This is a genomic window from Halomonas sp. AOP30-A1-24 (assembly GCF_052378165.1).
GTDB lineage: Bacteria > Pseudomonadota > Gammaproteobacteria > Pseudomonadales > Halomonadaceae > Vreelandella > Vreelandella citrativorans.
The window spans coordinates 1-47,974 of record NZ_JBQSXL010000028.1 but is presented as its reverse complement, the minus strand read 5'-3'; the positions used below and the strand labels follow the sequence as shown (position 1 = coordinate 47,974).

At 54.9% G+C, this 47,974-nt stretch carries 40 protein-coding genes and 1 pseudogene; 23 read left to right on the top strand and 18 right to left on the bottom strand.

Features of this window, described 5'->3' with window-relative positions; genetic code table 11:
• Positions 1-205: 205 nt before the first annotated feature.
• Positions 206-1,744 (top strand): glutamate:gamma-aminobutyrate antiporter, encoded by a 1,539-nt coding sequence (gene gadC / locus ACT3TJ_RS14815; RefSeq protein ID WP_444622454.1) that lies wholly within the window; start codon positions 206-208, stop codon positions 1,742-1,744.
• A gap of 152 nt (positions 1,745-1,896) precedes the next feature.
• Here gadC and ACT3TJ_RS14810 read toward each other — a convergent pair whose 3' ends face one another.
• Positions 1,897-2,982, bottom strand: a complete 1,086-nt coding sequence (locus ACT3TJ_RS14810) for a PA0069 family radical SAM protein (protein WP_441679236.1) — start codon at positions 2,980-2,982, stop codon at positions 1,897-1,899.
• 235 nt (positions 2,983-3,217) lie between these two features.
• Between ACT3TJ_RS14810 and ACT3TJ_RS14805 the strand changes: the two genes are divergently transcribed.
• The 3 genes from ACT3TJ_RS14805 (at position 3,218) to ACT3TJ_RS14795 (ending at position 5,825) form a co-directional block, all read left to right on the top strand.
• Positions 3,218-4,657, top strand: coding sequence for an alkaline phosphatase (locus tag ACT3TJ_RS14805; protein ID WP_193055108.1), 1,440 nt, complete (start codon positions 3,218-3,220; stop codon positions 4,655-4,657).
• Positions 4,658-4,776: 119 nt separating this feature from the next.
• Positions 4,777-5,238, top strand: coding sequence for a hypothetical protein (locus ACT3TJ_RS14800; RefSeq protein WP_193055107.1), 462 nt, complete (start codon positions 4,777-4,779; stop codon positions 5,236-5,238).
• 149 nt (positions 5,239-5,387) lie between these two features.
• The gene (locus tag ACT3TJ_RS14795; protein WP_441679264.1) at positions 5,388-5,825 is read left to right on the top strand and encodes a hypothetical protein; all 438 of its coding nucleotides are present in this window, start codon (positions 5,388-5,390) and stop codon (positions 5,823-5,825) included.
• Between the two features lie 12 nt (positions 5,826-5,837).
• Here ACT3TJ_RS14795 and ACT3TJ_RS14790 read toward each other — a convergent pair whose 3' ends face one another.
• On the bottom strand, positions 5,838-6,758 hold the full coding sequence (locus ACT3TJ_RS14790; protein WP_444622453.1) for a hypothetical protein: 921 nt from the start codon (positions 6,756-6,758) through the stop codon (positions 5,838-5,840).
• 123 nt (positions 6,759-6,881) lie between these two features.
• Between ACT3TJ_RS14790 and ACT3TJ_RS14785 the strand changes: the two genes are divergently transcribed.
• Together ACT3TJ_RS14785 and ACT3TJ_RS14780 are read left to right on the top strand one after the other, a co-directional pair.
• The gene (locus tag ACT3TJ_RS14785; RefSeq protein WP_172118294.1) at positions 6,882-7,451 is read left to right on the top strand and encodes a putative glycolipid-binding domain-containing protein; all 570 of its coding nucleotides are present in this window, start codon (positions 6,882-6,884) and stop codon (positions 7,449-7,451) included.
• Between the two features lie 50 nt (positions 7,452-7,501).
• On the top strand, positions 7,502-7,990 hold the full coding sequence (locus ACT3TJ_RS14780) for a GNAT family N-acetyltransferase (protein WP_444622452.1): 489 nt from the start codon (positions 7,502-7,504) through the stop codon (positions 7,988-7,990).
• Between the two features lie 104 nt (positions 7,991-8,094).
• Here ACT3TJ_RS14780 and pgi read toward each other — a convergent pair whose 3' ends face one another.
• From pgi to ptsP, 4 genes are all read right to left on the bottom strand, one after another.
• Complete coding sequence (gene pgi / locus ACT3TJ_RS14775) at positions 8,095-9,759, bottom strand: glucose-6-phosphate isomerase (RefSeq protein ID WP_444622451.1); 1,665 nt, start codon at positions 9,757-9,759, stop codon at positions 8,095-8,097.
• Positions 9,760-9,972: 213 nt separating this feature from the next.
• Positions 9,973-11,712 carry a PTS fructose-like transporter subunit IIB gene (locus tag ACT3TJ_RS14770; protein ID WP_444622450.1) on the bottom strand — a complete coding sequence of 580 codons (1,740 nt, stop codon included), beginning with the start codon at positions 11,710-11,712 and terminating at the stop codon, positions 9,973-9,975.
• Positions 11,709-12,677 (bottom strand): 1-phosphofructokinase, encoded by a 969-nt coding sequence (gene pfkB, locus ACT3TJ_RS14765; protein ID WP_193055094.1) that lies wholly within the window; start codon positions 12,675-12,677, stop codon positions 11,709-11,711. The genes ACT3TJ_RS14770 and pfkB overlap by 4 nt, the downstream gene beginning before the upstream one ends.
• On the bottom strand, positions 12,677-15,571 hold the full coding sequence (ptsP, locus tag ACT3TJ_RS14760) for a phosphoenolpyruvate--protein phosphotransferase (RefSeq protein WP_444622449.1): 2,895 nt from the start codon (positions 15,569-15,571) through the stop codon (positions 12,677-12,679). The genes pfkB and ptsP overlap by 1 nt, the downstream gene beginning before the upstream one ends.
• 208 nt (positions 15,572-15,779) lie before the next feature.
• On the opposite strand from ptsP, the gene cra reads away from it, so the two are divergent.
• Positions 15,780-16,760, top strand: a complete 981-nt coding sequence (cra, locus tag ACT3TJ_RS14755) for a catabolite repressor/activator (protein WP_193055092.1) — start codon at positions 15,780-15,782, stop codon at positions 16,758-16,760.
• Between the two features lie 18 nt (positions 16,761-16,778).
• Here the strand turns inward: cra and ACT3TJ_RS14750 are convergent, their stop codons facing one another.
• Both ACT3TJ_RS14750 and pyk read right to left on the bottom strand, forming a co-directional pair.
• On the bottom strand, positions 16,779-17,252 hold the full coding sequence (locus ACT3TJ_RS14750) for a methylglyoxal synthase (protein ID WP_192527694.1): 474 nt from the start codon (positions 17,250-17,252) through the stop codon (positions 16,779-16,781).
• 3 nt (positions 17,253-17,255) lie between these two features.
• Positions 17,256-18,734 carry a pyruvate kinase gene (gene pyk / locus ACT3TJ_RS14745; protein ID WP_193055091.1) on the bottom strand — a complete coding sequence of 493 codons (1,479 nt, stop codon included), beginning with the start codon at positions 18,732-18,734 and terminating at the stop codon, positions 17,256-17,258.
• Positions 18,735-18,988: 254 nt separating this feature from the next.
• Between pyk and gap the strand changes: the two genes are divergently transcribed.
• The 6 genes and pseudogenes from gap (at position 18,989) to ACT3TJ_RS14715 (ending at position 25,257) form a co-directional block, all read left to right on the top strand.
• Positions 18,989-19,993, top strand: coding sequence for a type I glyceraldehyde-3-phosphate dehydrogenase (gene gap, locus ACT3TJ_RS14740; protein WP_172118285.1), 1,005 nt, complete (start codon positions 18,989-18,991; stop codon positions 19,991-19,993).
• Positions 19,994-20,171: 178 nt separating this feature from the next.
• Complete coding sequence (locus tag ACT3TJ_RS14735) at positions 20,172-20,342, top strand: hypothetical protein (protein ID WP_172118284.1); 171 nt, start codon at positions 20,172-20,174, stop codon at positions 20,340-20,342.
• 179 nt (positions 20,343-20,521) lie between these two features.
• Positions 20,522-22,027: a glucose-6-phosphate dehydrogenase gene (zwf, locus tag ACT3TJ_RS14730; protein ID WP_193055090.1), complete on the top strand. Its 1,506-nt coding sequence runs from the start codon at positions 20,522-20,524 to the stop codon at positions 22,025-22,027.
• A gap of 1 nt (position 22,028) precedes the next feature.
• Positions 22,029-22,694: a 6-phosphogluconolactonase gene (pgl, locus tag ACT3TJ_RS14725; RefSeq protein ID WP_193055089.1), complete on the top strand. Its 666-nt coding sequence runs from the start codon at positions 22,029-22,031 to the stop codon at positions 22,692-22,694.
• A gap of 34 nt (positions 22,695-22,728) precedes the next feature.
• Positions 22,729-23,391: a bifunctional 4-hydroxy-2-oxoglutarate aldolase/2-dehydro-3-deoxy-phosphogluconate aldolase gene (locus ACT3TJ_RS14720; RefSeq protein WP_193055088.1), complete on the top strand. Its 663-nt coding sequence runs from the start codon at positions 22,729-22,731 to the stop codon at positions 23,389-23,391.
• Between the two features lie 281 nt (positions 23,392-23,672).
• Positions 23,673-25,257 (top strand): annotated as a pseudogene (locus tag ACT3TJ_RS14715) (solute:sodium symporter family transporter).
• Positions 25,258-25,380: 123 nt separating this feature from the next.
• On the opposite strand, the gene ACT3TJ_RS14710 reads toward ACT3TJ_RS14715, so the two are convergent.
• From ACT3TJ_RS14710 to ACT3TJ_RS14665, 10 genes are all read right to left on the bottom strand, one after another.
• Positions 25,381-26,265, bottom strand: a complete 885-nt coding sequence (locus ACT3TJ_RS14710) for an SMP-30/gluconolactonase/LRE family protein (RefSeq protein WP_193055087.1) — start codon at positions 26,263-26,265, stop codon at positions 25,381-25,383.
• On the bottom strand, positions 26,265-26,873 hold the full coding sequence (locus ACT3TJ_RS14705) for a 2-dehydro-3-deoxy-6-phosphogalactonate aldolase (RefSeq protein WP_193055086.1): 609 nt from the start codon (positions 26,871-26,873) through the stop codon (positions 26,265-26,267). Before ACT3TJ_RS14705 ends, ACT3TJ_RS14710 begins: the two co-directional genes overlap by 1 nt.
• Positions 26,870-27,862, bottom strand: coding sequence for a 2-dehydro-3-deoxygalactonokinase (locus tag ACT3TJ_RS14700; protein WP_444665919.1), 993 nt, complete (start codon positions 27,860-27,862; stop codon positions 26,870-26,872). The genes ACT3TJ_RS14705 and ACT3TJ_RS14700 overlap by 4 nt, the downstream gene beginning before the upstream one ends.
• 49 nt (positions 27,863-27,911) lie before the next feature.
• Positions 27,912-29,060: a galactonate dehydratase gene (gene dgoD / locus ACT3TJ_RS14695; protein ID WP_193055084.1), complete on the bottom strand. Its 1,149-nt coding sequence runs from the start codon at positions 29,058-29,060 to the stop codon at positions 27,912-27,914.
• 69 nt (positions 29,061-29,129) lie between these two features.
• Positions 29,130-29,846, bottom strand: coding sequence for a FadR/GntR family transcriptional regulator (locus ACT3TJ_RS14690; RefSeq protein WP_193055083.1), 717 nt, complete (start codon positions 29,844-29,846; stop codon positions 29,130-29,132).
• A 148-nt stretch (positions 29,847-29,994) separates the two neighbouring features.
• Complete coding sequence (locus ACT3TJ_RS14685; protein WP_193055082.1) at positions 29,995-30,957, bottom strand: carbohydrate kinase family protein; 963 nt, start codon at positions 30,955-30,957, stop codon at positions 29,995-29,997.
• 42 nt (positions 30,958-30,999) lie between these two features.
• Positions 31,000-31,968 (bottom strand): glucokinase, encoded by a 969-nt coding sequence (glk, locus tag ACT3TJ_RS14680; RefSeq protein WP_193055081.1) that lies wholly within the window; start codon positions 31,966-31,968, stop codon positions 31,000-31,002.
• Positions 31,965-33,857 carry a phosphogluconate dehydratase gene (gene edd, locus ACT3TJ_RS14675; protein ID WP_193055080.1) on the bottom strand — a complete coding sequence of 631 codons (1,893 nt, stop codon included), beginning with the start codon at positions 33,855-33,857 and terminating at the stop codon, positions 31,965-31,967. The genes glk and edd overlap by 4 nt, the downstream gene beginning before the upstream one ends.
• A 251-nt stretch (positions 33,858-34,108) precedes the next feature.
• A complete protein-coding gene (locus ACT3TJ_RS14670; RefSeq protein ID WP_193055079.1) occupies positions 34,109-37,186 on the bottom strand; it encodes an efflux RND transporter permease subunit in 3,078 nt (1,025 codons plus the stop codon).
• Between the two features lie 11 nt (positions 37,187-37,197).
• Positions 37,198-38,256: an efflux RND transporter periplasmic adaptor subunit gene (locus ACT3TJ_RS14665; protein WP_193055078.1), complete on the bottom strand. Its 1,059-nt coding sequence runs from the start codon at positions 38,254-38,256 to the stop codon at positions 37,198-37,200.
• A gap of 277 nt (positions 38,257-38,533) precedes the next feature.
• On the opposite strand from ACT3TJ_RS14665, the gene ACT3TJ_RS14660 reads away from it, so the two are divergent.
• From ACT3TJ_RS14660 to ACT3TJ_RS14615, 10 genes are all read left to right on the top strand, one after another.
• Positions 38,534-39,994, top strand: coding sequence for an efflux transporter outer membrane subunit (locus tag ACT3TJ_RS14660; protein WP_193055077.1), 1,461 nt, complete (start codon positions 38,534-38,536; stop codon positions 39,992-39,994).
• Between the two features lie 120 nt (positions 39,995-40,114).
• On the top strand, positions 40,115-41,161 hold the full coding sequence (gene cobT, locus ACT3TJ_RS14655; RefSeq protein ID WP_193055076.1) for a nicotinate-nucleotide--dimethylbenzimidazole phosphoribosyltransferase: 1,047 nt from the start codon (positions 40,115-40,117) through the stop codon (positions 41,159-41,161).
• Positions 41,158-42,123 (top strand): adenosylcobinamide-phosphate synthase CbiB, encoded by a 966-nt coding sequence (gene cbiB / locus ACT3TJ_RS14650; protein ID WP_193055075.1) that lies wholly within the window; start codon positions 41,158-41,160, stop codon positions 42,121-42,123. Before cobT ends, cbiB begins: the two co-directional genes overlap by 4 nt.
• The gene (gene cobD, locus ACT3TJ_RS14645) at positions 42,120-43,241 is read left to right on the top strand and encodes a threonine-phosphate decarboxylase CobD (RefSeq protein WP_444665917.1); all 1,122 of its coding nucleotides are present in this window, start codon (positions 42,120-42,122) and stop codon (positions 43,239-43,241) included. The genes cbiB and cobD overlap by 4 nt, the downstream gene beginning before the upstream one ends.
• Complete coding sequence (locus ACT3TJ_RS14640) at positions 43,225-43,761, top strand: bifunctional adenosylcobinamide kinase/adenosylcobinamide-phosphate guanylyltransferase (protein ID WP_172118265.1); 537 nt, start codon at positions 43,225-43,227, stop codon at positions 43,759-43,761. Before cobD ends, ACT3TJ_RS14640 begins: the two co-directional genes overlap by 17 nt.
• Positions 43,758-44,528, top strand: coding sequence for an adenosylcobinamide-GDP ribazoletransferase (gene cobS / locus ACT3TJ_RS14635; protein WP_444665915.1), 771 nt, complete (start codon positions 43,758-43,760; stop codon positions 44,526-44,528). Before ACT3TJ_RS14640 ends, cobS begins: the two co-directional genes overlap by 4 nt.
• Positions 44,465-45,118, top strand: coding sequence for a histidine phosphatase family protein (locus ACT3TJ_RS14630; RefSeq protein ID WP_172118263.1), 654 nt, complete (start codon positions 44,465-44,467; stop codon positions 45,116-45,118). Before cobS ends, ACT3TJ_RS14630 begins: the two co-directional genes overlap by 64 nt.
• Complete coding sequence (locus tag ACT3TJ_RS14625) at positions 45,070-45,501, top strand: bifunctional adenosylcobinamide kinase/adenosylcobinamide-phosphate guanylyltransferase (protein WP_444622446.1); 432 nt, start codon at positions 45,070-45,072, stop codon at positions 45,499-45,501. The genes ACT3TJ_RS14630 and ACT3TJ_RS14625 overlap by 49 nt, the downstream gene beginning before the upstream one ends.
• Before the next feature lie 166 nt (positions 45,502-45,667).
• The gene (locus ACT3TJ_RS14620) at positions 45,668-47,755 is read left to right on the top strand and encodes a type VI secretion system Vgr family protein (RefSeq protein WP_444622445.1); all 2,088 of its coding nucleotides are present in this window, start codon (positions 45,668-45,670) and stop codon (positions 47,753-47,755) included.
• Positions 47,752-47,974: hypothetical protein (locus ACT3TJ_RS14615; protein WP_444622444.1), on the top strand; the 223-nt coding region annotated here is incomplete at its 3' end. The genes ACT3TJ_RS14620 and ACT3TJ_RS14615, both read left to right, overlap by 4 nt.

The following is a 47,974-nucleotide window of genomic DNA, read 5'->3' as shown; positions in this document are numbered from 1 at the left end:
GCTGCTTGTTAATTGAAGATATGAAGCGAGCACTTCAGCATTTTGAAGATCATCCCGTGGTTAATCCACTATCAGAAGATGAAGCCAGCGGCTTTAATCATTCCTGATTTGAGACTCTTTGGTTGTTAGGGCGGCTAGACATCGCCGCTCTAATTAGCGAATAAAAGAATGACGGATTAATAATTCGTTTCTTCGGGGAATAAATATGGATAATACACAATCGATAGCCGCGCCAAAGCAGCTTTCGTTATTGGGTTTCTTCGCGATAACGGCTTCAATGGTAATGGCGGTATATGAATATCCTACCTTTGCAACATCGGGTTTCTCGTTGGTCTTCTTTCTTATTCTTGGTGGGGTTCTGTGGTTTATTCCGGTAGGGCTTTGCGCGGCAGAAATGGCGACGGTTAAAGGCTGGGAAGAGGGCGGGGTTTTTACGTGGGTATCCAAAACGCTAGGTGAACGATGGGGATTTGCGGCAATCTCCTTTGGCTATTTGCAAATTGCTGTCGGCTTTATTCCTATGCTTTACTTCGTGCTAGGCGCACTCTCTTATATTCTTAATTGGCCTGCACTGAATAGCGACCCGATAGTCAAAACGATTGCGGCATTGATTATATTGTGGGGATTAGCGTTAACTCAGTTTGGCGGTACCAAGAATACGGCGCGGATTGCAAAGCTAGGCTTTTTTGCAGGTATTCTACTGCCCGCTTTTATCTTAATTGGGCTTGCAGTTTTGTATCTTCGCTCAGGTGCGCCGGTCGCTATTGAAATGAGTGCACAGACGTTTTTCCCCACCTTTGGTAGTATGAGTACCTTGGTAGTGTTTGTCGCTTTTATACTGAGTTATATGGGGGTTGAAGCGTCGGCGACTCATGTCAATGAGATGAAAAACCCTGGTCGTGACTATCCTCTCGCCATGTTATTTCTTATGGTTTCTGCCATTCTCTTAAGTTCTCTCGGTGGGTTGACGATTGCATCTGTTATTCCTCACGAGCAAATCAACTTATCTGCGGGCGTGATGCAAACCTTCAGTGTGTTGATTAACCACTTTGGCAGCCATTTTGAATGGGCTATTCGGATTATTGCTGCGCTGCTATTGCTGGGCGTGCTGGCTGAAATAGCCGCATGGATTGTTGGACCATCACGCGGCATGTTGGTAACCGCGCAGCAGGGTATATTGCCGGCGCGTTTTGCTAAAGTAAACAAGAACGGCGTGCCGGTGGCGTTGGTTATTTCTCAGCTAACCATTACAACTATCGCATTGATTATTCTGACGAATACGGGGGGAGGAAATAATATGTCCTTCCTGATTGCACTAGCGCTAACCGTCGTTATCTATCTGTGCAGCTACTTTATGCTATTCCTGGCTTACATTACCCTTGTTCGAAAACAGCCTGAAAATCAACGTACCTTCAATATCCCTGGCGGTAACAAAATAAAAATTACCGTTGCAGTAGTGGGGTTACTTACTTCTTTAGTTGCTTTTGTCGTCTCCTTCTTCCCTCCCACGGGGTTGCCAGGAAAAGAGTCTAACGAAGTGTATACCGGTTTGCTGATCGGCTGTTTCCTTGTAGTGCTATCGATTCCGTTTATTATTTATGGAGTGCATAATAAAAGCGCTGCGCCAAAAAACCTTAAACTACACCATATCAAGCCCCATACCGCGCCCGAAGGTCACTACTTTATTCATCCCAAAGCCCGCAGTACGCATCACATCACTGTTGATGGAGAAAAGCTGCATTGATGAACCATGGGAGGATGTTTAGAAAGGTCGTCATTAGATTTTAAGCAGAGCTATGACGAATAGCGAAAAACAGTAGTATTAATCACTTAGGCATTTGCTTGGCACTTTCAGTAAGCTGAGAGTATGTCAGGCAAATGCCTTTTTCATGGGCTTTAATAAAAAAGCTCGCCCTGAGCGTTGGGCGGGCGAAAGTCTCGGGTATTCAGCCCTTGCTCGGTACGAGATTGAAAGTTCCACTGGCGGCTGGCGCGATTAAAGCGTTGTGCAATCATATCGGCAAAAATACCTTCGCCGCGAAAGCGCTTACCGAACTGAGCGTCGTAGGCCTTGCCGCCCCGGCATTGGCGAATCAGGCTCATTACCTTGGCCGCACGCTCGGGGTAATGGGCATCCAGCCAGGCTTCAAAAAGAGGAGCGACTTCATGGGGTAAGCGCAGCAGCATCCAGGACGCCGTTCGTGCGCCAGCACGGCTGGCGGCCTCAAGAATCCGCTCTATTTCATGATCCGTTAATCCGGGGATGACCGGAGAAACAAGCGTTCCGACGGGAATGCCAGCAGTATTCAGCTCACGGATAACTTTTAAACGCGCTTGAGGAGAGGCCGCACGAGGTTCCAGCGTGCGTTTCATATTGGCGTCTAGGCTGGTCAGGCTAATAAATACGCGCACCAGGCGGTGTTCGGCCATCTCAGCCAGCAGATCCATATCCCGTAACACTAACGTGCTTTTGGTCACAATAGTGACTGGATGGCGGCAAGCCAATAATAGCTCAAGCAACTGGCGCGTTAAGTGGCGCTTGGCTTCTAGTGGCTGGTAACAATCGGTATTACCAGAGAGATTGATTGGTCGGCAGACGTATCCAGGCTTGCAAAACTCCTCACTTAATTGCTCCACCAGGCCATTTTTGGCAATCAGCCTGGTTTCAAAATCAAGCCCCGGGGACAGATCCCAATAGGCATGAGAAGGGCGGGCATAGCAGTAAACACAGCCATGTTCGCAACCTCGGTAAGGGTTCAATGAGCGATCAAAAGGCAAGTCTGGCGACCGGTTCCAGGAAAGCGCACTCTTACTGGTTTCTTCGCGTACTTCAGTTGCCCGTGTGGGGGAAGTCTCTTCGCGCCACCATCCGTCGTCTTCTGCCACACTATGGGTTGGGGCAAAGCGGTTGTGCGGGTCATAGGTTGCCCCGCGGCCTTTGTGCACGGGAGGCCGTATTGGTGATTTGCCGAGAGACGCCATACACCTGCCTCTTTCTATATTTGTGTATATATATACAGTATATGCGTTGTGACCAAGCGTGCAAGCGTTACTCAGGAGAAACCCGCAATGAACAGTTTTACGGATCGGCTACTGATTGCGATTCATGTTTATTAGAAATAATTGACTTACCTTCATTAGCAGTCATGAAAATGACATTTTTAGGCGCTACGATTTGTTGGATATCAAATTAGCTAAATTTATTTTAGGGATGAAAATGAAGAACTTTACGCGCAACGCACTCACGTTGGCACTGGCATCGGTCATGGCTACGCCGGTATTAGCGCAGGAAAATACAGCTAAGAACGTTATTTTGATGATCACCGACGGTACCGGTATCGAGACGTTCCGTGCGGCAAGTTACTTCCGTCACGGCGCGCTGGGCCATGAAGTTTATGATGAGTTTGACACACAGCTTTTCATGGCAACGCATCCGTTAAACACCTCTACCACGCCCACCAAGAGTGATGACGGTACGGTTACGTTTGAACCAGCCGAGCTCTGGAACGACGAGGCGGTAGATACCGTTTACGAAGGTAGCCTGGGTAACTACAAGGGCTACTTTGCCGGTTACGACTACGCTCGGGCTGATTACACCGACAGCGCGGCAGCGGCAACGGCGCTGGCTTCAGGCCATAAGTCCTATAACAGCGCCATCAACTGGTCCAACGATGATGAGCCGCTTAAGCATATTGGCGAATACACTGTTGATAGCGGCCGCGCTCTAGGTGTTGTCTCATCGGTGCAGGTCTCCCACGCGACGCCTGCCGGTTTCATGGCCCATAACGTAAGCCGCAACGACTATAGAGCCATTGGCCGCGAAATTGTCGATTCTGGCCTTGCCACTGTCGCCATCGGTACCGGGCACCCCTATTACGATGCAGCCGGCGAGCATGTCGATAACCCCGGTGAGAGCGATTTCCGCTTTATCGGTGGCGAAGAGACCTACCAGCGCTTGGTAGGCGGCGAAACGGATTACGCCTTTATCGAAAGCAAGGACGATTTTGAAGCTCTGGCTGCTGGTGAGTTGGATCTTCCCAAGGACAAAGTACTGGGCCTGGTGCAGAACATTCAGACGCTGCAATACAGCCGCCCCGGCGTAACCGGCGGTAATCTACTGGATACGTCACCAAGCCTTGCCACACTGACGGGCGGCGCTTTGAACGTGCTCAATGCCAGTGAAAACGGCAACGAAAATGGCTTTTTCCTGATGGTTGAGGGTGGCGCTGTGGATTGGGCTGCTCACGCTAACAACCTGCCGCGTATTATCGAAGAGCAAATCGACTTCAACGAAGCTGTGGAAGCGGCCGTTGAGTGGGTAGAAAACAACAGTTCCTGGGACGATACCTTGATCATTGTAACGACTGATCACGGTAACGGTTTGCTTCAAGGTCCTGACTCTGATGTGAATGCCTATAGCCCGATCGTTAATCAGGGGGCTGGCGCGCTACCCTTGGTACGTTGGCATTCCGATACCCACACGCGTGAGCTGGTACCGTTGTATGCCCACGGCGCGGGCGCTGAGTTCTTCTTTGACATTGCTCAGGCAGAAGACGGTCTTTCCCGCTATGAAGTAGACGAAGACAGCCACTACTGGATCGACAACACCGACGTATTCCGCGCGGGCCTAAACGCTTTCGGTATCGAAGCTGAATAAATAGGCAAGTATAGCAAGTACAACAGAGCCGCCTTCGGGTGGCTCTGTTCCGTTGGTAACCACTGACTGATATCACTTCGCCAACGACCATCCACTCACTACCCCGAAAAGAGTCAGATATGAAGCTTCATAACACGCTTTCACTGCTGTTAATGACAACACTAGCCAGCACGTCAGCATTTGCACTTAATGCTGAGCGCGCGCCCACCGCCAGTGGTCACGCCTATGCTGAGCCTTATAAAGCCGTTCGCAAAGAGGGCGTTTTACATATTGAAGTACGTTTCGTGACGGACTACCCAGGTTACTCTGGTGAGATCATTTATGACGATATCCCGCTAGATCGAATTGACGGGAAGATCTACGCCGAGTTCGGCGACCAGTCGTTCTCGCTGCTGCGTGAAGATGGAGGTGTGGTCGCGCCAGACAGCTTGCGCCTGAGCTTTAACTACGAACCAGACAAGAACCCACGCGTAGGCACCTGGAAAGCCGATTTTGTCGCCCCCATGCACGACGTTAACGAAGTCATGCTGTTCATGCCTAATGTTGCGCCCATTGGTCCGATTGTCATTCGGGATCGTTAAACAACCGGTTCTACATCCGTCCGTTATACAGAGTGTAGCCGTACTGCTTCATTGCCTTGGTAAGAAATTACCAAGGCAATGTTGTATCGGGTACCAGGTTTTTGGGCCAAATTTGGCTTATGCTGGAGGTTTAAATGTAAGGTAAGCCTATGAAACCTTTCTCCATTCTTTTGATTCGATTACTCGCTATTTACCTCGCCATTACGCCTTTGCTAAGCGTATCGCCGCTGCTGTTTAGCCCCGGCTACGATGCGGAGCTAGCCCAGTGGCTGCCATGGCTCGCAGCCACTGCTGTTATTCCTATCATCGCGGGTATCGTACTGTGGTTTTCTGCGGTAACGCTGGCCAATAAATTTCTTGGAGATGAGCCTGCTTTAACGATTGCCGAGGAGGGCCTGGTACGCGCAGGCAGCTTCTTGATCGGTGTGTATCTTTTCGTTCAGCATTTAAGCACAGCGATAGGCCAATGGGCATGGGGAGGCATAGTGGCCTATGGTTCGCTAGCAGCGGTGGTGCTCAGCATTGGCCTAATAGTTGGCGCTCGCTTTCTAGCCAAGCTGTATAGAAGGTTGAAGTATTTCGAGTAATGGAGCGAATGGTCACACTTCCACGCTAATGCTACCCGTGACTACGCTGGCACTGTTCACGGTAGTAGGTAGCATTTGGCCTAGCGAAGAGTAGAGTGCATTGGAGGTTGACTGGGCCAGTGTCCGGTCAAGTTTTCTCATATCTTCTTCCGCCTTTTTTAGTTCTCGGCGGGCTTCTTTATCCTCTTGACGTAGGCGAATCTTTAGCTCATTCATCGCTTCCTGAAGCTCTTTTTTTGTGTCGATCAAAATACTGCGTAGAGCGTGTTCGCTGGCACTAATTCCTTGAGAACGGCGATCATCCTGCGGTTGCGAAGTGATGATTACGGCCGGCTCGTTTGGCGCGTTATTGGTCGTGGTGGCTGCATCTTGGGCATGCTCGCTCTGCTCATCCTCCTGGTTCGCCATGGCCGCCTCCGCACTGGCGAGCGTCGCGTTGGCGGCTTGAGCGTCAGCTTGTGCATCGGCGCTGCCGTTTTCAGCACTGTCAGGAGAAGCGGTAGGGGTGACACTTGTTGGCTGGGCGCTCGTTACCGTAGGCGTGACAGAAGGGCCAGCGCTACCACCGCCGCTATCATTTAATTGCCGCGCTGCCACACCTAGCTCGCGGGCGATGCTTTTAAGCTCTTTAGCCATGGATTTGAGCTGTTCTGGTGATGCAAAGCGCATCATCGCTTTAAGTGTTTCCAGCCGCTGCTTTAAAAAGCCGACTTTCTGCGAAGCATTTTGCATCGCTGACTCTTTCGGGCTGGGCAGGGCCGCCAGTTGCTCAAACGCCTCTTTCTGCTTTTTAAGGCGTTTAGTCAGTGCATCGTCAGCATCCGGTGCTGCCACCATCGGGCTCTTTTGGCTCGCGACTCGAGACACCTTCAAAGCGGAAGACGATTCGTGACGGGTACCTATCAACATAAAATTGGAAAATCCGATCTTCATGGTCGATCCTTCGTTGTTATTAATAGACGTTATCGGCCATTTATAAGCTAACTTTAGTAAGGTTGAACTGGCTTGAGGGATACCGCCGCATAGGATGATTGATAGGAGTAAGGTTCGGAATTTATGACGATGCCAACCAACGATACGATTGTCTGGCAGCGGTTGGACCTGCCAGGACATGAGTTATGTAGCGTGAGCAGCGGCGAAAAAGGCCACCTGCTGACAGGATCTTCCATCTTCGTAGCCAAGGGACACAAGTGCTTGCTCTCCTACAGAGTCGTGTGCGATGCGGCTTGGAAAACGCAAGAAGTGCATGTGGTCGGTAACATTAATGATGAGCCGATCAATGTGGTACTTATGGTCGAGCCTGGCAATGTGTGGACGTTGAACGGGGTTGAGCAACCTCAGGTTGAAGGGTGTATTGACGTTGATCTCGCCTTTTCACCAGCGACGAATTTGCTGCCTATCAGACGATGCAATATGGCTATAGGAGACTCCGAGCAGGCAGTCGCTGCTTGGTTAACATTTCCAGAGCTGACGTTAGAAAAGCTCCCTCAACGTTATACCCGGCAATCAGAGTCAATATTTCACTACGTATCGAGCGGCGGTGATTTCGAAACGGAGTTAACGGTAACGTCATCAGGTTTTGTATCTAACTACCCGCTGTTGTGGCGAGAAGAGCATGGCGAATAACCATCGTAGCTTCAATGATGGCCGGGCCTGGACAATGAGCCTTCGGTATTGTGGCAGCAAGCTTATATTCAGCTTCCATAAATCGGTTTGGGCGGTATAAAGCAATGCACATTGCCAGGTTGAAAGCAGCACAGAGTGATCATGATTTTATTTGGCGTGCTTATGAAAGCGCTTACCAGAATGTTGTCGAGCGTCAATTCGGCACGTGGGAGGCCGAGCTTCAAATGCCAGCTTTTGATGAAAAATGGCGCCAGGGTGGTTTTGAAGTCTTGGAGCTAAACGGTAGGTGTGTAGGTGCAGTATGGGTAACCAATGAAGTGGAGTTTCTACAACTTCGAGACCTGTTTCTTTTAGCTAAATATCAAGGTCGAGGAGTTGGTTCGTATGTTGTGCGCCAAGAGCTTGAAAAGGCAAGAGAGCTGGGCGTGCCTTTACGGCTTCGTGTTTTAAAGAAGAGCTTGGCCATCGCCCTGTACGAGCGGCTGGGTTTTACAATATGCGGTGAGGCATCAATGCAGTACTGGATGGAAGCGAACTAACACGCTATTTTCGTCGATACAGCATCAATACGGATTACGTATAAAAAGCCCCGGCTGTTACGCCAGGGCTTTGAATAAACGCTTTCCTCTATGTCTAAAATCCGCTAACTCTTTTTCCTGGTCGATTTTTTGGCGTTTTCAGCTTGTTGACTGTTGGTGCTGGCGCCACCACCCGGAAAATGCGCGCGCACCAATTTCAACAACCCTTGGGTTGAGGCATCAAAATCCGCGGCATTGGTATCAATACGTTCGCTAATTTCACCGGCGATGCGCTTGCCTAGCTGAACACCCCATTGATCAAACGAGTTGATGTTCCAGATCACGCCTTGAACAAAGACCTTGTGCTCATACAGCGCGATTAGCGCGCCCAGGTTTTTGGGCGTTAGCTCATCCAGCAGTAGAGTGCTGGAAGGGCGGTTGCCGGGGCAGCTGTAGGGGTCGTGTTGGCTTAACTCTTTACCGTCGCCCTGGCTGCCTTCCATAAAAGCGTTAGCCTGGGCGAGCATGTTGGTTAATAGCGCAAAGTGGTGGTCTTCCATGCCAGGCTCCGGTTTGAGCGAGGCGATAAAGTCGATAGGTACGTAGCGCGTGCCCTGGTGCAGCAGTTGGAAGAAGGCGTGTTGACCATTGGAGCCGGTTTGACCCCATACAATCGGGCCGGTTTTATAGTTGACCGGGTGGCCGAAAATATCCACCGATTTGCCGTTGGACTCCATATCCAGCTGTTGCAGGAAGGAGGGCAGCTGGTTAAGCGCTTGGTCGTAAGGCACGATGGCTTGGGTTTCTGCGCCAATAAAATTGATATACCAGATGCCGATAAGCGCCATGAGCACCGGCATGTTCTCGGAAAAAGGCGCCTCAATAAAGTGGCGGTCCATCTCGTGGGCACCTTCCAGCAGCTCAATAAACCCTTCAAAACCGATAGATAACGCGATCGGTAAGCCGATTGAGGACCACATGGAGTAGCGCCCACCCACCCACGCCCAGAACTCGAACACGTTCTCTTCACGAATGCCGAATTCCATAGCCGCTTTGCGGTTGGTTGAAGCGGCTACAAAGTGGGCACCTACATCCGCGTCGCTTCCGGCGTTCTCCAGGAACCAGCGCCGCGCTGTTTTTGCATTGAGCAGCGTTTCCTGGGTGGAAAATGTCTTGGTCGAGACGATAAACAGCGTGGTGGCCGGGTCCAAGCGCGAAAGCACCTTCTGGATATGCGTGCCGTCCACGTTGGATACAAAGTGAAAGTGCATCTCCGGATGACGATATTTAAGTAGCGCGCGCACCGCCATGTTGGGGCCAAGGTCCGAGCCGCCAATCCCGATATTAACGACATCCTTGATCGATTGGCCGCTGTAGCCTTTCCATTCTCCGCTGCGTACCGTTTCAGAAAACTGTTTGATCTGTTCGCGGGTGCGGGTAATTTCCGGCATGACGTCTTCGCCGTCGACATACACCGGTTCGTCACTCAGGTTACGCAGCGCGGTATGCAGTACCGGGCGGTTTTCGGTAACGTTGATAATATCGCCAGAAAACATTTGTGCCCGGCGCTGCACCAGTGCGGAGTGGTCAGCAAGCTCTATCAGTTTGGTGAGCACTGCGTCGGAAACATGGTGCTTTGAATAGTCCAGAAACAGACCGCCTACCTTGAGGTTCATCTTCTCAAAGCGCTTTGGGTCGTTAGTGAAGTAGTCCCGGATGCGGTCGTTATGGGTGTTGTCGCGCAGGCGTTCAAGCGCCTGCCACGTAACGCTACGGGTGAGTTGAAACATAGAGCGCGTGTCCGTTGTTGTTGAGTGGCAAATGTTAACTGGGGTAAATGGCGGTGATATCGATTATGTAAAAATACTACATAAAAAAGTGATAAGGGCAACTATCCGTTGAGCGTGGCGATAAAACAGGTAATAAAACAGCAATGACGTCAGCAGCTTTTATACTGGGCTAACCACGAGCAGGCATTGCGCCTGCTCGTGTTGAGCTAACACTTAGCTGGCGACGGCCACTTGAGCGGCGCCGCGTTTAATAAAGGCGTAGCTCAGGCCAGTGATGAGTGAGCCTGCCACAATGGCGCCCAAGTAAAGCAGTGGCGGGGTGATTGCATTAGGAATCAGCAGGACAAAAATACCCCCGTGCGGGGCCATTAATTGGGCACCCACCAGCATCGAAAGTGCACCCGTAACGGCGCCCCCAGCGATACAAGCGGGAATAACGCGCAGCGGATCTTTGGCCGCGAACGGAATCGCGCCTTCACTAATAAAGCACAACCCCAGTACGAACGAAGCCTTGCCGGCTTCACGTTCCGGCTCGGAGAACTTATTGCGTGCCACGAAGCTTGCGATACCCATGCCAATGGCCGGTACCATGCCTGCCGCCATAATCGCGGCCATGGGGCCGTAGGTGCCTGAGGCCAAGAGGCCCACACCAAAGGTGTAGGCCGCCTTGTTAACCGGGCCGCCCAAGTCAAAGCACATCATGGTGCCCAGCAAAATACCCAGCAATACAGCATTGGTGGAGTCCATCGACGCGAGGAAGTTGGTTAACGCATTAAGCAGCGCAGCAACCGGTTCGCCCACGATGTAAATCATGACCAGGCCAGTCACAAGGCTCGCGATCAGCGGAATAATCAGGATGGGCTTAAGTGACTCGATGCTCGAAGGCAGCTTCACATGGCGAGTGACTGCAAGGGCTACGTAACCGGCTAGAAAGCCTGCCAGAATACCGCCAATAAACCCCGAGCCAATGTCCGCCGCCAGCATGCCGCCAATCATACCCGGCGCAATACCTGGGCGGTCGGCAATTGAGTAAGCGATATAGCCTGCTAATACCGGAATCATCAACGCAAACGCGGTGCCGCCGCCAATCTGCATTAACGCAGCGGCCAGGGTGCCTTCCTGCTCGAACGCCTCGATGCCGAACATAAACGACAGGGCGATCAGCAGCCCGCCCGCCACTACCATGGGCAGCATAAACGACACGCCGGTGAGCAGGTGTTTATACACGCCTTTCTCTTTCAGGCTTTTGCTTTCATTTGAAGCCGTATTAGCCGTGCCTGCACTTTCCACACTGGCCTGGGCCAAGGCGTTTTCAATCGTTGCCTGGGATTTTTTAAGCGCCGTACCGGTCGAGGTGCGGTACACGCGTTTACCGGAAAAACGCGTTGGATCAACTTCAATATCGCAGGCCAGAATGACAACGTTGGCGGCGGCGATTTCGTCTTCCGTTAGCTTGTCTTGGGCGCCGACTGAGCCCTGGGTTTCCACACGTATGGAGTGGCCCATGGCGTTGCCCGCCTCAGCCAGCGCTTCTGCGGCCATAAAGGTATGAGCAACACCGGTGGGGCAGGCGGTAACGGCTACAATGGTTTGGCCGCCTGCAGCGGCTGGCGCTTTTGTTTGAGAGGTAGCCGCCAGGGCGCCATACAACGGTGCTTCGCGTTTAGCGGTGGTTAAAAACGCGTCCGGGTCAGGCAGTGCTTGAGCAATCGGTGCCTGGTAAAGGCGTTTGCCTTCAAATCGCTCCGGTGCGGGTACGTGCTCGGCGGCCACGACAATTAAATCGGCATGGGCAATTTGTTCGGCAGTGGCGGCCTCGACCGGTGCCAGTTCTCCGTGCATTTCTACATGCACTTTCCAACCCAAGCGCTGAGCGGCTTGTTCAAGGCGTCGGGCGGCCAAAAAAGTCGTTGCCATGCCGCTGGGGCAGGCTGTAATTAGAATAATATTCATTGTGACGTTCCCTCGGTGCGGCTGGCGTGCAGGCGCTGGACCTGAGTATGTTGTAGGAGTACGGCAAAGTCGTCCGCGTGGGCATTGCCCACGCCAACATGGCGAACAGATTCGGCGGAAAGCGCCGTGGCAAAACGCAGTGTTTCTTCGTCACTTTGCTGGCTGAGCACGCCGTGGAGCATGCCAGCCACAAAGGTATCGCCGGCACCCACGGTATTGGCTGCCTGAACGCGGGGCGGCGTTGACTGCCAGGTGCCCTTGGCGTTTACCCAAATAACGCCGTCGGCCCCGGCAGAAAGTAGCGCTTGGCCAATACCTGCCTGATAAAGGCGGCAGGTGGCGCTTACTCGCTTGGCGTGATCATCCAGTGCCTCACCGGCCCAGTGGGCAAGTTCCAATTCATTGGGTTTAACGGCTTCGGGGGCTACCTCAATCGCGCACAGCAGGGCTTCGCCACTGGTATCCACCCATAACGGCACGCCGGTGGCTTTTAGTTCCGTTAGCAGCGTGGCAAAGCTTGTCAGGCTTAAGCCAGGGGGCAGGCTACCTGCCACAAGAATGGCATCGACAGGCTCAGCGTTTAGTTGCTGTTTAATGCTGTTTAGAAGGGCGGCGACTTGCGTGGCGTCTACGCCGATACCGGGGCCGTTAATGTCGGTCACCCGGCCGCTTTTTTCCGCCAGCTTGGCATTAATACGGGTTTCTCCCGGCACGCGGACAAAGGCATCCGTAACGCCCAGCTGGGTAAACGCCCGTTGGAAGGGGCCATCGTTATCGCGCCCGAGAAATCCGCTCACTACCACGTGATGGCCCAGCGAGGCCAGCACTCGTGCAACGTTAACGCCTTTGCCCGCGGCTTCCAGTTGCGCGTTCCTGGGACGGTTAACCATGCCCAGCGTTAACTCTTCAAGATCAAACGCCAAATCCAGCGCTGGGTTGAGCGTAACGGTAATAACCCGGGCCATTAGTGTGCCTCCAGCGCGTCGCGCACAGCGGCGCTGGTCGCCTGGCTTAGGGCCAGTTGCGCACTGGCTTGGGCATCGGCCAGATCGAACTCACGCAGGCGAGCTTTCACCAGCGGAATTTGCCGGGCGCTAACTGAAAGCTCATCAACGCCTAACCCAACCAATACGGGAATAGCCGCCGTATCCGAGGCCAGCTCACCGCAAACGCCGACCCATTTGCCTTGGGCATGAGCGGCGTCAACGGTCATCTGGATCAAACGCAGAACCGCCGGGTGTAGGCCATCTGCCTGGGCAGAGAGCTCTGGATGACCGCGGTCAATCGCCAGCGTGTACTGGGTTAAGTCGTTGGTGCCAACCGAGAAGAAGTCCACCTCGGCGGCAAGCGTTGGTGCCAGCAATGCGCTGGAAGGGATCTCGATCATCACGCCTAGCTGCACGTCGCTTGCGCGCTCATCCGCGGGAATTTCCGCAAGCAAACGGTCAAAAATGGCTTTGGCGGCGTGAAATTCAGCCACGTCCTTGACCATTGGCAGCATAATCCGCAGCGGCCTGGGCGTCTCTTCTGAACCCGCTACCGGGGCGGCTGCTATTAGAAGCGCGCGCAGTTGGGTTTCGAGTACGCCGGGCTCGGTTAACGCCAGGCGAATGCCACGCAGACCCAAAAACGGGTTGTCTTCCTGGGGGACTGGCCAGTAGGGCAGGGGCTTGTCGCCACCCACATCCAGGGTGCGCGCCACTAGCGGGCGGCCGTTCAGGGCGTCGATGGCCTGCCGATACTCGGCGGTTTGCGTGGCAAGGTCGGGGGCGCTTGAGTGGGCCATAAACAGGAACTCAGTGCGCAGCAGGCCAACGCCCTCGGCACCACGTTCAACCGCATCTTCTGCATGAGCGGTGTTGCCCAGGTTAGCAGCCACCTCCACGTAGTGGCCGTCGCGGGTTTGGGCGCGTTCATAACGCCGCTCCCAAGCATCGGCTTCACGCGTCTGTAAATCAAGCAACTGCTGCTCGGCGCGGCGTAAGCGCTGCTCAGAAGGCGAAGGAATGACGCGGCCTCTTTCACCATCAAGAATCATCATGCTGGCATTGGCTAAGGCCATTACCGCTTTGCCGGCGCCCACCACCGCGGGTATGCCCAGCGCACGGGCCAAAATAGCGCTGTGGGCAGTGGCGCCGCCACGCTCGGTCAAAAGACCGCGCACGCGGGAGGTATCCAGGCGCGCTACGTCGGAAGGACCGATATCGTCCATCACCAGAATGTAGGGGTGGTTGGGTGGCTCGGGAAGTTGGGTGTCGCACAAAACGCTCAGTACGCGGCGACCCACGTCACGCAGGTCGGCGGCACGCTCAGCAAGCAGGCGGTCGGCAAGCATTTCTTGCGCGTGGGCGGCGGTTTCAATCGCTTCCCACCAGGCCGCCTCTGCTGAACAGCCTTCACGAATGGCATCTTCGGCGGCGCGGTGCAGCTCGGGGTCATCCAGCATCTCTTCATGCATGGAGAGGATATCGGCTACTTCGCCACCCGGCGCATTGCGCACCAGGGCTTCCAGCTGGGCAATACCCTCCTGGATGGCATTGTGCAGCCGGGTCAGTTCGCGGTCGGGATTGTCAGCCTGTTCCGGGTAATCAAAGTGCTGAGGGCGAATAACAAACACCGGCGCAATCGCAAGCCCGGGGGAGGCCGCAATCGCCGTATGCGGTGTATCGGCTGTCAAAGGCTTAACGGTTTCCTCGTGAGCAGGGTGGGTCGCCAGCTGCTCTCGGCCACTGTCAAAAGGCGCTACCTTTTCACCCAAACCGCCTTCAATTGCATTCGCGACGTTGGCCAGTGCCTGTGGTGCTTCGCTGCCTTCGCCAGAAAGCACCAGCCACTGGCCACGGCGTGCACCCAAACCGATGACTTTGGTCAGGCTCGCTGCGGAAACGCTGGCGGGGCTGCCTTCTTCCAGGCGAACGTTAATCGCAACGGCCTGTGCTCGAGCTACCTGCACCAACTGTTTAGCCGGGCGGGCGTGCAGGCCGTGGGGATTTAATACCCGCACGCGCTGGGTATGCGTATTGGCCGTTTCACCTGCAAGCTGAGCCAGCACCTGGGCGGCATCGGCCTTTAGTAACGCGTGGCTTGGGGTGTTTTCGAGCACCTTCTGAAGTTGCTCCAACAGGGAGGTGTGCGCGCTTCCCTGTGCTGCCAGGCAAAACAGGCCGTGAACAGCATGGCCGTTCTCTTCCATGCGTGCTTCGACCGGTGTCGCCACGCCCAGCGCAGGCTGTTGGACGCCGCTGGCGCTGCTGGCAAGCCAAAAACCGTCGCCCAGCCAAACCGGCGGTTTCGCCGCAATATCGGCAATAAAGTGGTTATCTACGCAGCCACTTTGGCGTAAGCGGGCGGCCGCTGCCAGGGCCAGTTCCTGAACACTCTGTGCGGGAAACTGCAGGCAAAGCGTGTCGCTATCCAGCTTGGGCGCGGGGGCAGATTTAGACAGCAGGCGAGCGACGTCCTCGGTGGAGCGGGCTGCGGCAAGCGCTTCAGCAACGCCGTCACGGTCCAGTACGTGCGTTAGGGCGCGCAAAATATCCAAATGTTCATCATTTTGTGCGGCAATCGTCACCAGTACATAGACGCGGTTGCCATCGTGCCATTCGATGCCTTCTGGAAATTGCAGTACTCGAACGCCAGTCCGCTTAACATGCTGGCGGCTTTCGGGCGTGCCGTGGGGAATGGCGATAGCATTACCCAGATAGGTAGATGACTGCGCCTCACGGGCATGCAGGCCCTCGCGATAGGCAGGATCAACCAGCCCCGCGTCAGCCAGTACCCGGGCGGCCTCATCCAGCGCCGCTTGCCAATTGTTGGCGTGGCGGTCAAGCAAGATGTCATTAGGACCGAGTGTGAGCATGCAATTCTCCTGTAAGGACGAGTCCGGTAACGGCTCGACGGCGACGTAAAGGACACAAATGCCGAGTAACGGTATTGATCGATGCCTACCGTCTATGATGATAATGCTGAAACGATTCAGCTAAAGGCGCAAGGGGTGTGTTTTTAGACTTTGGTGGGGGTCTCGTCAAGGCGCTGTTACACTTTGCAGGCTTATAAGGAGAAAAAACATGACATTAGCCGATATTGCGCGGCTTGCAGGTGTTTCACGCACCACGGCCAGTTATGTCATTAATGGGCAGGCTGAACAGCGTCGTATCAGTGCCGCCACGATTGAAAAGGTCATGAGCGTTGTTCGTGAGCATCAATATCAGATTGATCCACAGGCGGCGGCGCTGCGCCGAGGTGCCAGTCGGCTGATTGGTTTAATCGTGCCTGACCTTGAAAACATCAGCTATGCACGCTTGGCGAAGCGCTTGGAGCGTGGTGCGCGCGAGCAAGGATATCGGCTGCTGATTGTAAGCTCGGATGACTGTGCCGAAAGTGAGCGCGCCCTGGCGCTTGCCCTGCGTGCTCAGCGCTGTGAAGTACTGATTACTGCCAGCTGCCTGGCCGACGTTGACCCATTTTATAGGGAATTGGTTAACGACGGCTGGGCCGTGGTGGGCATGGACCGAGGGCTGGATAGCCACTACTTTTCCAGTGTTGTTAGTGATGATCACGATGCCGCTGAGCGTTTAACGCTCTCGGTACTTAACCAGGATACGCGGCGAGTTGCCTGGCTTGATGCCATGCCTGAGTTGTCTATTAGTCGTGAGCGCCGGGCCGGTTTTGAGGCCGCGTTAAAAGATCGCGATATCGAGGAAGTGTATTTGAGCGCTGAGCGCTACGAGCGTAGTGAGGCGATGGAACTTGCCCAACAGCTGATTAGCGAGCCCAAGGGGCTGGATGCACTGGTGACCGCATCGTATACCTTGATGGAGGGCGTTTTAGATGCGTTTTTAGAACGTGGAGGGCTTTCCAGGCATATCCGGCTTGCCACTTTTGGTGATCACCGCCTGCTGGATTTTTTGCCTCAGCCGATTAATTCGGTGCACCAGGATTATGATCGGATAGCAGAATTGACGCTTAACAGTGCGCTAAAAACTGCCCGAGGCCAGGGGGGCGTCGGGCAGCAGGTCGTTAAGCGGCATCTTTTTCAGCGTGGGTAAGGGCGCTAAATCCTTAAGTTAAACCCTGGCGCTGGCCCAGGCGTTAGCATCGGGTATCGACATATCGTAGCGCTCACTTAGATAGGGCGATGAGAGCAGGAAGTCCGCACTGGCTGCGTTGTTGGCGACAGGTACATTCCACAGCGTGGCAAGGCGTAGCAGCGCTTTAACATCGGGGTCGTGGGGCTGTGGAGCAAACGGGTCCCAGAAGAACACCAATATATCGAGCTTTTGCTCGGCGATGCGTGCGCCTATCTGCTGGTCGCCGCCTAGTGGCCCGCTCATTAATCCTTCAACGGTCAAGCCCAGTTGTTGAGTTAACCGGCCTGCGGTGGTGCCCGTACCCATTAAGTGATGCTGGCGCAGCGTCTCCTGCCAGCGTTCCGCCCACTCCAGTAGTTCACTCTTTTTGCCATCGTGGGCGATAAGCGCAATACGCTTTTGAGCGGGTAAGGTACGTAGCGCTTGGCGAGGCGGTCGGGCATCGTTCATTGTTTATTCTCCTGATGTTTCCTGCTCAATAGCGATAATCTTCATGGTGTTGGTGCCGCCATGAGCGTTCATATGATCGCCGCGAGTCAGAATAATATGCCCACCCGGGCGTGCTAGGCCATAGGCTTTAAGCAATTTCAGCGCCTGCTGGTTTACTTCAGTGGGCTCCATCTGGGTGGTGTTGAAGGGGAGCGATACCACGCCACGGTAAAGTGCCATGCGGCGCTGGGCGACGGGACTATGCGCCAGGCCAACAATTGGCAGGCCAGAACGAATGCGCGAGGCAATCAGCGGTGTGTAACCGGTGGAGGTCATGCAGGCAATCGCGCTAACGCCGGTTAAATGGTTCGCGGCGTACATGGCCGAAAGGGCGATGGTTTCATCCATGCGCTCAAAGCCTTCATGCATGCGGTGGCCAGACGACTGTGCCAGCCGCTCGCGCTCGGCGCCTAAGCAAACACGGTCCATGGCTTCAACGGTTTCTACCGGAAATTCACCGGCTGCCGTTTCTGCTGAAAGCATAACGGCGTCGGTCGCATCCAGCACCGCATTGGCCACATCGAACACCTCGGCGCGTGTGGGCAGCGGGGATTCGATCATCGACTCCATCATTTGGGTGGCGGTAATCACGGCGCGGTTAAGCGAGCGGGCATGTTTGATGATGCGCTTTTGGGTGCCTATGAGTGCTTCATCGCCAATTTCTACACCCAGGTCGCCACGCGCCACCATAACGGCTTCAGAGGCAATAATGATGCCGTCCAGCGTTTCATCATCTGCCACTGCCTCGGCACGCTCCAGCTTGGCGACTAGGCCAATCTCTTTGCCTTCTTCGCCCAGCAGTGCGCGTGCTTCCCGCATATCGTCTGCTGAACGCGGAAAGGAGACCGCCAGATAATCCACGCCGATTTCCACTGCCGTTTTTAAATCGGCCTTGTCTTTGTCGGTTAAGGCGGGAGCAGAAAGGCCACCGCCCTGTTTGTTGATGCCCTTGTTGTTGGAGAGCTTGCCACCCACATGAACACTCGTGTGTATTTCCTGGCCCGCAATGGAGGTCACATCCAGGACAACGCGGCCGTCATCCAGCAGCAGCCGGTCGCCGGGGGCTACATCATCAATAAGTGATGGGTAGTCACAACCAACGCGTTCACTGTTGCCCGCATTGGTATCCAGCGCCATGTCTAGAATAAACGCTTCGCCTACTGATAAATGAATAGGGCCTTCAGCAAAACGCGCGATGCGAATTTTAGGACCTTGTAAATCGCCTAGTGCAGCAACACATTTACCTAAGCGCTGGGCGATATCGCGAACATCCTGTAGGCGTCGGCGATGATCATCGGCAGAACCGTGGGAGAAGTTAAGTCGAACGACATCGACGCCTGCCGTGATCATCGCCTCAAGAATACCTGGCTGGTCGCTGGCAGGGCCTAGTGTGGCAACAATTTTGGTACGGCGAAGCGGCAAAGGTGAATTCGATAGGCTCATGAGCAGGCTCTCCTTAAATATTAAAAAAAAGCAAAAAACCAGTGTTGTCAGACTGCAAGGTGACTGCTTAATTGTCGGCGTGAAGTGTAGACGACCATAGTGATAATATAGTAATTTTACTACAAATAGGTTATTCGATAGCCAGCAAAGCAGCGTTGTAAGCGATTTTGTTCTTTTTAAAACGCTTTTACGTGTCTTTTTGGTAATTTTTTTACTTGAATGAAGCCATCCACCACCGAGCATGAGGTGTCAGCATGACGATCAGAGTTGCTATTAATGGGTTTGGACGGATCGGCCGTAACGTCTTACGCGCCCTGTATGAAAACGATTACCGTGACAAAATTCAGGTAGTGGCGATTAATGACCTTGGCGATCCTTCGCTAAATTCGCATTTACTACGCCACGATACGGTGCATGGGCATTTCCCCTTCACTGTAGAGCACGACGCAGAAAGTATCAGCGTTGACGGCGACCGCATTGCGATCTCTTCCGAGCGCGATCCTGCCAGCCTCCCTTGGGCATCCATGAATATCGATTTGGTCATGGAGTGCACGGGGCTATTTACCAAGCGAGAAGCTGCTGCCAAGCATTTGGAAGCGGGCGCTAAACGAGTACTGATTTCGGCACCCAGCCCGGATGCGGATGCAACGATTGTTTTCGGTGTTAATGATGACGTGCTGACTGCTGAGCATAAGGTTGTCTCTAATGCATCTTGCACGACTAACTGCCTGGCACCTGTCGCCAAAGCGCTGAACGACACCATAGGTATCGAAAACGGCCTGATGACGACCGTTCACGCTTATACCAATGACCAGAATCTTTCGGATGTTTATCATACCGACCCGTACCGCGCACGCAGCGCCACTCACTCCATGATCCCGACCAAAACCGGAGCCGCCGCTGCGGTGGGTTTGGTGCTGCCTGAGCTGGAAGGTAAGCTGGATGGGCTGGCCGTGCGCGTACCGGTGATTAACGTGTCGTTGGTGGATCTAACCTTTAACGCAGGGCGCGATACCAGCAAGGAAGAGATCAACCAGATCCTCGAAAAGGCCGCTGCCAATTCGAGCGTACTGGCTGTCAATGCTCAACCGCTGGTATCCATTGACTTTAACCATGACGCGCATTCATCAACGTTTGATGCCAATCACACTCGTGTGAATGGCCGTTTGGTGAAAGTAATGGCGTGGTACGACAACGAGTGGGGTTTCTCCAACCGTATGCTGGATACCGCCATTGCGATGCAGGCAACCGCAAAATAGTTATTTTTGAAGTGCGCTGTTAATGTTTGATTTAAAGGCCGAAAATTTATTTTCGGCCTTTATTTTTAATAAAAAGAATCTTTTTTTAACAGGACTGCATTCAAAACGTCTCCTCGCGTGTATCCCCTATACAGCCACTATTTACGGCGGTTGATAATAATCCTCAAGGAGACTGAAAATGACCACTCATCATTTCACGCGTACCGCACTAGGCGCAGCGCTGATTGCATCCTTCAGTCATGCCGCACTAAGAGGCCTATGGCTGGCAAGCGAGCCAGCGCATAAGTGCCCCAGCTATGGAGGTCATTCTTCCTATGGTGGCGGCATCAGTGGGGGTATCCAGTGGTAGCGGCAGGTGCTATCAAGCACGTAGAGTGTGTTTATAGCGAAATAAAAGCGCGTCGAACCGCTCCAAAAATATTTTATTGTAGTAAAATTACATTAAATATTGCGCATGATGCCTTTTTTTAGATAGATTTTAGGTAATCTAACCACGTAGATGGTCGTGGATAATAAATAGGAGCAGAGATGAGCCAGTCATATGCCTCCCCAGGCGCCCCATTAGGTGAACGTGACCATGCCATTGATCTAGCGCTTTTCGGGGCGTTGGGCGACCTCGCCATGCGCAAGCTGTTTCCTGCTTTATATCATCTTGACCGTGAAGGTCTGATGCCCGAAAGCACCCGCATTATGGGGCTGGCGCGTCAGGAGCATGATGTGGCGTCGTTCAGGCAACTGGTTGGCGGCGCATTGCGTAAACGGCTCAAAAGCAGCGAACTAGAGGACTCAAGCTTTGAGCGCTTTCTAAATCGTCTGGATTATCGTCAGCTCGATTTTTCAACAGTAGAGGGCTTTGAAGCCATTCGCGAATGGCGAGAAGGCTCAAAACAACCGATGGTGGTGTACCTTTCTGTTGCCGCTCGTATTTATGGCGATATTTGTCACCATCTTCAGGCCAGTGGAAGTCTGGACGAAGACTCCCGCGTCGTTGTTGAAAAACCGATTGGCTACGATCTGGCATCGTCTGAACAGATCAACAATGCCATTGGTGCTGTATTTCCTGAGTCACGGGTATACCGCATTGACCACTACTTGGGTAAAGAAACGGTTCAGAACCTGATTGCGCTGCGCTTTGCCAATCCGCTCTTCGGCACTCAGTGGAACCAGAATCATATTTCCCACGTTGAGATTACCGTGGCCGAAAAGGTCGGTATTGAGGGGCGTTGGGGCTATTTTGATGATGCCGGCCAACTGCGTGACATGGTGCAGAACCACCTGCTGCAGCTGTTATGTCTGATCGCCATGGACCCACCCTCTAACCTGGATGCGGATGCCATTCGTGATGAAAAGGTAAAAGTGTTGAAAGCGCTGAAACCTTTTACAGGGGAGGCGCTAGGGCGCGATGTGGTACGCGGGCAATATATTGCCGGCACCAGCGATGGCCAAGCGGTGCCTGGTTACCTGGAGGAAGAGGGCGCTAATACCCAGAGCCAGACGGAAACCTTTGTTGCGATGAAAACCGAGGTGTCTAACTGGCGTTGGGCGGGTGTGCCTTTTTATCTTCGCACCGGTAAGCGGATGCCCGAAAAGCTGTCGCAAATTGTGATCCATTTCCGCCAGCAGCCGCACTATATCTTTGATCCGGACCAGCGCGATATTGCTTCTAACAAGTTAATTATTCGCCTTCAGCCGGAAGAGGGAATTGCCCTACAAGTACTTACCAAAGACAGTGGCCTGGATAAAGGCATGCGTTTGCGCCCAGGGCCCTTACATCTTGATTTTAATAGTGCCTTCCCTAAATCACGTATTCCCGATGCTTATGAGCGCCTCTTGCTTGAAGTCATGAAAGGCCAACAGTATCTGTTTGTACGCCGTGATGAGGTGGAGCACGCTTGGCGCTGGTGCGATCAGTTAATTGCCGGTTGGCAGAGTCGTGAAACCCCACCGAGGCGCTATCCGGCGGGCTCCTGGGGGCCGGTTGCCTCCATTGCGATGATTACCCAGGATGGCCGCAGCTGGTACGAGGATTATTAACATGAGCCAACAACGTCAAAAGCTGGCGGAACAGCTAGCTGAAGCGGTCGCGCAGGCCTTGAGTGAAGATCTAGACCGCCAGGAGCGCGTGCTTCTGGTCGTGTCCGGTGGCACGACCCCGGTACCTTTTTTTAAAGCCTTGGCCGCCAAGCCGCTAGCCTGGTCGCGTATCGATATCACCTTGGCGGATGAGCGCTGGGTGGATGAACAAAGCAGCGACAGCAACGCCAGGCTGGTGCGTGAAAACCTGCTGCAAGGCGCTGCCGCCGCGGCGCGTTTTGTGCCGCTAACCGCAGAAGCTTCAACGCCAGAAGAGGGCGTCGCGGCGGTAGCCGAACAGACCGCATCGCTTAGCTGGCCAGCCAGCGTGGTGATACTTGGTATGGGGGGGGATGGCCATACAGCCTCGCTGTTCCCGGATAGCCAGGAACTCGGGTTAGCGCTTTCTACTGATGAGCCGTTGGTGGCGGTGAGAACCCCTAGTCAACCACAGCCGCGGATTACCTTTTCAGCGTCCCGGCTACACCAGGCACATCGGCATATTTTACATATTACCGGTGACGATAAGCGTGCCGTACTGGCCAATGCCTTGAACGGCGATGATGTGCGGCAACTGCCAATACGTGCCTTTTTGTCATGCCCCTTGGCTATTTACTGGGCACCTTAACAATCAATTAATAATAGATTTCCGGAGACTTACGATGTCGATAGATAAACAGTTACCTTCAACGCGCACCGCTGAACTTGACAGCATTTGCCTTAAAGCGGAAGTGATTCCGGTGATCACTATTGATCGCCTTGAAGATGCCGTGCCGCTTGGAAAGGCCCTGGTAGAGGGCGGTTTAACAGTTCTCGAAGTCACCCTGCGTACCGACTGTGCGTTGGAAGCCATTAAGCGCATGCGTGAAGCGTTACCCGGAGCAAGCATTGGTGTGGGTACCGTACTCACCCCTGCTCAATATCGCCAGGCCGAAGAAGTAGGTGCTGATTTTGTCGTAACGCCGGGCACGACCGAGGCACTTTATCGTTACGGTATCGAAAGCTCAGTACCCATGCTGCCGGGTGTTTCGACCATATCAGAGCTGATGACCGGCTGGCAGTTCGGTTATCGCCGCTTCAAGTTCTTCCCGGCGGAGTCCAGCGGTGGCGTTAAAGCACTCAAGGCCTTTGGTGCCCCGATCCCTGGCGCGAAATTTTGCCCCACGGGCGGCATCACGGTCGAGAATGCGGCATCCTACCTGTCACTGCCCAACGTCATGTGCGTAGGTGGCTCCTGGCTCACGCCCGCCAAGTTGGTTGAAGCCGAAGATTGGGAAGGCATTCGCAAATTGGCTCAGGAAGCCGCTGAACGTTTTCATCATTAATGGAGCGCCTGGGTTTGTACGCCCAAGGCTATTTCAAGGGCTATTCCAAAGACTATTTCAAGGGCTATCCACAGGTTTAGGCGATTTCTAAAGGTCTTCCTGCCCAATCACCGGGCAACGTCATGTTGCCCGGTTTTTTTATGCAAAATAACACGTTAGGTAAGACCAAAGGGGGATAAACGTTAATCCACCGCTCCGTTAGAATCTCTACGGAGATATGTCAGACATTTATTCGCACTGCGCATGTACAACACGATGACTAAATAATGGAGCAAGCCAACATGCATATGCTGACCCTGGCGTCTTTCCTGTTTTTTACAGGGCTGGTCGCTTTTATTACGTGGCGTATCACACGCCGGGATGATCACTCCAGTACCACTGGTTATTTCCTGGCAGGGCGCTCGCTGACCTTCCCGCTGATTGCGGGTTCGTTGCTAATGACCAACCTCTCCACTGAGCAGATGGTAGGCCTAAACGGGGCTGCGTTTGCCGATGGGCTAAGCGTTATGGCATGGGAAGTCGTTGCAGTTATCGCGTTGGTCGCGCTGGCGCTGTTTTTCCTGCCGCGCTTTTTAAAAAGCGGTATTACTACACTGCCGCAATTGCTGGAAATCCGCTTTGATAAAGGCACCCAGCTGATTACCAACGTTATTTTCCTTATTGCCTATGCCGTTATTTTGCTGCCGATCATTCTCTATTCTGGTGCGATTGGCTTGCAGGGGATGCTGGACCTGCAAGGGCTAACCGGTATTCAGTCATCAAGCACACTGCTTTGGCTAACCGTATGGATTGTGGGCATTATCGGTGCGATCTATGCCCTATTTGGCGGGCTACGTACGGTTGCCGTTTCCGACACGCTGAACGGTATTGGGCGGTTTTGTGGTCGTCTATTTTGGCCTTCAAGCGGTGAGTGGCGGTACGGGCATCATGGAAGGCTGGAGCATTCTTAAGCAGAGCGACCCGGATAAGCTCAACTCGATTGGTGGCTCAGAGCAGCAGGTGCCGTTCTTCACGCTGTTTACCGGGGTCTTTCTGATTAACTTGTTTTATTGGAGCACGAATCAGCAGATTATCCAGCGAACGCTTGCCGCCAAAAACCTGGCCGAAGGCCAAAAGGGTGTGCTGCTGACAGGGCTTTTTAAACTGCTTGGCCCGCTGTATCTCGTGTTACCAGGTATTATTGCCTATAACCTGTATGCTGATCAGGGTGTGCAGGCTGATGAAGCCTATGGGCACTTGGTGTTTAACGTTCTACCGCCTTATTTAACGGGTTTCTTTGCGGCGGTTATGGTCGGGGCGATTCTGTCCTCGTTTAACTCCGCGCTTAACAGTACCACCACCATTTTCAGCCTGGGTATTTATAAAGGCGTGCTGAATAAAGACGCTACTGAGCAGGAGGTTGTTAAATCGGGCAAGATCTTTGGTTGGATCATGGCGATTATTACCATGATTATCGCGCCACTGCTGGCCGGGCAGGATAGTCTATTCGGCTACCTGCAGAAGATGAACGCCATTTACTTTATTCCTATTCTGGCTGTTGTGTTGGTGGGGCTACTGACCAAACGGGTACCTCCCATGGCCGCCAAAATAGCGCTGGTGGGCGGCTGTTTATTGATCGCTGCTGGTTACTTTGTGCCGCCATTTAATCTCTTGCCTGAGATTATGAATGAGTTCCACTTCGTCGCATTGGTGTTTGCCTTGTTAGTGGTGATGATGCTGATTGTTGGCAAGCTACGTCCGCGCGAAACGGACTGGGTGCAGGAGCATGTCGGCGGTGTTGATTTAACGCCCTGGAAAGGTGCACTACCCTCAGGTGTCGCGCTGATCATTTTAGTGATCATTATTTATATAAGCTTTGCTGGATAATTGTCGATTAGGCGCTGAAAGCTAGCCCTGTTAGCAATAGCGCTGTCATCAATAGCCAGTAACAGAAAGGCCCCGTTAGTATCAACTAGCGGGGCCTTGTCGTTTTAGCGGCTATTGTTGGGTTTATGCAAGCCGTAGCGGCGGTTCGGCGAGCCCGGCTATGTCGATTTGCACGGAAAATAGCGCGCCAGCGTTCGGCTCTTTAGCAAGCTGCTCTGAAGTGAAACCCTCTTGAGCCGTCGTGATATACAGCGTTTTAAGCTCTGGGCCTGCAAACACCGGGCAAGAGGGTTGGCTGGCTGATAGATGCACTCGGCCAATAATCTCACCGTCAGCGTTTAAGCGCACAACCTCACCAGCACCCCAAAGCGCTAGCCATAGGCAGCCCTGGTTATCCATCACGGCGCCGTCGGGGCTGCCAATATGACCGGAAAAATCCGCAAAAGGCTCGGGTTCTCCGAGCGGCCAGCCTTGGTCATCCAGCGCCCAGCGCATCACAACGCCGGTTGGTGTATCCGTAAAGTAAGCGGTGGTGCCATCGGGTGAAAAGCACAGCGCATTAGGAATGCTAAGCCCGGTACGCAGCTGGCTTAGCTTGCCGCGATGCAGTCGGTAGAGGCTGCCCGCCTGGTGCTCAGCCTGTTTTCCCATACTTGAAAACCACAGGCTGCCATGCCTGTCCACACGTGCGTCATTGCTGCGCGTAACAGGGTTATCGGCTTCAACATCGGCAAAGTGGGTAATGTTGCCGCTTTCAGGGTCGAAGTGGCTCAATGAGCGCTCACCCACTAGTAGCAGGCGGCCATCCTCAAGCGGCGCGGCCAGAGAAACCATATCGTCTAGCGCTACATGATCATGCTGCTGGCTGGTGTGAGAGAGCCAGTGCAAGCGCTTGCCAATAATATCGCACCAGTAAAGCCGTCCGCTGCTGGCTTGCCACTGCGGGCCTTCTCCAAGCAGGCAACCACTATCTACTGCGACAGTTGCCTGCCATGTGGGTAATGACATTATTCTTCTCCGGCTTTTTTCCAGGCGTTAACTAACGCAACCGCCTGCTGGGCAACCGCCTTGGCGTTTTGCCCGGGTTTATAAAGTGCGCTGCCCAGGCCAGCACCATCTACCCCGGCTGCTCGCCAAGCGGCGAAATTATCGATGCCAACACCGCCTACGGCGTACAAACGAGTGTCTTCAGGCAGTACGGCGCGTACGGCTTTCATACCTTCCAGCCCGACCTGGACGGCAGGAAAAAGCTTAAGCCCTGTCGCGCCAGCGTCAAGTGCATCGAATGCTTCGGAAGGGGTAACAATGCCTGGCCAGCTCGCCATCTCAAGACGGTGCGTTTCTTCAATCACGCTGGGACGACAATTAGGCGAGACAATTAAACGCCCACCAGCGGCATGAACGTCTCGCACTTGTGCGGGGGTAAGCACGGTGCCCGCGCCAATGACCGCCTGCTCGCCAAAGGCGTTAACTAAGCGGCGAATGCTCTCTAGCGGCTTCGGCGAGTTAAGCGGCACTTCAATCTGGGTGATGCCTGCGTTAAGCACCGCATCAGCAACGTCGATAACGTCATCGGGCGTTACGCCTCGCAAAATTCCGATCAGGGGTAACGTCATAGAGCTCTCTCTGCATTATTTGTTAGCGCCTGGTGGGCGAGTCGAAGACCTGCCAGTACGGCAGTGTCGCCCTCAACGTGATGGGTCTGAAAGCCGAGCGCGTTAAGGGCCAAATGGTAACGATGACAAAGCGCTGGATTACCAATCAAGGTAACCGTTTCATCGGTAGATAATGATGGGCAGGCGCCCGCTAGCTCAAGGCCAATCGCAAGGCCAGAAAGCCGTGCCGAGAGCACGCTTGCCCGGGTGTTACCCATGGGCAGGCGGCTATCCAGTAAATCCTGCGCCCGCAGGCCGAACAGGCGGCTGCTAAACGTCTCTGGGGCCGCGTTTATCTCGCTGACGGCGGCGATGAACGCATCACGGCAGGCGGGCTCGTTTAGCGCATCGCTGCCAATGGAGTGCTTTAGAACCGACTGATTCGCCAGTAGCTGATAAAGCTCGCCTGTTAGATAGGTGGTGAACTGTGTTACCACGCCTGACTCAATGCTCGCCCATTTGGAGTGGGTGCCCGGCAGGCAGACCCGACCTGAAAAATCGGGCACTTCGGCCGCCAGGCCAGCAAGCTGGGTCTCTTCTCCGCGCATGACATCAAAATGCTGAGCCGCGCTGTGGGTTTGGCTCAGGCCGGGCAGCAGATGCACACGCAGCTGGCCACCAACCAGCCTAGGCATCACCGCGCCGTGGCTAAGCTGGTCAAGCGAGATAGGCACCGGCAGGTAAGCGGCTTCCAGCCAGCCTTGTCGAGCGCCTGCCATGCCGCACACCATTGCCGCTATGTGGCCGTTGGCAGGTAGCCAATCGCCCACCAGGCGCAACAATTCAGCCTCGTATTCATCCGGCGTGAGCGAAAGCATGCCCTTATCGCTGCTGGCGTTGGCGATCACCTGGTGTTGCTTATCGAGCCCCCAAGCACGCAGGTTGCTTGAGCCCCAGTCCACCGCGATCCAGGCGAGCGTTTGCGGTAACGCATCAGAATCGGTACGCATGTGACGATATCTCCACGAATAAGGTTCTCCACGATTTAGAAGGCAGGGCTTACCACTCAGCGATAGAGCCGTCATCGTGCGTCCATACCGGGTTGCGCCAGCGGTGGCCTGTTTTTGCGCGCTCTTCAACATAGGCTTCATCAATTTCTACACCCAGGCCGGGGCCTTGGGGGATAGCGCAAAAACCGTCGGTGATACTTAGGGCTGTTTTGTCTACTAGGTAGTCCAGCACGTCATTGCCCTGGTTGTAGTGAATCCCCATGCTTTGTTCTTGAATGAAGGCGTTATGGCAGACAGCATCCAGCTGAAGTGAGGCGGCCAGGGTTAACGGCCCAAGCGGGCAGTGGGGCGCCAGCGCCACATCGTAGGCAGAGGCGAGGGTGGCGATTTTCAGCCCTTCGCTAATGCCGCCACAGTGGGAAATATCCGGCTGGATAATGTCGATCATGCCATCGGCCAGCAGATCGCGGAACTGAAAGCGGGTATGTAAGCGTTCGCCGGTCGCCAAGGGGTAGCTCAACCCGCCCGCAATATCTTTCAAGCAAGGCAAGTGTTCCGGTGCAACGGGCTCTTCAACAAACATGGGATGGTAAGGCTCAAGCTCACGCAGTAATGCTTTGGCCATGGGACGATGGACGCGGCCATGAAAGTCGATACCGATACCCACATCCGGCCCAACGGCCTCGCGCGCCTCACGCACTCGGGCCACGGCTTCATCGACCTTGCGATGAGAGTCGACGATTTGCATTTCGGGCGTGCCGTTCATCTTGAACGCGGTAAAGCCTTTTTCGACCAGCGCCTTGGCACCGGCGCCCACATCGCTTGGGCGGTCGCCCCCGGTCCAGGCATACATGCGCATTTTATCGCGCACCGCTCCCCCCAAGAGTTGGTGAACGGGAACACCCAAATCACGCCCTTTAAGGTCCCACAGTGCCTGGTCAATACCCGCAATAGCGCTCATCAAAATGGGGCCGCCGCGATAAAACCCGGCACGATAGAGCGTGTTCCAAAGGTGTTCGATCCGATGAGGGTCCTGGCCAATCAGGTAGTCGGAAAGTTCATGAACAGCCGCTTCTACCGTTGCGGCACGGCCTTCGATGACCGGCTCGCCCCAGCCATAACAGCCTTCATCGGTTTCGATTTTAAGAAACAGCCAGCGGGGAGGGACTTGCCATGTTTTAAGACGCGTAATTTTCATACGATATAATCCTCACGGTTAGCCGAGTGGGTACGGCAAGCGTTACTGCAGAAGTTGGTTTCAGCCCAGCTAGACGATGCCCAGATCGATAGCGGTGCGCCGCAATACCTCGCGCGCAGCGGTGTCGGCCGCGTTAATGTCGCCGGCTTTAATCGCATCCAGTACGTGGCGGTGCCGGGTCAAACTGTCGTCGAGCGTTTTAATATCGTGTTGCGAGCGATATACCAGCGCCATGATTGAAGGGCGTAATAAATGGCCCATTTGCCGCCACACCAGGTTATGCGTCGCTTGGTAGATCACATCGTGAAAGGCAACATCGAACTCAATGTGCTGGGCACGCGCGTCAGGGGTGCCTGCCGAACAGCGCATGCCTTCAAACGCTGCTTCCAGCTGTGTAATGTCATCACCGGTGGCCGCTTGGGCCGCCAATCTCGCAACCGTGGGCTCTGCTGAGAATCGAAAAGCGTAAATTGCGCGCACGAGCTGAGGGTCCAGGTTGACGAGCCCTGTCATCCATTCGCTCATCAATGGGTCAAGCAGGTGCCATTCACTCATTTCACGAACCAGCGTGCCCCGGCCCGCCGTGCGCTCTATAAGCCCGGCGGCCGTTAGGCTTGCCAATGCATTGCGTACCTGATTGCGGCTGACGGCAAAGTGCTTGCCGATATCCAGCTCCTTGGGAAAAACGTCACCGGGCTGCCAGTGGCCGGTTAATAGCGCCCTGGCCAGTAAGCGTGCCAAGTGTTCAGCGCCACCATGGTGGGCGGGCAGGGTATCCAGCGTCATGGGATGTCTCTATGAATGACTGTAATCGCGTGAGCTTATTAAATGTCAGACATTTTAACAACCAGACGAAAGTTGGTTTTAGGGGGGCCTTTTTAAAAGGACTGTTTTTAAAGTACCGTTTTAAAAGGACGAGTCTTGGAAACTGCTTTTAACGCGCCCGTAGTGCGGCAATATCATCCTGAGTGGGTAGCGCGGCGTACGCGCCAGGCCGAGTAACGGCATGAGCCCCGCAGCGGCAGGCAGTCTCCACGGCAGCGCTTAAGAAGGCGTTATCCTCGTGCCAACCTGGGGCAATGCCGTGGCGAGAAAGCTCTGCCAGTAGGCCACCAATAAACGCATCGCCACCTGCTGTGGTGTCCACCGCTTGTACACTGGGCGGCGCAATGTGCTGTGCCATGGCAGCACTTTTAAGCACCACATCGTTAGGGCCGTCAGTAATCAAAATGACGTTGACGCCTGCGGCCAAACGCTGGTTAAGCCAGGTGTCCTGAGACTGCTCGCCGCGCAGGTAATCCAGCTCCTCAAGCGATATCTTGAGCAGCTCGGCAGTATCTAAAAGCTGCATCACCAGGCCAATATCGGCGGCGGCATCTGCCCATAAATTATGTCGCAGATTGGCGTCAACGCTCACCAGACAGCCAGACTGCTTGGCCATGTTTGCCAAGGCGAGGGTGGTTTCGGCAATGTCAGGGTCGGTTAGGCTATTGCTGCACAGATGCACGATGGCTGGCGTTTCAAATACTCCTTGGGGCAAATGGTGAATGCGATAGAGCAGGTCAGCGGCCGGTGGGCGGTAGAAGTCAAAGGTGCGTTCGCCGAGGGCATCTCGGGAGACAAACGCGAGTGCCGTACGGGCCATTTTAGTCCGCATAACGCCATCGGTATTAACACCGTGGCTATTCAGTTCCCGAATCAAAAAATGGCCGAATGTGTCATCGCCGACCATACCTAAAAAGTGACTAGGCACCCCCAGTCGAGCACAAGCGACGGCAACATTCGCGGGCGCACCGCCAGCGTAAGGAGTAAAGGTTTCCTGGCGGTCGTTAGCATCGCCTAAGCGGCTTGAAAGCATATCCACCAGCGCTTCGCCAAACGCAATAACAGAAATCATGGGTTGTCCTTGTTGTTTTTGAGGTTGCTGCCGCCCTGCGCGTTAAAACACTTCTTCGTTATGTAGCGCTTCGGCAGCGCCTAGCAGGCCTGTCCATGGGTGAGTGACGACCCAGATAGGAATATCCGCATTATAGGTGTGCATACGCCCTTTATTGATAAAGGCCGTATGTAGCTCGCTGTTGGGCAGCCAGTCCAGCAGGCGTGGAACAATACCGCCACATAGATAAACGCCCCCGCGAGCGCCCATCGTCAGTGTTGCGTCGCCACACACATCCCCCAGGATTTTTAGAAACCGCAGCAGCGTGCGGCTGGCTATTTCATCACCCTGCTGGGCAGCCTGAGTCACCTCGGCAGCAGTGGTAAATGCTGGCGCTATGCCTTCAAGGGCGCAGTCAGCCGTATACAGGTCAACAATGCCCTGGCCACACAATAGGCGCTCTACGCTGACGCGCGGGTAGTGCTTGTGTAGCTCATCCAGCAGTTCACGCTCTCGAATATCGGTGGGGGCAAACGTAACATGGCCGCCTTCGGTGGGCAGCGGAATCCATGCGTGCAGACCAGGGAAAACGCCCGCCACGCCCAGCCCCGTGCCCGGGCCAATTACCAGGCGCGCTGCATGTGCTTGAGGCGTGCCGGGCTTCACTTCCACCAGGTCGTGATCTGGCACGTGGGGGATGCCCAATGCCTGAGCGGTGAAATCATTAATAACTTTAAACAGCGAAAGGTTCAGCGTCTGCTGAACCTCGCTTTTTAAAAACTGCCAGTGGTTGTTGGTCATTTTGACCTGCTCGGCATGCACCGGGCAGGCAAACGCTAAGCAGGCCTCGGTGGGCGCGTTACTGCCGGTCGCGCCCACTTGGCTCAAATAGTCCTGGGCGGCTTCCACCACCCCCGGGTAGTCGGAGCAGGGTAGGTTGAGAATGTGTTGGGGCGTTTTCTCCCCCGGGGTGACCAACGCAAAGCGGGCGTTGGTTCCCCCGATATCGCCAATGAGAGCAGGTCGGCTCATTGGTCCTCCTGCTCTATTTTTTCCAGCTCTCGGGAAAGAACGTCAGCTTCAAAGCCGCCAAACACGCCTGCGCCTTCTTCGGCTTTAGTGGCCAAGTGGCGGAAGCCACCGAAAAGCTCGCGACCCATGCCAAAGTGGTTCTGCTCAAGATTGGCCTGCGCGCAAGGTCTGGCATCAAACGTGGCGGCATCCATCAGTACGTTAAGTTCGCCGGTTTCGGCATCCAGGCGCACAATGTCACCATCCTGCAGTTTGGATAGAGGACCACGGTCAATGGCTTCAGGCGTGACATGGATAGCGGCAGGCACTTTGCCTGAAGCGCCCGACATGCGGCCATCGGTCACCAGGGCCACTTTAAAGCCACGGTCTTGTAGCACGCCTAAAAACGGCGTGAGCTTGTGCAGTTCGGGCATGCCATTGGCTTTAGGGCCCTGGAAGCGCACCACTACGATGACATCGCGATCCAACTGACCCGATTCAAACGCCGCTTTTACCTGGTTTTGATCATCAAATAGCTGAACAGGCGCCTCAACGATGCGGTGTGCCTGCTTCACTGCGGAAATTTTAATCACGCCGCGGCCCAGATTGCCGTCGAGTACGGTAAGTCCGCCAGTTGGCGAGAAAGGATTGCTGACCGGACGGAGTACCTCTGAATCGAGGCTGGATTCAGGGCCTTCGCGCCAAGTGAGCTTGCCATCTTCAAGGAAAGGCTCTTGCGTGTAGGCGGTCATGTCCGTACCAAAAACGGTAGGAATGTCGCCATGCATAAGACCCGCTTGGAGCAATTCACGAATCAGCAGACTCATACCGCCCGCCGCCTGGAAGTGGTTAACATCCGCCTGGCCGTTGGGATAAATGCGGGTCATGCTGGGCACCACAGCGGAAAGCTCGGTGAAATCATCCCAGTTAATGGTAATGCCCGCCGCGGCTGCCATGGCCACCAGGTGCAGCGTGTGGTTGGTTGAGCCGCCGGAGGCCAGTAGGCCGACAATTGCGTTAACAATCGCTCGCTCATCAATTTGCTTATAGAACGGGCGGTAGTTGCCGCTTTGTTCGGTATTGCGAATGGCCTGTTCCGTGGCGTAGCGGGTGAGCGCTTCACGCAGTGGGGTGCCAGGGTTAACAAACGAGGCACCGGGCAGATGGAGGCCCATCATTTCCATCATTAGCTGGTTGGAATTGGCGGTACCGTAAAACGTGCAGGTGCCGGGGCTATGATAGGACTGGGATTCGGATTCCAACAGCTCGTCTCGGCCAACCTTGCCTTCAGCATAAAGCTGGCGAACGCGGGCTTTTTCGTCATTAGGAAGGCCGGTGGTCATGGGGCCACCAGGCACAAACATGGCCGGTAGATGACCAAAGCGTGCAGCGCCAATAAATAGCCCAGGCACAATTTTATCGCAGATACCCAGGTACAGCGTTGCATCAAACATGTTGTGAGAAAGTGCGACCGCCGTCGCCATGGCGATCACGTCGCGGGAGAACAGCGACAGCTCCATACCGGGCTGCCCCTGGGTCACGCCGTCGCACATGGCGGGTACGCCGCCTGCGAACTGGGCGGTTGAGCCCATGCCCCGCGCGGCTTCTTTAATAACCGCAGGGTAGTCTTCAAAAGGCCGGTGAGCGGAAAGCATATCGTTATAGGACGATACGATGCCCACGTTGGCGCTATTGGTTAACTTGAGTCGGCCCTTATCGACAGGAACATCGCAGCCGGCAAAGCCGTGCGCCAGGTTCCCGCAAGAAAGCTCGCCACGATGGACGCCTTGCTTATGTTGGTCCGCCATATGCGCTTCGTAGAGCGCACGCCGCTGCCGAGAACGTTCACGGATACGTTGAGTAACCTTGGCAACGGTAGGATTTAACGTAGCAGGTGTTGGGCTCGGCATAATGACCTCTGCATGATAGAAACGGCACGGTTTGTGTAGTTATTTTACATATTTTTATACTATTTAAAGTAAATAAATAATAAAACAGGTTATTCATTTGGTTTTATTACTATATCCAAGGTCTTGCGTCTTTTGCTTCCTTGCCTCCATGCAGCGCTAAAGCCGCTCAGAGGCTCATAGACACAAGCCTAGTATAATTCAATTGGCCCGTACCGAACGTCGACTGTCGTAGCGGATGGGGCACTCAATAGTTACTCGTTTTCAACCTCGTCCCGTTTAATGCTGAAGAACAGCGCATAAAGCGTGGGTACCGCGACCAGAGTGAGAAGCGAAGCGAATGCTAGCCCGCCCATAATAGTGACCGCCATGCTGTTGAAGAACGCATCGGTCAGCAGCGGGATCATGCCCAGAATGGTGGTGCCTGCCGCCAAAAGTACCGGGCGCAGGCGGCTAATGCTGGCCTCAAGCAGTGCCTGGAAACGTGCCGTACCCTGACGAATCTGCTCATCAATTTCATCGACCAGCACAATGGCATTTTTCATCAGCATGCCAGAAAGGCTTAACATGCCGAGCAGGGCAGTAAACGAGAAGGCCAAGCCGGTCGCCAGCAGGCCTATAACAACACCGCATACCGACATGGGGACTACCAGCCAGATAATTAACGGTTGTCTGAGTTTTCCGAAAAGCAGAATGGTCGTCAGTACCATGATTAAGAAACTGATAGGCAGCTGCTGCGCCAGTGATGCTTGAGCGTCGCCGGAGTCTTCGCGCTCGCCGCCCCATTCCAGTGTATAGCCGGGCGGTAGCGGAATGGCTTCAATCTCAGCGCGGATCTCCTCGAAGGCCTGGGCCGCCGTGTAACCTGCTCCTGGCTCGGCGCCCACGGTGAGTGTACGCACGCGGTTACGCCGCTGAATCAAGGCCTCTTCACTGCGCGCCTCAAAGGCATCCACCACCTGCGTAATGGGGATGAACTGCTCTTGCGCTTCACTCCATACCTGCCGATCAGGCAGCAGCGCCACGTCATCTCGCTCCGCTTGAGGCGCTCGAGCCACAATAGGCACCAAATGCTCGCCTTCACGATAGGTGCCCGCTTGAATGCCTGACGTGGCAAACTGAAGTGCCTGAGTAATATCATCGCGTGTGACGCCAGCAATACGCGCGCGCTCCTCATTAATCACTGGTGCGACGATCAGCTCCTGTTGGCGCCAATCGGTGCGCTCGTCAATGAGAAAGGGGTTGGCCGCCATACGTGCTTCGGCTTCAGCGGCTAACCCACGCAGCACGCTGGCGGAGGCGCCCTGAAAGCGTGCCTCTATATCAGCGCCGTCGCCGGGCCCAAACTGCAGGCGCTGGGTACGTATTTGGGCATTAGGGAAGTGTTCATTTAAAGCGCGGTAAAACTGTCGGTCCAGCGCGGGGATAGCGTCGAGCTCTGCCGTACGCACGATGAATTGTGCGTAAGCGGTATTGGGCTGCTCGGGTGAGTAGGTCAGCATAAAGCGTGTTGCCCCACTGCCCACAAAACTTGCCACCGATACCACATCGTCCTGTTCGAGAAGGTAAGCTTCTATCTCTTCGACATCGCGTAGCGTGGCGCGAATGTCGGTGCCTTGAGGCAGCTCGTAGTTGATAAAGAATATAGGTGTATTTGAATCAGGGAAGAAGGATTGGGGCACTAGCGTAAAAGCCCACATGCAGGCTCCAGTAATCACCACCAGCGCCGCGACGGTAATAATGCGCAGCTTAAGCGCCATCAAGAGCACCTTGCGGTAGCTGCGATACATCAGGCCGCCGTATAAATCCTCTTCGTCATCCTGATTATTCTCTTCTTCATCCTCTTCACCTTTCTTGCGCAGCAGGTAGAAGCCGAACAGCGGGGTAACGATGAGGGCCAGCAGCCAGCTCAACATTAACGACACCAGAATGACGATAAACAGCGAGAACATGAACTCACCGGTTACATCATCGGAAAGGCCAATGCCTGCAAACGCCATAATGCCGATAATAGTGGCACCTAATAGCGGTATCTGAGTGCGTTGTGCGGATGCGCTGGCCGCCTTCTTGGCCTTCATACCGCGCTTTATATTGGTGACCATGCCTTCTGCCACCACGATGGAGTTATCCACCAGCATGCCCATGGCGATAATCAGCGCGCCGAGTGAAATGCGCTCCATCTCGATATTGAAAATGGCCATAAACATCAGCGTGCCGAGTACGGTCAGCAGCAACGTGCTGCCGACGACCACGCCAATCCGCCAGCCCATGACCAGGCACAGTACGCCGATAACGATACTCACCGACATCAGCAAATTAATCAGAAAGTCATTGATGGCGTCGTTAACGACATCGTGCTGTTCATAAAGCGGGTGAAGTTCAACACCGAGCGGAATACGGCTTTGCAGCTGCTCCATACGCGCTTCAACAGCGTCACCGACCTCAATGATATTCTCGGTTTCGATGCCCGAGATACCCAGCGTAAACGCGGTTTGACCGTTATAACGGATGACCTGGTCGGGGATTTCAGTGGGCTGTCGATAAATCGTTGCGATATCGGCCAGCGCTACCTGGTCGGTTGTGCCTGGCGCACCAATGCGGATCGATTCCAGTAGCGCGGTACTGTCGATGTTCGAGCGCGCGACAAGGCGTACCTGTCGATCACCCACCCGCAGTACTCCGGCGTCTTCGACGGCGTTTTCGGTTTGAATGGTATTGATTACCTGCTCGATGGGAATGCCGAGCGTGGTTAGCCGCTCATTGGAAATATCGAGATAAATCGTCTCTTCGCGTTCGCCTGCGCTAGTGACGCGGGCAACACCCGGTACCGCCAGTAGTTCGCGCTGAAGAAAAGTTGAAATATCGCGAATCTCACGGGTAGAAAAACCGTCGGCGGTGACGGCATAAAACAGCCCATATACTTCACCGAAGTCGTCGTTGACCTGAGAAGGTTGGGCGCCTTGCGGCAGGTCGGCTTGGGTATCATTAACCTTGCGGCGCAACTCATCCCAGATTTGTGGCAGTTCGTCACTACCATAAGTAGAGCGTACTTCTACCTGGATTTCTGAGCGGTTGGGCACCGATTTGGAATCAAGCACGTCTATTTGCGGCATTTCCTGAATGGCGCGTTCCAAGCGCTCGGTAACCTCTTCCTCAACCTCTTCAGCAGTGGCGCCAGGGTAGGGAGTGTTGATGATCGCGTAGGGAATGGTGAACGATGGATCCTCCAACTTGCCCACCGCATTAAACCCCCAAATACCCCCAAACAGACAAAGTACAACAATCAGCCAGGTGTTGATGGGCCGCTCGATTGAAAGCTTCGCAATATTCATGACCACGCCCCTTATAGCGATGCTTCAAGCGGTTTGACCTGCATGCCATCACGTAGCAAATGAACACCCGCTGCAACGATAGACGCACCGTCTTCAAGGCCCGCTGTAATAATCACCTGGTCACCGACGATGTCGCCGGGGGTAACGCGTTGCGGCGATACCGTGCCTTCATCGCCGTCGTAAATCCACACCTGAAATTCGCCTTGTTCATCGTTGTCCAAGGCGCTGCTGGGCACCATGATCAGCGGTGTCTCAAGGGTGTTTTTAAACGCGATAAAAACGCTGGCGGTCGTGCCGGGGAGGGCGATCAACGGGACGTCCGGGGTTGGGGCATACTCTACTTCATAGGTCTGGGCGATTTCGTCAGGTTCGGTGGCATGTTCCCGATACTCAAGCGAGAAGCGCTGCCCCGGTAGGGTGGCAATCTCGGCCTCGACCTTAAAGTGATGGTCTCTTTCAAGGTGCTGCATTAACGCTTGGGGCACGTTAAAGCGTACCCGCAGCTCGGAGATATCCTGAATGCGCACCACCTCTGTATTGGGTGGGACCGTTGTATGATTCTCGACTAAACGCCGGGATACGAGCGCATCGAACGGCGCATTAAGGGTGGTGTAGGCAAGTTCCTGACGCGCGCTCTCAAGCTGGGTTTCGGCAAGCTCGGCCTCCGTTTGGGCGCTATCCAATGCGGATTGGGAAACGGCGTCATGGGCCCGCAGGTTGCGCTGTCTTACCAGGTGGCGGCGAGCTTGCTCGTACTCGGCTTCGGCGCTGCGAACCTGTAAGGCATAGTCGGTCTGGTCGAGCCGGGCGATTAACTCGCCGCGTGGAATCGTTGCACCTTGAACGGCGGGAAGCGCCTCAATGCGCCCGCCTACCTGAAAGGCCAGGTTCACCGTGCTCAGTGCATCCACGCGGCCTACAAATCGGCGGCTTGGGTAGACCTCTTGCTGGCTTGTTTCATAGAGCTTCACAACTTGGGTCGGGTTAGGTTGCGTTTCATCATCGTTGCCACAACCCACGGTTAATAAGGGGGTGAGCACCAACAAAATCCATAAAAAGCCCGGCCTCATTAGCTGCCTCCATGCAAGCGGTCAAATCCATTTTTAACTAACGTATTATTATCACTAGGGTATCTTTATAACCAGGGTGTCGTTATGCAAGCTAGCAACTATAGTCGTTAGAATCATAGTCGTTAGAACCATCGTCGTTAGAGCCATAGCTGTTAGAACTATAGTAGTTAGCAGGGAGTGCGACGAACGGTTGTTTAATTTTATCCTGAGATAATTATTTGAGTGGATGAATAGCTCAACGGTGGCAAACACTGTAGAAGAATGCAAAGGAGTGCAGATGTACAAGGGGAACGTCAAACGCCGTTGGTTAGGGGTGGCGCTTGTCGCTTTATTAAGTGGCTGTACGGTAGGGCCTGATTATCAGCGTCCTGAAATAGCGCTACCGGATACCTGGCCTGAGCGTATTACGCTCAGCCAGGCAGAGCGCAGCGAATGGCGCGATTGGTGGAAGCAGTTCAATGATCCCGCCTTAAATACGCTGGTTGCCCGTGCCACGCAGGATAATCTCGAATTGGCCGTTCAACTGGGCCGTATTCAAGAGGCCCGAGCACAGTTGGGGTTGGCCGATGCCGAGCTATTCCCAAGCGTTGGTTACCAAGCTGAAGCTAACCGCGAACGCATGCCTGGGGCTTCCATACCCATCGATATTGAGCCGGTGCAAGACTTGCTCACCTCGACCAGCAATCAATACTCTCTCGCGGGTAGCCTTGAGTATGAATTTGACCTTTGGGGACGGTTGGCGCGCCAACGCGAGGCCGCCATCGCCATGTTTGAAGAGAGTCAGTTTGCCCACGATGCCGCTGAAATTGGCGTCATTGCGGATGTTGTCACTACCTATTTCGATCTTAAAAGCGCTCAGTACCAGCAGGCGATACTTGAAGAGACGCAGGCCGCTTACGAAGAGACGTACCGGCTGCAACAACTGCGGTTCGAGTTGGGTGAAAGCAGTGAACTTGAGGTGCGCCAGGCTGAAGCTGAGTGGCAGGGCGCGCGTACTGAACTCCCGCAGGTTACTCAGCGGGTAGAGACGCTGAGAGGCGCCTTGGCCGTGCTGGCGGGGATGTCACCGCGTGAACTAATGGGCGAGCTTGATTTTGGCGATACGCATCTACGCGAAATTGCTGAGCCTGCGCGTATTCCGCATTTACTCCCTTCAGAACTGCTTCAGCGGCGGCCAGACCTGCGGGCAGCGGAGGCTGAGCTGATCGCCGCTAACGCCCAGGTTGGTGTGGCCGAAGCCGGCCGTTTGCCATCGCTGAACCTCAATGCTTCCCTGGCAAGCGTGGCGGCCAATACCAGCGACCTGTTTACCGATAATGCACACTCTTGGGGGCTTGGTGCATCAATTGTTGGGCCGCTTCTGGATTTCGGGCGCAGCCGAGCCAATGTGGAAAGCGCGGAAGCGCTGGTCGAACAAGCCGATGCGCAGTATCGACTAACCGTGTTGACCGCCTTCAACGAAGTACGCGATGCGCTGTATAACTACGATATCAGCCAGCAGCGCGTCGAGGCAGTCAATGACCAGCTTGAGGCGGTAGAGCGGGCGCAGGAGCTTGCGGTGCTGATGCATGAGCAAGGGCAAGTCAGCATGCTGGAAAGGCTCGACGCTGATCGCTCGCTGCTTTCAGCCGAGCTTGACCGTGCGGATGTGCAGCGCGAACGGTTGGCGGCGGCAGCGACGTTATTTAAAGCCCTGGGCGGCGGGTGGCAGGCCAATCCTCCGGCAACACTGCAATAGCACCAGCGTAACGGCTAAAAAGCCAGGTGCGCGGCGATGAAAGAGCAACGTTAAAGCCCCAACGTTTGTTACTATTTGAGGCTTAACTGTCTGTTTTCTTTTACGCTACCGGAGCTCGCTATGCATTCCCTTATTGCCCAGATACAACCTGTTGATTACGCTGCTGGTGATAGGGCAAGGGCGTATCTGGACACGCTGACCAAGCCGCCTGGAAGCCTTGGGATGCTAGAGCAGTTGGCGATTCAGCTTAGCGAAATTAGCGGTGAACGTGCGCCTACTCTTACGCCGCCTGGGGTCGTGGTGTTTGCCGCGGACCATGGCGTTGCCGCCGAAGGCGTTTCTGCCTTTCCCCAAGCGGTTACGGCACAGATGGTCGCCAACTTCGCCAGCGGAGGTGCGGCAATCAACGTGTTTGCCCGGCAGGTGAACGCCAGGCTGGAAATCGTCGATGTGGGTGTCGTAGGCGATATTGATATGCCGGGCGTGGTCGTCAATAAGATACGTCGCGCCTCGGGAAATATTGCTATTGAAAATGCCATGCTCCCCGAGCAAGCCCAGGCGGCAATTGAAGCAGGCATTAATGCCGTGACGCGCGCTCACCAGGCGGGTTGCCGTAGTGTGATAGTAGGCGAGATGGGCATTGCCAACACCACCGCGAGTAGCGCCATGCTAGCGGCCTTGACCGGTACGCCGGTGGCTCAGGTGGTGGGCGCAGGCACAGGGCTTAATAGCCATCAGCAAACCCATAAGGTGAATGTTATTGAACGGGCGCTTGCGGCGCGGCATTTTGAGGCGAATCAACCGTTAAGCGTGCTGGCCGCCTTGGGTGGGCTTGAAATAGCCGCGATGACCGGCGCCTATTTGGCTGCAGCCGCTTATCGCCTGCCCGTCATTGTCGATGGTTTTATTGCTAGCGTGGCCGCACTGACTGCCTGCCGAATTTGCCCCGCTGTAAGCGGCTATCTTGTATTCGGTCATCGCTCTGAAGAGCCAGGCCACGGGGTAGCGCTGGAAGCGCTTGAGGCAACACCGTTACTCGCGCTGGGCATGCGCTTGGGGGAAGGCAGCGGTGCCGCGCTGGCTTTCCCTTTGCTCCAGGCGGCTACCGCCATGATGGCTGAAATGGCGACGTTTACCTCCGCCGGTATCGCGGACAAAACAGCGTGACCCTGCTACTGCTTATTACACTCGCTATCGGATTGGATTTACTACTAGGCGACCCTCGCTCGTTGCCGCACCCGGTCGTTTTCATTGGCCGCATGATCAGCTTTTTAGAAAAGTGCTGGAATCGAGGCACTGATTCACAGCGAAAGCGCCGAGGATTTCTACTCACCGCAACCGTCGTCATTGCCGTATGGGGTGTTAGCTGGTCAGTGCTTGCGCTGTTAACGGCGATTAACGTTTGGCTTGGGTTAGTTGCAGAGCTCTGGCTGCTGGCTACAACGCTTGCCATTAAAGGGTTGGCGGATGCAGGCCGAGCCGTCGCGGTACCGCTGGCTAACGGCGATTTGCCGGGCGCACGCCAAGCGCTTTCCATGATTGTAGGGCGCGATACGGCAGCGCTCGATGAGGCTGAAATCACTCGGGCGACGGTGGAAACCGTGGCTGAAAATACCGTGGATGGTATTACCGCACCGCTGTTTTTTGCCGTGATAGGTGGGGCGCCGTTAGCTCTGGCGTATAAGGCGATTAATACGCTGGACTCCATGGTCGGGTACCGTAACGAGCGCTTTGAGAATTTTGGCTTTGCCTCGGCCAAACTGGACGATATAGCCAACTGGTTGCCTGCCCGAATCACCGCGTGTTGCCTTTGGTTAGGCGGCATTTTATTGGCCTTGGTGGCCAATAAGCCGCTACGCTGGCGAGGCGCGCTACGTGCCACTTTCCAAGAGGCCCCGCGTCACCCAAGCCCCAATGCCGGTTGGCCAGAGGCCATGGTTGCCAGGCTATTGGGTGTGCAGCTGGGTGGGCTTAATACCTATCAAGGGGCTGTTTCTCGGCGCGCAACGCTTGGCGAGCCACTGGCGCCACTAAACGTGACGCACATTGGGGCGACCATTCAACTAATGCATGTAGGGTGGCTGCTGTTTATGGGGCTGATGGGGTTGCTATGGGTGGGGGTAAGGTGAGCTATAAAGCAGAGCAGTGCGCCTCTCACTGGCCAAGCCATGGTGGCCAGCCAGCCGCACTTTTAAAGCGCTTTGGGCTACCCGATGCGCATCCGATAGAAGACTTTAGCGCCAACCTTAATCCGCTTGGCCCGCCTGAGTGGGTGGCAAACGCGCTCACTACGTCGATTGCGTCGCTTGCCCATTACCCGGCACCTGATTATCGCGTGGCTCGGGAAGCGATAGCCGCCTACCACGGCGTTACGCCCGAGCAGGTACTGCTGACCAACGGGGGCGCCGAGGCGATTTTTTTAGCGGCAGCCCGGTATGCGGGCAAGCGCGCCGCCATCGTGACGCCTGGCTTTGGAGAGTATGCGCGCGCCTGCCGCGCACATCGTTTGCCAATTACTTATGTTGCGTTATCCGCTCCAACGTTTGAGCTTGATCTCGACGCGTTAATGGCATCACTAAAAGGCATCAGCGTACTGCTTTTATGCCGCCCCAATAACCCTACCGCTACGTTGATTCCACTGAGTATCATGCAGGCGTTATTGGCCCGCACGGCAGCGATAGGTTGCGATGTGGTGGTTGATGAAGCGTTTGTCGATATGACCGTGCAGGTGGGGGAAAGAGCGTCGTTAACGCCCCTGTTGACCGAGTATCCGCATCTACTACTGCTACGCTCGATGACCAAGTTTTATACGTTGCCGGGGTTACGCGTAGGCTACGTGCTGGCGTCTTCGGTGGCCATCCAAACGCTGGCGGTGCATCAACCTCCCTGGAGCGTAAATCAGATGGCGGCTGCGTTGGTGGCGCCGCTTCTTCGGGATGCGGTGTTTGCTGAGCAAACTCGCAGCTGGCTAAGCCAGCAGCATCCGCTGATGGAGGCATCTCTGCCTACAAAAGGGCTTGATGTCGTCACCAGCACGACGAATTTTTTTCTGGTAAGGCCTAATAACACTTTGCGTGAAAGGGGGCTTACCAGTAACGTACTTTTTGAGCATCTGTTGCGAAACGGCATACTGGTTCGTCATACGCATAACTTTGCAGGTCTGGACGGCGATTGGGTGCGCATTGCCCTGCGTGGCGCAACAGCGAACCAACGATTACTAAAGGTACTGAATGATTGTCTTTGTTAGTGGCGGCGCTCGCTCGGGGAAAAGCGCAGTGGCCGAGCAACTGGTAATAAAAGCCGCCAAGGGGAGCAGTTGCTACTACATTGCTACTGCGGAGGTTTATGACGCAGAGATGGCGGCGCGAGTGGCACGCCATCAAAGTACACGGGATACGCGTTGGATCACGATAGAGGCGCCCATTGCCATTGACCAGGCGATCGCACAAGTGCCCGATGGCGCCGCTGTATTGTTGGACTGCCTGACACTCTGGGCCAGTCAGGTGCGTTACGCGGGTGGTTTAACTGACTCCCAAGGCAAGGCGCTGTTAGCTAAGAGCGTACAAGATGCGCGCTCGCGAGGCATTCACCTGGTGCTGGTGTCCAACGACCTCAATGAGGATCTGCCTTCACCTGATAAAGAGCTCTGGAGTTTCCTGACGTTTTTACAGGCACTGCATTGCTGGCTGGCGGCTGAGGCAAACTCGGTGCTTGAAGTGGTGGCTGGGCATGCCATTGAGTGGAAACCCAAGAGTGAGCCTTCATGAAAAATGCTTTTTATGGTGGTGCGCTTGCCCTGCAGTTTTTAACCCGCTTACCGGTACCGATTGCTTGCCCTTGGACACCTAAAACCCGCCGCTGGGCTATCCGTGTCTATCCCCTGGTGGGGCTATTGTTGGGTAGTTTGTTAGCGCTGCTGGCGCTGTTGCTTCAAAACGCGCCCACGCCAATTGCCGCACTTGCGCTGCTCAGCCTATGGGTGGGCTTGAGCGGTGGCTTGCACCTGGATGGGGTAATGGATTTAGCCGATGCACTGGGCAGCAATCAGCCGCTGGCGCGCCGCTGGGAAATCATGAAAGACCCCCAAATTGGCAGTTTCGGCATCCTGGCGCTGCTTTTTTTGCTTGCCTGGAAAGGCGTCCTGCTTTGGGCATTGCTGCAATACGGTGCTCCGCTCTGGTGGTTGGTGGTACTCCCCGCGCTGGGGCGGTGGGGCGGTGCAATGCTACTGGTACTCACGCCATGTGCTCAACAAACAGGGCTGGCCTGGGCCTGGAAACAGTCGCTTGGCCTGCGTGATGTACTGCTGGCGCTGGTACCTTTGCTGCTGCTCGCGCTTTTTTGGCCGGGCATTATGGCAATGTGTCTTGCGACGGGCTTATTTGTAGTCGCCAGCCGATGGGTGCTGATGACACTGTTCCAGGGTATTAATGGTGATATGGTGGGTGCGACGATAGAAGGGGGTGAGTTGTGGCTGATGGGGTTAATGTTGAGCTGGTGGTGGTACGCCATGGCATCACCGCCTGGAATGTAGAGCGCCGCTATCAGGGGCAGCGCGATATTCCGTTGTTATTTCCTGATGCTGAAGAGGGGCTTTTAGCACTTCGCGAAGCGCTAGCAAGCGAGCGTTTTGACGCGATCTATTCAAGTGACCTTCACCGCTGCCAACAAACGCTTGAATGGATTCAAGCGGCCAAGCCGGGGGTGCCGCTACGTTTGGAATCTCGCCTACAAGAACTCAATTTTGGCGATTATGAAGGCAAGGTTTACGATGAACTTAAGGACTTGCCGCATTATCGAGCCTGGGTGGATAGTGTCGGCGAGCTACAAATTCCCGGTGGCGAGTCCGCGGCTCAGTTACGTGAGCGCTTGGCGCTTTGGCTTGCCGATGTAGCGAAAGATGCCTTGGCGCATGGGTATCACAAGATTCTGGTCGTGACGCATGGCGGCGTTATCCGCGAGCTTCGTCGCCGCTTTGAAACGATTGAGTTTTGGGATGGCGCGGTGACTCAGGCCCAGGGAAGACGCTGGCAATTGACGTATCACCCCGGCGATTGTGGAAAAGGAGAGTGGCTATGCAACTGTTCATCGGCGGTGCCTGTGCCGGTAAGCGAAGCCTTGTAAAAACACGTTTTCCAAGTGCTGTCTGGTGGCGGTTAGCGCCTGGGCAGCGCTTACGTGAGTGCGCCGGGATAATGTTGCCCAGCACACCATTAATACTGCATGGCGTACTGGAGTGGCTCTCAGCCTCCATGGACTCAGATGCAGGAAGCGATGGCTGGCGGTCACAATGGTGCGATGATTTAAACGAGCTTCTGCAATCTGCCAAGGCGCAGCAAACAGCGCTGGTTATTATCGCCAGCGATATCGGCCGAGGCATAGTGCCCATTGAGCGCCATCAACGCCGCCTGCGTGATTTAAACGGCTGGTTTAGCCAAGACGTTGCGGAACGTGCTGAGCACGTTTGGTATGTGCGCCATGGGTTGGTGCAGGGATTACCTAATTAAGTAGCGGCACGTTTTTCTTTAGTACGTCAGTTTTATCCTGCTTTTGTAAGAGATCTCTTACTTTTTTGTAGGATATTGTCGCTTTTCGCGCTTAAAGGTTTGTTCTTCAGTGAGTTACCGCTATTCTGGACGTTTGTCTTTTTATTACGTTCCAGGGAGTGGCACGATGGCTAACGGTAAGGGCCTACAATTCACCCTGACGCTGCCCGGCGTTGATGATATCGCGGTGATCGACTTTACCCACCGCGAAGCGCTCTCCCAGCCTTTTGAACTGGTGCTCAACCTGGCCAGCCGCGACGGCCGGCTGGATGCCGCCGAGCTGCTGGACCGCGAAGCCACCCTGACCGTTTGGCAGGATGGTGAAGCGTTGCGTCATGTGCACGGTATCGTTAGCGAGTTTGGTCGCGGCGACCGCGGCCATCGGCGCACTTTTTACTCCCTGGTGCTGCGCCCGGCGCTTTGGCGGCTTTCGTTGCGCCATAACTCGCGTGTCTTCCAGAAAGTCGACCCGCTAACCATCATCAATACCCTGTGTGATGAGCGCGGCATTACCGATGTGGCCTTCGCCGTCACCCGCGAGCTGCCCGAGCGCGAATACTGCGTGCAGTACCGCGAGACTGACCTGGCATTTATCGAACGCCTCGCCGCCGAAGAAGGGCTGTTCTACTTCCACGAATTTGAAGAGAGCGCCCACCGGCTGGTATTCGCCGATGACCCTCAAGTGCTGGCGAATGTAGGCGAGCGCACTTACCACAGCCGCGCCGGCGGCACCGCGCCCACCCGCCATGTGCGCAAGCTCAGCCACACCGCCCGTGTGGCAGCGGCCACTGCCACCCTGAAAGACTACAGCTTCAAGAACCCGGCCTACGCCCAACTGCACGAACACCTGGGCCGCGACGTGGAAACCCACGGCCAGCAGATGGATTACGAGCACTTCGATTACCCCGGCCGCTACAAGCAGGACGCCTCCGGCCAGCCGTTTACCCGCATCCGCCTGGAAGAGCTGCGCCGCGAAGCGATCACCGCGAATGCTGAAAGCGACCTGCCCGAACTTGCCCCCGGCGTGCGCTTCAGCCTGACCGACCACGACACGCAAAGCCTCAACCGCGACTGGCAGGTGGTGGCCGTACACCATACAGGCGAGCAGCCCCAGACGCTGGAAGAAGACAGCATCAGCAGTAGCGAATCGGGCGGAATGACACGCTATTTCAACCAGGTCACCCTCATACCCGGCGACGCCCCCTGGCGCGCCACGCCCAACCCCAAACCGCGCGTGGATGGCCCCCAGGTCGCGTTTGTGGTCGGCCCGGAAGGCGAGGAGATCTACTGCGATGAACACGGTCGCGTAAAAGTACAGTTCCCCTGGGACCGCTACGCCGAACCCAATGAAACCGCCAGCTGCTGGGTGCGCGTAGCCCAGGGCTGGGCAGGCGGCGGCTACGGCAGTATTGCGATTCCACGCATCGGCCACGAGGTGATCGTTTCTTTCCTCGAAGGCGACCCGGACCAGCCGCTGGTCACCGGGCGTACCTACCACGCCGTCAACATCCCGCCGTACCCGCTACCCGAACACAAGACCCGCACCGTGCTGCGCACCCAGAGCCATAAAGCCGAGGGCTTCAACGAACTGCGTTTTGAGGACGAAGCCGGTGAAGAGCAGATCTGGCTGCACGCCCAGAAAGACCTAGAGCTATTAACGCTCAACGACCGCATTGAAGAAATTCGCAACGACAGCTTTCTCAAGGTGCACAATGACCGTATCAGCGAGATCGATGTTGATGACCACCACACGGTGCATGGTAACCGCTTCGAACACGCCGAAGGCCAACAGCACCTGACCGTGCAAGGCACCCTGCATATCAACGCTGGCCAGGCCTGGCTGAGTGAAAGCGGCCGCGAACTCCACATCAAGGCCGGCCACAAGGTGGTGCTGGAAGCGGGCAGCGAATTGACCCTCAACGCAGGGGGAAGCTTCCTAAAACTGGATGACGGCGGCATTACCATTTCAGGCCCCAACGTCAAGGTAAATGCCGGCGGCAGCCCAAGCAATGGCACCGGCCAGGCCGCCGAAGGCCCACTGCTGCCAGGGCGGGCGCTGGCGGAGGTGCATGAGGATGTCACCCTGGGGCCTGTTTTTGGTAAACGGCTTGAGCAAGCGATGGCTGATGATATCCCTTTGGTTGAACTGTGCCAGTTACAGCGTGATGGAAGCTGCCCGCTTGCTGATTGCCCCTGCAGGAATAATGTGGCGTGATGAAAGTCATTCAAGCAAGCACGTTAAAGCAACTGCTGAATCAGAATAACGGACTGCAGCATTGGCTGGTGCTGGAAGAGAACGGAAAAACGTTATCGTCTCTTTATCGGCAACTGCAAAATGCCGATTTTGATTTGTTGTTTCTCCAGACCCGCTATAAAAATTTTTTGAAGCGTAGTCCTATTATGATGCCTTTGAACCAAGCCACTGGTGCCATTT

Excerpts from the sequence above, each read along its gene's own strand:
- gadC (WP_444622454.1), top strand. The coding sequence starts at position 206 with ATGGATAATACACAATCGATAGCCGCGCCAAAGCAGCTTTCGTTATTG.
- ACT3TJ_RS14810 (WP_441679236.1), bottom strand. The coding sequence starts at position 2,982 with ATGGCGTCTCTCGGCAAATCACCAATACGGCCTCCCGTGCACAAAGGC.
- ACT3TJ_RS14805 (WP_193055108.1), top strand. The coding sequence starts at position 3,218 with ATGAAGAACTTTACGCGCAACGCACTCACGTTGGCACTGGCATCGGTC.
- ACT3TJ_RS14800 (WP_193055107.1), top strand. The coding sequence starts at position 4,777 with ATGAAGCTTCATAACACGCTTTCACTGCTGTTAATGACAACACTAGCC.
- ACT3TJ_RS14795 (WP_441679264.1), top strand. The coding sequence starts at position 5,388 with ATGAAACCTTTCTCCATTCTTTTGATTCGATTACTCGCTATTTACCTC.
- ACT3TJ_RS14790 (WP_444622453.1), bottom strand. The coding sequence starts at position 6,758 with ATGAAGATCGGATTTTCCAATTTTATGTTGATAGGTACCCGTCACGAA.
- ACT3TJ_RS14785 (WP_172118294.1), top strand. The coding sequence starts at position 6,882 with ATGACGATGCCAACCAACGATACGATTGTCTGGCAGCGGTTGGACCTG.
- pgi (WP_444622451.1), bottom strand. The coding sequence starts at position 9,759 with ATGTTTCAACTCACCCGTAGCGTTACGTGGCAGGCGCTTGAACGCCTG.
- ACT3TJ_RS14770 (WP_444622450.1), bottom strand. The coding sequence starts at position 11,712 with ATGAATATTATTCTAATTACAGCCTGCCCCAGCGGCATGGCAACGACT.
- pfkB (WP_193055094.1), bottom strand. The coding sequence starts at position 12,677 with ATGGCCCGGGTTATTACCGTTACGCTCAACCCAGCGCTGGATTTGGCG.
- ptsP (WP_444622449.1), bottom strand. The coding sequence starts at position 15,571 with ATGCTCACACTCGGTCCTAATGACATCTTGCTTGACCGCCACGCCAAC.
- cra (WP_193055092.1), top strand. The coding sequence starts at position 15,780 with ATGACATTAGCCGATATTGCGCGGCTTGCAGGTGTTTCACGCACCACG.
- ACT3TJ_RS14750 (WP_192527694.1), bottom strand. The coding sequence starts at position 17,252 with ATGAACGATGCCCGACCGCCTCGCCAAGCGCTACGTACCTTACCCGCT.
- pyk (WP_193055091.1), bottom strand. The coding sequence starts at position 18,734 with ATGAGCCTATCGAATTCACCTTTGCCGCTTCGCCGTACCAAAATTGTT.
- gap (WP_172118285.1), top strand. The coding sequence starts at position 18,989 with ATGACGATCAGAGTTGCTATTAATGGGTTTGGACGGATCGGCCGTAAC.
- ACT3TJ_RS14735 (WP_172118284.1), top strand. The coding sequence starts at position 20,172 with ATGACCACTCATCATTTCACGCGTACCGCACTAGGCGCAGCGCTGATT.
- zwf (WP_193055090.1), top strand. The coding sequence starts at position 20,522 with ATGAGCCAGTCATATGCCTCCCCAGGCGCCCCATTAGGTGAACGTGAC.
- pgl (WP_193055089.1), top strand. The coding sequence starts at position 22,029 with ATGAGCCAACAACGTCAAAAGCTGGCGGAACAGCTAGCTGAAGCGGTC.
- ACT3TJ_RS14720 (WP_193055088.1), top strand. The coding sequence starts at position 22,729 with ATGTCGATAGATAAACAGTTACCTTCAACGCGCACCGCTGAACTTGAC.
- ACT3TJ_RS14710 (WP_193055087.1), bottom strand. The coding sequence starts at position 26,265 with ATGTCATTACCCACATGGCAGGCAACTGTCGCAGTAGATAGTGGTTGC.
- ACT3TJ_RS14705 (WP_193055086.1), bottom strand. The coding sequence starts at position 26,873 with ATGACGTTACCCCTGATCGGAATTTTGCGAGGCGTAACGCCCGATGAC.
- ACT3TJ_RS14700 (WP_444665919.1), bottom strand. The coding sequence starts at position 27,862 with ATGCGTACCGATTCTGATGCGTTACCGCAAACGCTCGCCTGGATCGCG.
- dgoD (WP_193055084.1), bottom strand. The coding sequence starts at position 29,060 with ATGAAAATTACGCGTCTTAAAACATGGCAAGTCCCTCCCCGCTGGCTG.
- ACT3TJ_RS14690 (WP_193055083.1), bottom strand. The coding sequence starts at position 29,846 with ATGACGCTGGATACCCTGCCCGCCCACCATGGTGGCGCTGAACACTTG.
- ACT3TJ_RS14685 (WP_193055082.1), bottom strand. The coding sequence starts at position 30,957 with ATGATTTCTGTTATTGCGTTTGGCGAAGCGCTGGTGGATATGCTTTCA.
- glk (WP_193055081.1), bottom strand. The coding sequence starts at position 31,968 with ATGAGCCGACCTGCTCTCATTGGCGATATCGGGGGAACCAACGCCCGC.
- edd (WP_193055080.1), bottom strand. The coding sequence starts at position 33,857 with ATGCCGAGCCCAACACCTGCTACGTTAAATCCTACCGTTGCCAAGGTT.
- ACT3TJ_RS14670 (WP_193055079.1), bottom strand. The coding sequence starts at position 37,186 with ATGAATATTGCGAAGCTTTCAATCGAGCGGCCCATCAACACCTGGCTG.
- ACT3TJ_RS14665 (WP_193055078.1), bottom strand. The coding sequence starts at position 38,256 with ATGAGGCCGGGCTTTTTATGGATTTTGTTGGTGCTCACCCCCTTATTA.
- ACT3TJ_RS14660 (WP_193055077.1), top strand. The coding sequence starts at position 38,534 with ATGTACAAGGGGAACGTCAAACGCCGTTGGTTAGGGGTGGCGCTTGTC.
- cobT (WP_193055076.1), top strand. The coding sequence starts at position 40,115 with ATGCATTCCCTTATTGCCCAGATACAACCTGTTGATTACGCTGCTGGT.
- ACT3TJ_RS14640 (WP_172118265.1), top strand. The coding sequence starts at position 43,225 with ATGATTGTCTTTGTTAGTGGCGGCGCTCGCTCGGGGAAAAGCGCAGTG.
- cobS (WP_444665915.1), top strand. The coding sequence starts at position 43,758 with ATGAAAAATGCTTTTTATGGTGGTGCGCTTGCCCTGCAGTTTTTAACC.
- ACT3TJ_RS14625 (WP_444622446.1), top strand. The coding sequence starts at position 45,070 with ATGCAACTGTTCATCGGCGGTGCCTGTGCCGGTAAGCGAAGCCTTGTA.
- ACT3TJ_RS14620 (WP_444622445.1), top strand. The coding sequence starts at position 45,668 with ATGGCTAACGGTAAGGGCCTACAATTCACCCTGACGCTGCCCGGCGTT.